The organism is Shinella zoogloeoides (assembly GCF_033705735.1).
Lineage (GTDB): Bacteria > Pseudomonadota > Alphaproteobacteria > Rhizobiales > Rhizobiaceae > Shinella > Shinella zoogloeoides_A.
The window spans coordinates 2959853-3014265 of record NZ_CP131130.1; the positions used below are offsets into that span (position 1 = coordinate 2959853).

The 54413-nt window shown below is 65.9% G+C and carries 55 protein-coding genes (2 of these 55 running past the window's edge); 18 read left to right on the forward strand and 37 right to left on the reverse strand.

Going from position 1 to position 54413, the window contains the following annotated elements; genetic code table 11:
• The 4 genes in view from ShzoTeo12_RS14700 to ShzoTeo12_RS14715 are tightly spaced (at most 34 nt apart) and all read left to right on the forward strand, a layout consistent with a single transcriptional unit that may run on beyond the window.
• On the forward strand, nucleotides 1-201 hold the end of the coding sequence (locus tag ShzoTeo12_RS14700; protein ID WP_318910155.1) for a ComF family protein. 591 nt of this gene lie to the left of the window's left edge; 201 of the gene's 792 nt are visible here — the last part of the coding sequence; its start codon lies beyond the left edge, outside the window; the stop codon is at nucleotides 199-201.
• A gap of 34 nt (nucleotides 202-235) precedes the next feature.
• Nucleotides 236-490 (forward strand): glutaredoxin 3, encoded by a 255-nt coding sequence (grxC, locus tag ShzoTeo12_RS14705; protein WP_119259043.1) that lies wholly within the window; start codon nucleotides 236-238, stop codon nucleotides 488-490.
• Between the two features lie 11 nt (nucleotides 491-501).
• A complete protein-coding gene (locus ShzoTeo12_RS14710) occupies nucleotides 502-1371 on the forward strand; it encodes a carbon-nitrogen hydrolase family protein (RefSeq protein ID WP_318910156.1) in 870 nt (289 codons plus the stop codon).
• Nucleotides 1368-1796 carry a DUF1178 family protein gene (locus tag ShzoTeo12_RS14715; protein ID WP_318910157.1) on the forward strand — a complete coding sequence of 143 codons (429 nt, stop codon included), beginning with the start codon at nucleotides 1368-1370 and terminating at the stop codon, nucleotides 1794-1796. Before ShzoTeo12_RS14710 ends, ShzoTeo12_RS14715 begins: the two co-directional genes overlap by 4 nt.
• A gap of 25 nt (nucleotides 1797-1821) precedes the next feature.
• On the opposite strand, the gene ubiG is transcribed toward ShzoTeo12_RS14715, so the two are convergent.
• Nucleotides 1822-2571: a bifunctional 2-polyprenyl-6-hydroxyphenol methylase/3-demethylubiquinol 3-O-methyltransferase UbiG gene (gene ubiG / locus ShzoTeo12_RS14720; RefSeq protein ID WP_119258972.1), complete on the reverse strand. Its 750-nt coding sequence runs from the start codon at nucleotides 2569-2571 to the stop codon at nucleotides 1822-1824.
• A gap of 145 nt (nucleotides 2572-2716) precedes the next feature.
• On the opposite strand from ubiG, the gene ShzoTeo12_RS14725 reads away from it, so the two are divergent.
• The gene (locus ShzoTeo12_RS14725; RefSeq protein ID WP_318910158.1) at nucleotides 2717-3466 is read left to right on the forward strand and encodes a metallophosphoesterase family protein; all 750 of its coding nucleotides are present in this window, start codon (nucleotides 2717-2719) and stop codon (nucleotides 3464-3466) included.
• On the opposite strand, the gene ShzoTeo12_RS14730 is transcribed toward ShzoTeo12_RS14725, so the two are convergent.
• The 9 genes from ShzoTeo12_RS14730 to ShzoTeo12_RS14770 form a co-directional block, all read right to left on the reverse strand.
• Nucleotides 3463-4890: a mannose-1-phosphate guanylyltransferase/mannose-6-phosphate isomerase gene (locus ShzoTeo12_RS14730; protein ID WP_318910159.1), complete on the reverse strand. Its 1428-nt coding sequence runs from the start codon at nucleotides 4888-4890 to the stop codon at nucleotides 3463-3465. The two genes, ShzoTeo12_RS14725 and ShzoTeo12_RS14730, sit on opposite strands and share 4 nt — an antisense overlap.
• 207 nt (nucleotides 4891-5097) lie before the next feature.
• Nucleotides 5098-5505 carry a F0F1 ATP synthase subunit epsilon gene (locus tag ShzoTeo12_RS14735; RefSeq protein WP_119259045.1) on the reverse strand — a complete coding sequence of 136 codons (408 nt, stop codon included), beginning with the start codon at nucleotides 5503-5505 and terminating at the stop codon, nucleotides 5098-5100.
• Between the two features lie 70 nt (nucleotides 5506-5575).
• Nucleotides 5576-7168, reverse strand: a complete 1593-nt coding sequence (atpD, locus tag ShzoTeo12_RS14740) for a F0F1 ATP synthase subunit beta (RefSeq protein ID WP_318910160.1) — start codon at nucleotides 7166-7168, stop codon at nucleotides 5576-5578.
• Between the two features lie 26 nt (nucleotides 7169-7194).
• Nucleotides 7195-8076, reverse strand: coding sequence for a F0F1 ATP synthase subunit gamma (locus tag ShzoTeo12_RS14745; protein ID WP_318910161.1), 882 nt, complete (start codon nucleotides 8074-8076; stop codon nucleotides 7195-7197).
• Between the two features lie 100 nt (nucleotides 8077-8176).
• Complete coding sequence (atpA, locus tag ShzoTeo12_RS14750; RefSeq protein ID WP_119258976.1) at nucleotides 8177-9706, reverse strand: F0F1 ATP synthase subunit alpha; 1530 nt, start codon at nucleotides 9704-9706, stop codon at nucleotides 8177-8179.
• Complete coding sequence (locus tag ShzoTeo12_RS14755) at nucleotides 9706-10272, reverse strand: F0F1 ATP synthase subunit delta (protein ID WP_119258977.1); 567 nt, start codon at nucleotides 10270-10272, stop codon at nucleotides 9706-9708. Before ShzoTeo12_RS14755 ends, atpA begins: the two co-directional genes overlap by 1 nt.
• A gap of 262 nt (nucleotides 10273-10534) precedes the next feature.
• Nucleotides 10535-10918 (reverse strand): DUF4345 domain-containing protein, encoded by a 384-nt coding sequence (locus ShzoTeo12_RS14760; RefSeq protein WP_119258978.1) that lies wholly within the window; start codon nucleotides 10916-10918, stop codon nucleotides 10535-10537.
• 103 nt (nucleotides 10919-11021) lie between these two features.
• Nucleotides 11022-13226, reverse strand: coding sequence for a primosomal protein N' (locus ShzoTeo12_RS14765; RefSeq protein ID WP_318910162.1), 2205 nt, complete (start codon nucleotides 13224-13226; stop codon nucleotides 11022-11024).
• 58 nt (nucleotides 13227-13284) lie between these two features.
• A complete protein-coding gene (locus ShzoTeo12_RS14770) occupies nucleotides 13285-14418 on the reverse strand; it encodes an AAA family ATPase (RefSeq protein ID WP_318910163.1) in 1134 nt (377 codons plus the stop codon).
• Between the two features lie 280 nt (nucleotides 14419-14698).
• On the opposite strand from ShzoTeo12_RS14770, the gene ShzoTeo12_RS14775 reads away from it, so the two are divergent.
• Both ShzoTeo12_RS14775 and ShzoTeo12_RS14780 read left to right on the forward strand, forming a co-directional pair.
• Nucleotides 14699-15634 carry a tyrosine recombinase XerC gene (locus ShzoTeo12_RS14775; RefSeq protein WP_318910164.1) on the forward strand — a complete coding sequence of 312 codons (936 nt, stop codon included), beginning with the start codon at nucleotides 14699-14701 and terminating at the stop codon, nucleotides 15632-15634.
• A gap of 62 nt (nucleotides 15635-15696) precedes the next feature.
• The gene (locus ShzoTeo12_RS14780) at nucleotides 15697-16779 is read left to right on the forward strand and encodes a TraB/GumN family protein (RefSeq protein ID WP_318910165.1); all 1083 of its coding nucleotides are present in this window, start codon (nucleotides 15697-15699) and stop codon (nucleotides 16777-16779) included.
• Here ShzoTeo12_RS14780 and ShzoTeo12_RS14785 read toward each other — a convergent pair.
• The 17 genes from ShzoTeo12_RS14785 to sdhC form a co-directional block, all read right to left on the reverse strand.
• Nucleotides 16763-17257 (reverse strand): DUF2867 domain-containing protein, encoded by a 495-nt coding sequence (locus ShzoTeo12_RS14785; RefSeq protein ID WP_318910166.1) that lies wholly within the window; start codon nucleotides 17255-17257, stop codon nucleotides 16763-16765. The genes ShzoTeo12_RS14780 and ShzoTeo12_RS14785 overlap by 17 nt on opposite strands.
• A gap of 82 nt (nucleotides 17258-17339) precedes the next feature.
• Nucleotides 17340-18746 carry a dihydrolipoyl dehydrogenase gene (gene lpdA / locus ShzoTeo12_RS14790; RefSeq protein ID WP_318910167.1) on the reverse strand — a complete coding sequence of 469 codons (1407 nt, stop codon included), beginning with the start codon at nucleotides 18744-18746 and terminating at the stop codon, nucleotides 17340-17342.
• Between the two features lie 23 nt (nucleotides 18747-18769).
• Nucleotides 18770-19522 (reverse strand): SDR family oxidoreductase, encoded by a 753-nt coding sequence (locus ShzoTeo12_RS14795; RefSeq protein ID WP_318910168.1) that lies wholly within the window; start codon nucleotides 19520-19522, stop codon nucleotides 18770-18772.
• On the reverse strand, nucleotides 19519-20004 hold the full coding sequence (locus ShzoTeo12_RS14800; RefSeq protein WP_318910169.1) for a hypothetical protein: 486 nt from the start codon (nucleotides 20002-20004) through the stop codon (nucleotides 19519-19521). The genes ShzoTeo12_RS14795 and ShzoTeo12_RS14800 overlap by 4 nt, the downstream gene beginning before the upstream one ends.
• 3 nt (nucleotides 20005-20007) lie before the next feature.
• A complete protein-coding gene (locus ShzoTeo12_RS14805; protein ID WP_318910170.1) occupies nucleotides 20008-20649 on the reverse strand; it encodes a LysE family translocator in 642 nt (213 codons plus the stop codon).
• 32 nt (nucleotides 20650-20681) lie between these two features.
• Nucleotides 20682-21107, reverse strand: coding sequence for an MAPEG family protein (locus tag ShzoTeo12_RS14810; RefSeq protein WP_318910171.1), 426 nt, complete (start codon nucleotides 21105-21107; stop codon nucleotides 20682-20684).
• 75 nt (nucleotides 21108-21182) lie between these two features.
• Nucleotides 21183-22415 carry a 2-oxoglutarate dehydrogenase complex dihydrolipoyllysine-residue succinyltransferase gene (gene odhB / locus ShzoTeo12_RS14815; RefSeq protein ID WP_318910172.1) on the reverse strand — a complete coding sequence of 411 codons (1233 nt, stop codon included), beginning with the start codon at nucleotides 22413-22415 and terminating at the stop codon, nucleotides 21183-21185.
• A gap of 54 nt (nucleotides 22416-22469) precedes the next feature.
• A complete protein-coding gene (locus ShzoTeo12_RS14820) occupies nucleotides 22470-25466 on the reverse strand; it encodes a 2-oxoglutarate dehydrogenase E1 component (protein WP_119258989.1) in 2997 nt (998 codons plus the stop codon).
• Nucleotides 25467-25582: 116 nt separating this feature from the next.
• Entirely contained in the window at nucleotides 25583-26485 is a 903-nt protein-coding gene (gene sucD, locus ShzoTeo12_RS14825; RefSeq protein ID WP_318910173.1) for a succinate--CoA ligase subunit alpha, read from the reverse strand.
• A 17-nt stretch (nucleotides 26486-26502) separates the two neighbouring features.
• Complete coding sequence (sucC, locus tag ShzoTeo12_RS14830; RefSeq protein ID WP_318910174.1) at nucleotides 26503-27696, reverse strand: ADP-forming succinate--CoA ligase subunit beta; 1194 nt, start codon at nucleotides 27694-27696, stop codon at nucleotides 26503-26505.
• Between the two features lie 26 nt (nucleotides 27697-27722).
• Nucleotides 27723-28685, reverse strand: coding sequence for a malate dehydrogenase (gene mdh / locus ShzoTeo12_RS14835; RefSeq protein WP_119258992.1), 963 nt, complete (start codon nucleotides 28683-28685; stop codon nucleotides 27723-27725).
• Between the two features lie 164 nt (nucleotides 28686-28849).
• Complete coding sequence (zapE, locus tag ShzoTeo12_RS14840) at nucleotides 28850-30043, reverse strand: cell division protein ZapE (protein ID WP_318910175.1); 1194 nt, start codon at nucleotides 30041-30043, stop codon at nucleotides 28850-28852.
• 38 nt (nucleotides 30044-30081) lie between these two features.
• Nucleotides 30082-30627, reverse strand: coding sequence for a protease inhibitor Inh/omp19 family protein (locus ShzoTeo12_RS14845; RefSeq protein WP_119258994.1), 546 nt, complete (start codon nucleotides 30625-30627; stop codon nucleotides 30082-30084).
• Nucleotides 30628-30770: 143 nt separating this feature from the next.
• Nucleotides 30771-31550: a succinate dehydrogenase iron-sulfur subunit gene (locus ShzoTeo12_RS14850; RefSeq protein ID WP_318910176.1), complete on the reverse strand. Its 780-nt coding sequence runs from the start codon at nucleotides 31548-31550 to the stop codon at nucleotides 30771-30773.
• An 18-nt stretch (nucleotides 31551-31568) separates the two neighbouring features.
• Complete coding sequence (gene sdhA / locus ShzoTeo12_RS14855) at nucleotides 31569-33410, reverse strand: succinate dehydrogenase flavoprotein subunit (protein WP_318910177.1); 1842 nt, start codon at nucleotides 33408-33410, stop codon at nucleotides 31569-31571.
• 6 nt (nucleotides 33411-33416) lie between these two features.
• The gene (sdhD, locus tag ShzoTeo12_RS14860; RefSeq protein ID WP_119258997.1) at nucleotides 33417-33797 is read right to left on the reverse strand and encodes a succinate dehydrogenase, hydrophobic membrane anchor protein; all 381 of its coding nucleotides are present in this window, start codon (nucleotides 33795-33797) and stop codon (nucleotides 33417-33419) included.
• A 10-nt stretch (nucleotides 33798-33807) separates the two neighbouring features.
• Complete coding sequence (sdhC, locus tag ShzoTeo12_RS14865) at nucleotides 33808-34200, reverse strand: succinate dehydrogenase, cytochrome b556 subunit (RefSeq protein WP_119258998.1); 393 nt, start codon at nucleotides 34198-34200, stop codon at nucleotides 33808-33810.
• A gap of 299 nt (nucleotides 34201-34499) precedes the next feature.
• Between sdhC and ShzoTeo12_RS14870 the strand changes: the two genes are divergently transcribed.
• The gene (locus ShzoTeo12_RS14870) at nucleotides 34500-34943 is read left to right on the forward strand and encodes a hypothetical protein (RefSeq protein ID WP_318910178.1); all 444 of its coding nucleotides are present in this window, start codon (nucleotides 34500-34502) and stop codon (nucleotides 34941-34943) included.
• Here ShzoTeo12_RS14870 and ShzoTeo12_RS14875 read toward each other — a convergent pair.
• The 5 genes from ShzoTeo12_RS14875 to tsaD are packed head-to-tail and all read right to left on the reverse strand — an operon-like array spanning nucleotide 34937 to nucleotide 38455.
• Nucleotides 34937-35587 carry a methyltransferase gene (locus tag ShzoTeo12_RS14875; RefSeq protein ID WP_318910179.1) on the reverse strand — a complete coding sequence of 217 codons (651 nt, stop codon included), beginning with the start codon at nucleotides 35585-35587 and terminating at the stop codon, nucleotides 34937-34939. The genes ShzoTeo12_RS14870 and ShzoTeo12_RS14875 overlap by 7 nt on opposite strands.
• A 43-nt stretch (nucleotides 35588-35630) precedes the next feature.
• Nucleotides 35631-36062, reverse strand: coding sequence for an EVE domain-containing protein (locus ShzoTeo12_RS14880; RefSeq protein WP_318910180.1), 432 nt, complete (start codon nucleotides 36060-36062; stop codon nucleotides 35631-35633).
• A gap of 6 nt (nucleotides 36063-36068) precedes the next feature.
• Entirely contained in the window at nucleotides 36069-36362 is a 294-nt protein-coding gene (locus ShzoTeo12_RS14885) for a YciI-like protein (protein ID WP_318910181.1), read from the reverse strand.
• Between the two features lie 15 nt (nucleotides 36363-36377).
• Nucleotides 36378-37364 (reverse strand): NAD(P)H-dependent glycerol-3-phosphate dehydrogenase, encoded by a 987-nt coding sequence (locus tag ShzoTeo12_RS14890; RefSeq protein ID WP_318910182.1) that lies wholly within the window; start codon nucleotides 37362-37364, stop codon nucleotides 36378-36380.
• Entirely contained in the window at nucleotides 37361-38455 is a 1095-nt protein-coding gene (gene tsaD / locus ShzoTeo12_RS14895) for a tRNA (adenosine(37)-N6)-threonylcarbamoyltransferase complex transferase subunit TsaD (protein ID WP_318910183.1), read from the reverse strand. Before tsaD ends, ShzoTeo12_RS14890 begins: the two co-directional genes overlap by 4 nt.
• A gap of 73 nt (nucleotides 38456-38528) precedes the next feature.
• On the opposite strand from tsaD, the gene hemC reads away from it, so the two are divergent.
• The 8 genes from hemC (at nucleotide 38529) to ShzoTeo12_RS14935 (ending at nucleotide 45148) form a co-directional block, all read left to right on the forward strand.
• A complete protein-coding gene (gene hemC, locus ShzoTeo12_RS14900) occupies nucleotides 38529-39458 on the forward strand; it encodes a hydroxymethylbilane synthase (protein WP_119259005.1) in 930 nt (309 codons plus the stop codon).
• 2 nt (nucleotides 39459-39460) lie between these two features.
• On the forward strand, nucleotides 39461-40186 hold the full coding sequence (locus ShzoTeo12_RS14905) for a uroporphyrinogen-III synthase (RefSeq protein ID WP_318910184.1): 726 nt from the start codon (nucleotides 39461-39463) through the stop codon (nucleotides 40184-40186).
• Nucleotides 40187-40283: 97 nt separating this feature from the next.
• Nucleotides 40284-41531 (forward strand): COG4223 family protein, encoded by a 1248-nt coding sequence (locus ShzoTeo12_RS14910; RefSeq protein ID WP_318910185.1) that lies wholly within the window; start codon nucleotides 40284-40286, stop codon nucleotides 41529-41531.
• Between the two features lie 12 nt (nucleotides 41532-41543).
• A complete protein-coding gene (locus ShzoTeo12_RS14915) occupies nucleotides 41544-43175 on the forward strand; it encodes a heme biosynthesis protein HemY (protein WP_318910186.1) in 1632 nt (543 codons plus the stop codon).
• Nucleotides 43176-43199: 24 nt separating this feature from the next.
• The gene (locus ShzoTeo12_RS14920) at nucleotides 43200-43682 is read left to right on the forward strand and encodes a TerB family tellurite resistance protein (RefSeq protein ID WP_318910187.1); all 483 of its coding nucleotides are present in this window, start codon (nucleotides 43200-43202) and stop codon (nucleotides 43680-43682) included.
• Between the two features lie 3 nt (nucleotides 43683-43685).
• Nucleotides 43686-44402, forward strand: a complete 717-nt coding sequence (locus ShzoTeo12_RS14925; protein ID WP_318910188.1) for a glutamine amidotransferase — start codon at nucleotides 43686-43688, stop codon at nucleotides 44400-44402.
• 144 nt (nucleotides 44403-44546) lie between these two features.
• Nucleotides 44547-44837: a YggT family protein gene (locus tag ShzoTeo12_RS14930; protein WP_119259011.1), complete on the forward strand. Its 291-nt coding sequence runs from the start codon at nucleotides 44547-44549 to the stop codon at nucleotides 44835-44837.
• Nucleotides 44834-45148 (forward strand): DUF167 domain-containing protein, encoded by a 315-nt coding sequence (locus ShzoTeo12_RS14935; protein WP_318910189.1) that lies wholly within the window; start codon nucleotides 44834-44836, stop codon nucleotides 45146-45148. Before ShzoTeo12_RS14930 ends, ShzoTeo12_RS14935 begins: the two co-directional genes overlap by 4 nt.
• A 3-nt stretch (nucleotides 45149-45151) precedes the next feature.
• Here the strand turns inward: ShzoTeo12_RS14935 and ppa are convergent, their stop codons facing one another.
• Complete coding sequence (ppa, locus tag ShzoTeo12_RS14940) at nucleotides 45152-45685, reverse strand: inorganic diphosphatase (RefSeq protein ID WP_318910190.1); 534 nt, start codon at nucleotides 45683-45685, stop codon at nucleotides 45152-45154.
• Between the two features lie 135 nt (nucleotides 45686-45820).
• Here ppa and ShzoTeo12_RS14945 point away from each other — a divergent pair, with 135 nt between their 5' ends.
• Nucleotides 45821-46441 carry a hypothetical protein gene (locus ShzoTeo12_RS14945; RefSeq protein WP_318910191.1) on the forward strand — a complete coding sequence of 207 codons (621 nt, stop codon included), beginning with the start codon at nucleotides 45821-45823 and terminating at the stop codon, nucleotides 46439-46441.
• Between the two features lie 24 nt (nucleotides 46442-46465).
• Here ShzoTeo12_RS14945 and ShzoTeo12_RS14950 read toward each other — a convergent pair whose 3' ends face one another.
• From ShzoTeo12_RS14950 to ShzoTeo12_RS14965, 4 genes are all read right to left on the reverse strand, one after another.
• Entirely contained in the window at nucleotides 46466-46972 is a 507-nt protein-coding gene (locus ShzoTeo12_RS14950; RefSeq protein ID WP_119259015.1) for a GNAT family N-acetyltransferase, read from the reverse strand.
• 205 nt (nucleotides 46973-47177) lie between these two features.
• The gene (typA, locus tag ShzoTeo12_RS14955) at nucleotides 47178-49004 is read right to left on the reverse strand and encodes a translational GTPase TypA (protein ID WP_318910192.1); all 1827 of its coding nucleotides are present in this window, start codon (nucleotides 49002-49004) and stop codon (nucleotides 47178-47180) included.
• Between the two features lie 116 nt (nucleotides 49005-49120).
• A complete protein-coding gene (locus ShzoTeo12_RS14960) occupies nucleotides 49121-50683 on the reverse strand; it encodes an alkaline phosphatase D family protein (protein WP_318910193.1) in 1563 nt (520 codons plus the stop codon).
• 313 nt (nucleotides 50684-50996) lie between these two features.
• Entirely contained in the window at nucleotides 50997-53057 is a 2061-nt protein-coding gene (locus tag ShzoTeo12_RS14965; RefSeq protein ID WP_318910194.1) for a M3 family metallopeptidase, read from the reverse strand.
• A 378-nt stretch (nucleotides 53058-53435) separates the two neighbouring features.
• Here ShzoTeo12_RS14965 and ShzoTeo12_RS14970 point away from each other — a divergent pair, with 378 nt between their 5' ends.
• On the forward strand, nucleotides 53436-54413 hold the 5' portion of the coding sequence (locus ShzoTeo12_RS14970) for a DUF475 domain-containing protein (RefSeq protein ID WP_318910195.1). The gene runs 129 nt beyond the window's last position; the window shows 978 of its 1107 coding nt (coding positions 1-978); its start codon is at nucleotides 53436-53438; its stop codon lies off the right edge, out of view.

The following is a 54413-nucleotide window of genomic DNA, read 5'->3' on the forward strand; positions in this document are numbered from 1 at the left end:
GCCCGCGAGGAGAACGTGCGCGGCGCCTTCGCCATCACGACCGCCGGCCGGGAAGCCCTGTTCGGCCGCCGCGTCGTCCTTGTCGACGATGTCTATACGACAGGGGCCACCGTCGCCGCCGTGACGCGCAGCCTGAAACGGGCCGGCGTCAGCGACGTGACCGTTTTGACCTTTGCAAGGGCGCTTCCCGGACCTATATGAAAGGCAGGTTTTTCAAGCATTGGAGCAGGAACGCATGGCTTCGGTCGTCATCTACACGCGTCAGTTCTGCGGCTATTGCAGCGCCGCGAAAAAACTCCTCGAGACGAAGGGCGTGGCCTATGAGGAGCATGACGCCACCCACGCGCCCGAGCTTCGCCAGGAGATGATCCAGCGCGCCGGCCGCAGCACCTTCCCGCAGATCTTCATCAACGATCGCCATGTCGGCGGCTGCGACGACCTGCATGCGCTGGAGCGCGCCGGCGAACTCGACGCCCTGCTCGCCGCCTGAGGAGACCGCCCATGACCGTCACGATCGCTGCCGTCCAGATGTGCTCCGGGACCGATCCGGTCCGCAACGTGGAGACGATGCGGCGGCTCGTGCGCGAGGCGGCAGCCAAGGGCGCCGCCTATGTCCAGACGCCGGAAATGACCGGCGCCCTGCAAAGAGATCGCGCAGGCCTCAAGGCCATCCTGCGGCAGGAGGAGGACGATCCCGTGGTCGCCGCCGCCGCAGCGCTTGCGGCCGAGCTTGCCATTCATGTCCATGTCGGCTCCACCGCCATCGCGCTTGCCGACGGCAAGGTCGCCAATCGCGGCTTCCTCTTCGGCCCGGACGGCGCGCGCATCTGCACCTACGACAAGATCCACATGTTCGACGTCGACCTCGACAATGGCGAGAGCTGGCGCGAGAGCGCGGTCTATTCGCCGGGCGCGGTCGCGCGCCTTGCCGACCTTCCCTTCGGGCGGCTGGGCTTCGCCATCTGCTACGATGTACGCTTCCCCGAACTCTTCAAGGCCGAGGCGCAGGCCGGCGCGCAGATCATCTCTGTTCCCGCCGCCTTCACCCGCCAGACAGGCGAGGCGCATTGGGAAACGCTGCTGCGCGCCCGCGCCATCGAGAACGGCGTCTATATCGTCGCGGCCGCACAGGCGGGCGTGCACGAGGACGGCCGCGAGACCTTCGGCCATTCGATGATCGTCGATCCCTGGGGCCGCGTGCTCGCCTCTGCCGGCGGTACGGGCGAGGCTGTGGTGCTGGCTGAGGTCGACACCGCCGCCGTGAAGGCCGCCCGCGACAAGATCCCCAACCTGCGCAACGGGCGCAGCTTCAGCCTGGAAGTGACGGGCGAAGAGCCCGGCGCGCCCGCGAAGGGAGGCGTTGCCGCTTGATCCGCTACGAACTCTCCTGCGACAACGGCCACGCCTTCGAAGGCTGGTTCGGCTCGGCGGACGATTTCGACCGCCAGCAGAAGATGGTGCTCGTCTCCTGCCCGACCTGCGGCTCGACCCACGTTTCCAAGCGGCTGATGGCGCCATCCGTCTCGACCGCCCGCAAGAAGCAGCAGCGTCAGGAACTGGCGGTGCAGACCGGCCAGCGCGAGATGATGGCGAAGCTGCGCGAGATCGTCTCGACCATCCGCGCGAATTCCGAGGATGTCGGCGACCGCTTTCCCGAGGAAGCCCGCAAGATCCACTACGGCGAGACCGAGCAGCGCGGCCTGGTCGGCCGGGCGACCGCGGACGAGGTACGCGACCTTCTCGAGGAAGGCGTCGAAGTCGCCCCCCTGCCCGTCCTGCCCGACGACACGAACTGACGCCGCATCGCCCCGAAAGCGAAGATCAGGCGGACGCGCGGCGCGCGACCAGCATGTAGTTCACGTCCATGTCCTTCGAGAGGTTCCACTGGTTGAGCAGCGGATTGAAGAACACGCCCGTACGGTCCGTCACCGTCAGGCCGGATGCCGTGAGCGGCTTTTCGATCTCTTCCGGCCGCACCAGCTTCTCGTATTGATGGGTGCCGCGCGGCAGCCAGCGCAGCACATTCTCCGCCGCGAAGATAGCCAGCGCCGCCGCCTTCAGCGTGCGGTTGATCGTGGCGACGAACATCATGCCGCCGGGCCGCACCATGGAGGCGCAGGTGCCGAGGAAGAAATCGACGTCGGAGACGTGTTCGACCACTTCCATGTTGAGCACGACGTCGAAGGTCTCGCCCGCTTCCGCCAGCGCCTCGGCCGTCACCGCGCGGTAATCGACCGGAACGCCGCTGCCGGCCGCATGGGCCTTGGCAATGCCGATATTCTTTTCCGACGCATCCGCGCCGAGCACATCCGCCCCCATGCGCGCCATCGGCTCGGATAGCAGGCCCCCGCCGCAGCCGATATCGAGGATGCGCAGACCTTCGAGCGGGCGATGGGACCGCGGATCGCGGCCGAACTGGGCGGAGACGAGATCGCGGACATAGGTAAGGCGAACGGGATTGAACTTGTGCAGCGGCCGGAACTTTCCGGTCGGGTCCCACCACTCGGCGGCCATGGCGGAAAAGCGGTCGACTTCCGCCTGGTCGATCGTCGTGCGGGCTGCCTCGCTCATGGCTCGTCTCCTTCGCGTCTTCTCCCCCGTGAAGTCGGCCTCAACGCGGCGGATGTCAAGAGGGCGAAGTGAAGCGCGGGCCGCCCCTGCCCAGCGCCGCAACGGCTCTGGACCGCGCCCCGTCTCGGCGGCTATGACACGCACCATGACCGCATCCGCCTCCTCCTCCCGCCGCCAGCGCCTCACCCTTGCCGCCGACCGGCCGCTCATCTACGCCATCGGCGACGTGCACGGCTGCCATGCCGCGCTGCTGGCGCTGGAGGCGCGCATCCGGGAGGATGCGGCCGGCCATCCGGGCGCCCAGCCGCTGATCGTCTATCTCGGCGATTATGTCGACCGCGGCCCGGCCTCAAGCGCCGTGATCGAGCATCTCGCCGCGGAACGCCATGGCGACGGCATCGAGCGCATCGCGCTCTGCGGCAACCATGACGACACGTTCCTGAAATTCATCGCCGATCCGCCGCGACATCAGCGCTGGCTCGATTTCGGCGGCGATGCGACGCTGCGCTCCTACGGGCTGGAACCGTCCGGCTATCTCGACCGCCCCGGCGGCCTGGAGGCTCTTGGCTCGGACCTTCGGGCACGCATGCCCGCCCGCCATATCGCCTTCCTGCAAGGCCTGCCGATCGCCGCCCGCTGCGGCGACCGCCTCTTCGTGCATGCGGGCATCCTGCCCGGCGTGCCGCTGCGCCAGCAGGAAGACCACGACATGATGTGGATCCGCGAGCCCTTCCTCAGCGACGGACCGGGCCTGCCCGTCACCGTCATCCACGGCCACACGGCCGGTCCCGAGCCGGTCTTCCGCCCGGGCCGCATCTGCATCGACACGACCTGCTACGCCACCGGCCGCCTGACGGCCCTGAAGGTCACGCCCGACGGCGAGACGCTTCTCTAGCCGCGGCCGAACTCGTCCTCGATGCGGATGATATCATCCTCGCCGAGATAGGAGCCGGTCTGGACCTCGATGAGCTCCAGCAGGATCTTGCCCGGATTGGCGAGCCGGTGCATCTCGCCCTGCGGAATATAGACCGACTCGTTCTCGCGCAGCGGGATCGTCCTGTCGCCGATCGTCACCTCGGCGGTGCCGCGCACGACGATCCAGTGCTCCGAGCGGTGATGATGCTTCTGCAGCGACAGCCGCTTGCCGGGCGTCACGAACAGGCGCTTGACCTGGAAGCGCTCGCCGTTCAGCACCGACGTATAGCCGCCCCAGGGGCGGTAGGAGGTCGGATGCGTCTCCGTCAGCTTGGCCGTCTTCGGCAGCGCCGCGAGATGCTTCACCAGCCTGCCGACATTCTGGCTGTCCTCCAGCCGCCCGACATAGACGGCATCCTCGCTGGCGACGACCGCGACATTTTCCAGCCCCTGCACGGCAACATGGATATCGCGAGAGATCACCAGCGAATTGCGCGTGTCGAGAACCGTCGTGCTGCCGTCAGCGACATTGCCCGCTTCGTCCCGCTGGCCGGTCTTCCACACGGAATCCCAACTGCCGAGATCGGACCAGGAAATCGGCGAAGGCACGACGGCGGCAATCGGCGTCTTCTCGAAGATGGCGTAGTCGACGGAAATATCCGGCGCGCGGGCGAAGGCCTCGGCGTCCAGCCGCTCGAAATCGAGGTCGTGCTGCGCCTTGGCGACCGCTTCGCTCGCCGCGTTCAGCACCTCGGGGGCATATTGCTGCAACTCGCGCAGGAAATGGCCGACCGGCAGCATGAACATGCCGGAATTCCACAAATAGCCGCCCGTCGCCAGCATGGCGGCGGCGTTGTCGTGGTCCGGCTTCTCGACGAAGCGGCGCACCGCATGGGCGCCGTTGCCGATTTCCTCGCCGATCTCGATATAGCCGTAGCCGGTCGCCGGCTCCTTGGGCGTGATGCCGAAGGTCACGAGGCGCCCGGTGCGGGCAGCGGCCGCCGCCTTGGCGATGCAGTCGAAATAGGTCGCATCGGCGTCGATCTCATGGTCGGAGGCGAGCACCTGCATGATCGCGTCACTGCCATGGACACGGGCGATCAGCGTCGCGGCGGCGGCAAGCGCGGGCGCTGTGTTGCGTGCCACTGGCTCAAGAAGGATGGAGGTCAGCGCCATGTCGACCGCCCGCGCCTGCTCGGCGACAAGGAAACGGAAATCGCTGTTGGTGACAATGACCGGCGGCTCGTAAAGCGCCTTGTCGGAAACCCGCGCCAGCGACTTCTGGAAGAGCGTCGTTTCCCCGAGGAATTCGAGGAACTGCTTGGGCGCCGAAGCGCGCGACAGGGGCCAGAGGCGGGTGCCTTTTCCGCCGGCCATGATGACGGGTACGATCTTGCTGCTCATCCATTCCATCCTGACATCCAGCCGCCATCGCGGCGACCGCATCTCGCGCCAATCTCCTCTCGTCCCGTAAAGAAACAGGAAATCGCGCTGCGGTTGTCAGAATGAAGGGTGAGCCATTCTCGCGGAAAGGTAAAGGAGTCCTTCCGCCCGAAGCAAGGCAACAAAAAACCCGCCGGAGCGGGTTCGATGTGTTTCATGCGACCGGCATCAGACCGGCATCACGATGCCCTGGAGCGTCGTCAGCTCGGCGAGATAGGTCTCGATGCCGAACTTCTGGTCGTCCGTCTTCACGTGGTCGAGCTCCTTGCGGACAGCCTCGATACGACGCGTGATGTCGTCGTTGTTGAATTCGTCGACATGGACCGCCGATTCGGCGAGCAGCGTGCAGCCGGTCGGAATGATATCGGCGAAACCGCCGAAGACCACGTAGCGGTCCTTCTTGCCGTCGGCCGTCTTCACGGTGACGATGCCCGGCTTGATCGTCGTCATGGTCGGCGCATGGTTGGCCATGACGGTCATCTCGCCCTCGGTCGCCGGGATGACGACTTCGCTGACGCTGCCGGAAACCAGCAGGCGCTCGGGGGAAACGAGTTCAAAGTTGAAACTGTCAGCCATGACCATTCACTTCTTCTGATTTCATACGGCCGGGAAGAGAAGGGCGCCCGGTGCGGGCGCCCGACAATCATCAAGCAGCTTCGGCAGCCAGCTTCTTGGCCTTCTCGATGGCTTCTTCCATGGAGCCGACCATGTAGAAGGCAGCTTCCGGAAGATGGTCGTACTCGCCGTTGACGAGGCCCTTGAAGCCCTTGATCGTGTCTTCGAGAGCGACGAGCTTGCCCGGCGAACCGGTGAAGACTTCGGCGACGAAGAACGGCTGGGACAGGAAGCGCTCGATCTTGCGGGCGCGGGCAACGGCCAGCTTGTCGTCTTCCGACAGTTCGTCCATGCCCAGGATCGCGATGATGTCCTGGAGAGCCTTGTAGCGCTGCAGGGTCGTCTGGACCTTACGGGCGACTTCGTAGTGCTCTTCACCGACAACCATCGGGTCGAGCATGCGCGACGTGGAGTCGAGCGGGTCAACGGCCGGGTAGATGCCCTTTTCGGCGATCGAGCGCGACAGAACGGTCGTGGCGTCGAGGTGGGCGAACGAGGTTGCCGGCGCGGGGTCGGTCAAGTCGTCGGCGGGAACGTAGATGGCCTGAACCGAGGTGATCGAACCCTTGGTCGTGGTGGTGATGCGTTCCTGCATCTGGCCCATGTCCGTGGCGAGCGTCGGCTGATAGCCCACGGCCGACGGGATACGGCCGAGCAGAGCCGACACTTCCGAACCTGCCTGCGTGAAGCGGAAGATGTTGTCGACGAAGAACAGAACGTCCTGACCCTTGTCGCGGAAGTCTTCAGCGATCGTCAGACCCGTCAGGGCGACGCGAGCGCGGGCGCCCGGCGGTTCGTTCATCTGGCCGTAAACGAGGGCGGCCTTGGAGCCTTCGCCGCCGCCGTGCTTGTTCACGCCCGATTCGATCATTTCGTGGTAAAGGTCGTTGCCTTCGCGGGTACGTTCACCCACGCCTGCGAACACCGAGTAACCACCGTGCGCCTTGGCGACGTTGTTGATCAGTTCCATGATGAGAACGGTCTTGCCGACGCCTGCGCCGCCGAAGAGGCCGATCTTGCCGCCCTTTGCGTAGGGAGCGAGAAGGTCGACGACCTTGATGCCGGTGACGAGGATCTGCGCTTCCGTCGACTGCTCGACATAGGCCGGAGCGTCCTGGTGGATGGCGCGCTTGGCCTTGGTGACGAGCGGACCGGCTTCATCGACCGGCTCGCCGATGACGTTCATGATGCGGCCGAGGGTCTCGTCGCCGACCGGAACGGAGATCGGAGCGCCCGTGTCGGTGACCGGCTGGCCGCGAACGAGACCTTCGGTCGAGTCCATGGCGATCGTGCGGACGGTGTTTTCACCGAGATGCTGGGCGACTTCGAGAACGAGGCGGTTGCCGTTGTTGTCAGTTTCCAGCGCGTTCAGGATGAGCGGCAGAGCGCCGTCGAAGGCGACGTCAACGACGGCGCCGATAACCTGGGTAACGCGGCCGGTTGCGCCGGCTGCGACCGGAGCCGAAGCCTTGGTCGCAGCAGCCTTCGCGGCCGGTGCCTTTGCCTTGGCGGCAGTGGCCGAAGCCTTGGTTGCCGCTGCGGCCGGAGCCGCCGCCGTTACCGTCTTGCTCGCAGCCGGCTTCTTCGCCGCTGCGGTGTCCTTCGGGGTAGCTGCCTTAGCCATATCTCTTACCCTCTTTGTCCTGGTCCTTAGAGCGCTTCGGCGCCCGAGATGATTTCGATGAGTTCCTTGGTGATCTGAGCCTGGCGCTGACGGTTGTAGTTGAGCGTCAGCTTGTTGATCATCTCACCAGCATTGCGGGTCGCGTTGTCCATGGCGCTCATCTTGGCGCCCATTTCGCCGGCGACGTTCTCGAGCAGCGCCCGGAAGATCTGCACCGAAATGTTGCGCGGGATGAGGTCGCCGAGGATCGCGCCGGCGTCCGGCTCGTAGTCGTAGATCGCCGTTGCGCCGGTCGTCTCGGCAGCTGCCGCCGGAGCGGAGGCCGGGATGAGCTGGAGCGCGGTCGGGATCTGCGCGATAACCGACTTGAACTCGGAATAGAACAGCGTGCAGACGTCGAATTCGCCCTGCTCGAAGAGACCGATGACCTTGCGGCCGATCTCGTCGGCATTGGTGAAGCCAATGCGCTTGACTTCGCGAAGGTCGACGCGGTCGATGATCAGCGAAGCGAATTCGCGACGCAGGATATCGAAGCCCTTCTTGCCCACGCAGATGATCTTGACCGTCTTGCCGCTCGCCAGAAGCTTGCGGGTATGGTCACGCGCCAGACGCGCGATCTGCGAGTTGAAGCCACCGCACAGGCCGCGTTCGGCCGTGCAGACGACGAGCAGGTGGACATCGTCCTTGCCCGTGCCGGTCATCAGGCGCGGCGCCGAATCGTCCTGGCCGACAGCCTGGGCGATATTGGCGAGAACGGCGCTCATGCGCTGCGAATAGGGCCGGGCGGCCTCGGCCGCTTCCTGGGCACGCCGAAGCTTCGCCGCGGCGACCATTTTCATCGCCTTGGTGATCTTCTGCGTCGCCTTGACGGAGGCGATCCGGTTTTTCAGATCCTTAAGTGAAGGCATCCGTTTTCCGTCCTGTAACACGATCCGGAGGGATCATGCGTCAAATCCAAAGTTCGGGGCGCCTGCGCGCCGGTGAGCGCGCAGGGCTAGAACCGTCAGCTCAGCCGAAGGTCTTGGCGAAGGCGTCGAGAGCAGCCTTGAGCTTGCCCTTCGTGTCGTCGCTGATGGCCTTGTCCGTGCGGATCGTGTCGAGGATAGCCTTGCCCTCGGAACGCATGTAGCCGAGCAGGCCCTGCTCGAACTTGCCGACCTGTGCGACCGGAAGCTTGTCGAGGTAGCCGTTGACGCCGGCGAAGATCACGACGACCTGCTCTTCCGTCTTCAGCGGCGAGAACTGCGGCTGCTTCAGGAGTTCGGTCAGGCGTGCACCGCGGTTGAGCAGGCGCTGCGTCGCGGCGTCGAGGTCCGAGCCGAACTGGGCGAAGGCTGCCATTTCGCGATACTGGGCAAGCTCGCCCTTGATCGAGCCGGCAACCTGCTTCATCGCCTTGATCTGTGCGGACGAGCCCACGCGGGAAACCGACAGACCGACGTTAACGGCCGGGCGGATACCCTGGTAGAACAGGTCCGTTTCAAGGAAGATCTGGCCGTCGGTGATCGAGATCACGTTGGTCGGGATGAACGCCGAAACGTCGTTACCCTGGGTTTCGATGACCGGCAGAGCCGTCAGCGAGCCAGCGCCCATGTCGTCGTTGAGCTTTGCAGCGCGCTCGAGGAGACGCGAATGCAGGTAGAAGACGTCGCCCGGGTAAGCTTCACGGCCCGGCGGGCGGCGCAGCAGCAGCGACATCTGGCGGTAGGAAACGGCCTGCTTGGAAAGGTCGTCATAGCCGATGAGGGCGTGCTTGCCGTTGTCACGGAAGTATTCGCCCATCGCGCAGCCGGCGAACGGTGCGAGATACTGCATCGGCGCCGGGTCGGACGCGGTGGCAGCAACGATGATCGAGTACTGGAGAGCGCCGCGCTCTTCGAGAACCTTCACGAACTGGGCGACGGTCGAACGCTTCTGGCCGATAGCGACGTAGACGCAGTACAGCTTGTCGCCGTCCGGGCCGTTGTCGTGGATGGCCTTCTGGTTCAGGATCGTGTCCAGAATGATGGCGGTCTTGCCGGTCTGGCGGTCGCCGATGACGAGCTCGCGCTGGCCGCGGCCGACCGGGATCAGGGCGTCGATGGCCTTGAGGCCGGTCGACATCGGCTCATGAACCGACTTGCGCGGGATGATGCCCGGAGCCTTGACGTCGACGCGTGCGCGCTGCTTGGCATTGATCGGGCCCTTGCCGTCGATCGGGTTGCCGAGCGCGTCGACGACGCGGCCGAGCAGTTCCGGACCGACCGGCACGTCAACGATAGCGCCCGTACGCTTGACGGTGTCGCCTTCCTTGATGTCACGGTCCGAACCGAAGATAACGACACCGACGTTGTCGCTTTCCAGGTTCAGCGCCATGCCGCGGATGCCGCCGGGGAACTCCACCATTTCACCGGCCTGGACATTGTCGAGGCCGTAAACGCGGGCGATACCGTCACCGACGGAAAGCACCTGGCCGACTTCCGAGACTTCCGCCTCTTTGCCGAAGTTTTTGATCTGATCTTTGAGAATTGCGGAAATTTCCGCGGCGCGGATATCCATCAGCCGACCTCTTTCAGTGCAAGCTTAAGAGTAGAGAGTTTGGTGCGAAGGGACGTGTCGATCTGGCGCGATCCCACCTTGACGATCAGACCACCGAGAATGGACGGATCCACGGTGACGGCAACCGCCACGTCTTTGCCGGTGACGCCTTTCAGCGCCGCCTTCAATTCGTTTTCCTGCGCTGCGGTCAGCGCATGGGCCGAGGTGACGTCGGCCGTGATTTCGCCGCGGGCGCGGGCCGCGATGACGCGGTACGCCTTGATCATGCCGGGAACGGCGAAAAGGCGACGATTGGACGCAACCACCTTGAGGAAGTTTGCCACGAGACCCGTAATGCCGGCCTTGGCGGCGACGGCGGCAATGGCCTTGGTCTGATCTTCGGCGGAGAAGACAGGGCTGGCGATCAGCCGCTTCAGGTCGTCGCTTTCGTCGATCAACGCCTGGAAACGGGCGAGATCGGCACCGACACTGTCAGCCGAACCGGCTTCCTGAGCGAGGTCGAAAAGCGAAGACGCGTATCTTTCTGCAACACCGGAAACAAGCTGGGATGTGTCTGCCACGGGCACAAGCTTCTCTTCTTATCATCCAGAGCGCTGGGCAGTAGCGAAGCTACGGTCCTAACCATCTGAAATCGTTGCGGTAATCTTCAGTTCCCACAGGCTCGGGCGCCCGCTTTTTCTGAATTTCGCGGTTCGTCTAGCATACGAAACCGGGACTCGCAACACGCCGGACGCAGGAATGCGCCATAAGTCGGCCACAGTCGGGGCAAAAGTTGACTGCGCGTGGTCTATTTACACGCCGGCTGGCCTTCGCGGCCCGGTTTTCCGGTCAGATGAAGCCGAAGGCATAGCCGAGCGGCAGGGCAGCGAGCACCGCCTGCACGAGGAGCGCGAGAAGGTTCTTCAGCGAGAAGGAACGGTCCGACATCAGGGAGAGGATGCGACCGAAGGCGGCCAGCGCGAAACCGCCACCGATGGCCATGTAGATCCAGCTCTGCGCCATCATCAGCGCCACGATTGCAAGCCCCGCATGAAAGCCGCCGGCCGAACGGGCGAAGGCATAAGCCTCGCGGCTGCCCTCCTTCGGCTGGAGCCCGGCGAACTTGAGCGCCATGCCGGGCGCGAAGAGCACGAAGAGGCCGAAAAGCCCCGTGACGATGGCCGCCAGAAACGCCAGGAGCTCGCCGGTCTCGGTGGGGATGTAGAATTCCATCTGGCGTCTCTCCCGTCGGTTGCTGCGGCCTTCTATCGCACAGGCGCCCGGCGCGCAGAAGCGCACGGGGCCAATTCGCACAACTCTTTGTTAACCTTGCGCCTCACAGGAAGCTCTGCGGGTCGATATCGAGCTGGACCTGGAGCGAGGCGCGCTCCTTGGGCCCGTTCGCCAGCATGGCGCGCAGGAAGGTCTGCATGTCGCTGCCCCGCCGGCCATGGACGAGCAGGCGGAACCGATGGCGGCCCCGCACCAGCGCCAGCGGCGCCTCCGCCGGGCCGAGGATCGAGATGCCGTCGACATGCGGCGCGGCCTGCCGCAGCCCTCGCGCATGCGCTTCCGCCTCGCCGCGGCTGTCGGCCGAGACGATGACCGAGGCGAGCCGCCCAAAGGGCGGCAGCAGCGCCTTTTCCCGCTCGCCGATCTCGCGGTCGTAGAAGGCCTGTGCATCGCCCGAAACGATCGCCTGCATGACGGGATGGGCCGGCTGGTAGGTCTGGATGAGGCCGTGGCTCTTGAGGCCCGAACGCCCGGCGCGACCCGTCACCTGCGAAAGAAGCTGGAACGTCCGCTCCGCCGCGCGCGGATCGCCGTTAGAAAGGCCGAGATCGGCATCCACCACCCCGACCAGCGACATCATCGGGAAATTGTGCCCCTTGGCGACGAGCTGCGTGCCGATGACGATATCCGCCTCGCCCCGCGCGATGGCCTCCAGCTCCAGCCTGAGGCGCTTGACGCCCATGAGGTCGGAGGAGAGCACGATGGTCCGCGCCTCCGGAAAATGCCGCTCCACCTCCTCCGCGATGCGCTCCACCCCCGGCCCGCAGGCCGCCAGATGATCGAAGGTGCCGCATTCCGGGCAGGCCTCGGGCGTGCGCTCGGCATAGCCGCAATGGTGGCACTGGATCTGCCCACGGAACCGGTGCTCGACCAGCCAGCTCGAACATTGCGGGCACTGGAAGCGATGGCCGCAGACCCGGCAGAGCGTCAGCGGCGCATAGCCGCGCCGGTTGAGGAAGAGCAGCGCCTGCTCCTCCTTCTCGATGGTGCGGGCGATGCCGCGCAGGAGGACCGGCGAGAGGAAGCCGCCGCGCGCCGGCGGATGGCGGCGCATGTCGATGAGGTGCAGGTCCGGCAGCGCCGCGTCGCCGTAGCGCGTCGGCAGGTGTAGCTTGCGATAGCGCCCGACCTCGCTGTTGACCCGGCTTTCCACCGAGGGCGTCGCCGAGACGAGCACGGCCGGGAAATCGCCGATGCGCGCCCGCACCACCGCCATGTCGCGGGCATTGTAGAAGACGCGGTCTTCCTGCTTGTAGGCCGGATCGTGCTCCTCGTCGACGATGACGAGGCCGAGATTCTCGAAAGGCAGGAACAGCGCCGAGCGCGCGCCGGCCACCACCCGCACGTCGCCCGTCGTCACCTGTCGCCAGACCTTTTCGCGGATGCGCGGGGCGAGATCGGAATGCCACTCCGCCGGCTTGGCCCCGAAGCGGTCGTGGAAGCGTTCGAGGAAGCTCGCCGTCAGCGCGATTTCCGGCAGCAGGATCAGCACCTGCCGGCCCTGCCGCAGCGTCTCGGCGATCGCCTCGAAATAGACCTCCGTCTTGCCCGAGCCGGTGATGCCGTCGATCAGCGAGACGGAAAAGCCGCCCTTGCGCACGCTCTCGACCAGATCGGCCGCGCTCTCCGTCTGCGGCCCTTCGAGCCGCGGCGCGACATAATCGGGATCGGGCGCGGCCACCACCGGCGGCGGCGGCAGGAAGACGGTCTCGAAACTGCCCTGCTTCACCAGCCCGTCGATGACGCTCGTCGAGGTGCCGGAGGCATGGGCAAGGCCCGACCGGGTCCACGGGATGCCGTCCTCGACCATTTCCAATACGCGCTCGCGCGCGCTCGTCAGACGCTCCGGCCGATGGCCGGTGAAGCGCAGGCCCTCGATCATCGGCTCCGGATCGAAGGCCGCCGGCGCGCGCAGCGCCATGCGGGCGACGAGGCCCGGCGGCGTCACCGTATAGGCAGAGACCCAGTCGAGGAAATCGCGCATCTCCCTGGAAAGCGGCGGGCAGTCGAAGACCTTCTCGATGGGCCGCAGCTTCTTCGGATCGACCCTGCCGTCATCCCCGCCATCCCAGACGACGCCGGCGACGAGGCGCGGGCCGAGCGGCACCTGCACGATGGACCCCGGCTCCACCGCCATGCCCTCCGGCACCGTATAGGAATAGGCGACGGCCGTCGGCACCGGCACCAGGACGGGCACGGTGCGTGGAAAAAGCCTTTCCCCGAAGAGGTTGGTCGAATCGCTGCTCATTTCCCGCGAAGATGCCCCCGCCGGTGCGCAAAGAGAACCGCAAAGATCGCCGCGTCGCTCATTCGTCCTCGTCCATTTCGCCGGTAAGCCGCATGCCGTCGATCCAGGTAGCCCCGTCGTTGCGCACGACGCGCTTCGCCCGCACCCCGCAACGGCTCTCCACCTCCTGCGCCAGCCGCTCGGAATGAGTAACGATCCAGATCTGGCTCGTCTCCGCCGCCCGCGCGATCATGCCGGCAAGCGGCGGCAGCATGTCGGGATGAAGGCTCGCCTCCGGCTCGTTGAGCGCGATCAGCGGCGGCGTGCGGTAGGAGAGCAGCGCGGCGGCGAGCGAAAGGAAGCGGATCTGCCCGTCGGAGAGTTCGCGCGGCTGGAAGACGCGCTGCGGAAACTGGGGGAAGACCAGCCCGAAGGATGCGAATTCCTCCGGCTCCGGCACGGAAAGCTTCGCCCCGCCGAAGGCCTCCGCGACGGCACGGTCGAGATCGACCGTATCCTCCCGCGTCCACACGAGCGTCGCGAAGACCGCCGCCATGTTGGCGCCGTCCTCGTCGAGCAGCGGCGCGGTGACGGCAAGGCAGGGCTGGCGCAGCGCCGAGCTGCGATCCGAGCGGAAGCCGTGGAAGAAGCGCCATTGCGACACCGCGCGGCGGAAGGTGCCGATCTCGGGATAGTGCCCGGCATCGCCGAGAAGGGCGATCGCCGTCTCCGAGGTCAGCGCCTGCTCGGGATGCTCGACCATGCGCCCGGTCTCGTCCCGGACCATGATCCCCGGCCCCGCGCGCTTCATCACCGTCACCGGCCGGCGGCCGGTTTCGATGGAAAGCTCCTCGGCCTTCACCTGCGGCTCGAAGGCGAAACCCGCCGACGCCTTCGGCGGTCGCAGCCCCGCCTCGACGCGGTAGCGGAAGGTGATTGCCCTGTCCTCGTCGAGCAGTTCCGTCTCCAGCCGGATGCGCACCGGCTCGTTCGCCCGCCGCCTGCCCGTCCACAGCGCCGAGGCCATGCCGCCCTCCGCCGCGATCTCATGGGCGAAGGTGCCGCGCACCGCGGCCTGCACCAGTTGCAGCGAGCGGTAGAGGTTCGACTTGCCGGCCCCGCTCTCGCCGACGAACAGGTTCACCCGCCCAAGATCCATGCGGATCGAGCGGAGCGACCGGTAGTTTTCGGCGGACATGGAACGAAGCAGCATGCGCTTACCCGGATGCGGAAGAAAGCTCTCTCTATACGAGCCACCATGTCTAGAGGAAGGCGACGGTGCTTGCCCAGCCCCGGGGCGGAACGTTAGCAATTCCTTAGCCATGCATCGCCCATCCTGTCCCGAACGCCAGAAGGCTATCGCGCGTGTAAGGAAGGCGTCTCTCCATCCCCCTCATCCGACCCGTCGGGCCACCTTCTCCCCGAGGGGAGAAGGAAAGGGCGCAAACCTCGAATTCCCTATGCGATAGCCTTGCAAATGCCGGAGGCAGGACATGACCGAACTTCTCATCATCGCCGATCCGGCGCTCATGGCCGAGCGGCAGGGCTGGCTTGCGGCGCTTGCCGGCGAGCGCCGGCTTTCCGACAACACGCTGGAGGCCTATGAGCGAGACACGCGCCAATTCCTCGCCTTCCTCACCGAACATATCGCCGCCCCTGCCAGCCTCAAGGACATCGAGGCCCTGCGCCCGGCGGACCTGCGCGGCTTCCTCGCCGCCCGCCGCCGCGACGGCGCCGGCGCGCGCACGCTCGGCCGCGGCCTTGCGGGCCTGCGCTCCTTCCTGCGCCATCTCGAGCGCAAGGGCCTTGCCAATGCCGCGGGCGCCACCGCGGTGCGCTCGCCCAGGCAGCCGAAATCCCTGCCCAAGCCGCTGTCGGACCGGCAGGCCATCGCCGTCGTCGACGCCCATGAGCAACTGGCCGAGGAGCCCTGGATCCGCGTGCGCAATGCGGCGGTCCTCGCCCTCCTCTACGGCTGCGGCCTGCGCATCTCCGAGGCGCTGTCGCTGACGCCCGCCGATTTTGCCGGCAGCCCCGCATCGCTGCGCATCACCGGCAAGGGCGGCAAGACGCGCATCGTGCCGCTGATTACGCCGGCCCGCACGGGCGTCGAGGACTATGTCGAGCTCTGCCCCTACCCGCTCGGCGAAGACAGGCCGCTCTTCCGCGGCGCGCGCGGCGGCCCCTTGCAGCCCGCCATCATCCAGCGCGAGATGCAGAAGCTGCGCGGCGCGCTCGGCCTGCCGGACAGCGCGACGCCCCATGCGCTGCGCCATTCCTTCGCCACCCATCTACTCGCCGGCGGCGGGGATCTGCGCACCATCCAGGAACTGCTCGGCCATGCCAGCCTTTCCACCACACAGGTCTATACCGGCGTCGATTCGGCGCGCCTGCTCGAAATCTACGACCGGGCCCATCCCCGCGCCTGATCCGTTAAGGGATTGTGAGGAAGGCGAAGGCTAGGGTCCGGCGAAATTCGGAGCGTTCGACCATGACAGTCCTTCTTCACAAAACCCGACTGGCGCTCGCCGACCGGGCCGCCGATGCGGGCCTCTGGCTGCTCGCCGCCATCAACGTCCTCCTCGCCCTGTCCTTCCTCCTCGTGCTGGCGACCCTTTCCCCGGCGCATGCGCAGGAGCCGCCGGCCTGCGGCGGCGAGAACCTGCTGGTCCAGTACGAGAAGGACGACCCCGCCGGCTACGCGAAGCTGCGCGCCGAGGCCGACGCGCTGCCCAACGGCAGGGGCATCTTCTGGAAGATCGAGAAGGACGGCCGCCCCGCCTCCTGGCTGCTCGGCACCATGCATGTGACGGATCCGCGCGTGCTCGCCATGCCGGAGGCCGCCCGCACCGCCTATGCCGCCGCTTCGACGGTCATCGTCGAATCGGATGAGATCGCCGACGAGAAGAAGGCCGGCGCGACGATCATGGCCCGCCCGGACCTCACCATGTTCGCGGACGGCAAGTCCATTACCGACTTCATCGACAAGGCCGAAGCGGAAAGGCTGGCGGAGGGCCTGAAGAGCCGCGGCCTGTCGCTTGCCGCCGTCAGCCGCATGAAGCCGTGGATGATCGCCAGCTTCGTCGCGCTGCCGGCCTGCGAGATCGCCCGCAAGACGGCCGGCGCCGCCTTCCTCGATCAGCGCCTCGCCAAGGATGCGCTTGCCGAAGGCAAGACGCTGAAGGGCCTCGAAACGCTCATCGAGCAGATTTCCGCCCTCGATTCCCTGCCGGTCGAGCCACAGATCCAGGGCCTCGTGCAGACGGTGGAGCTCGGCGACAAGCTGACAGACGTCATCGAGACGATGAGCCAGCTCTATCTTGCCGGCGACACCGGCATGATCATGCCGATGATGCGCGCCGCCGCGCCCGAGACGACCGAGGATGCGAAGGCCTATGCGGATTTCGAGCAGCGCATCATCGTCGACCGCAACCATGTCATGGCGACACGCGCAGCGCCGATCCTTGCGCAAGGCAATGTCTTCATGGCCGTCGGCGCGCTGCATCTGGCAGGCCCGGAAGGCGTCGTCGAACTGCTGCGCAAGGAAGGTTTTTCGGTCACCGCGGTGAAGTGAGGACCCGATCGCCGATGCCCGACAGCATCCTGCGCACGATCAGCTTGTGGAACGGCATGACCGCCGCGAGATAGAGCCGGCCGATCAGGTTGTTGCGATGGACCAGCGTCATCACGGAGAGGGTCTGGCCGCTCGGCCGGTCCTGCAACACGTCGATGACGATGCGGAAATCGAGATGCCGGTCGTCGAAGCCGAGAACGACCCGGCCGTCGCTGGCGCTCACCACCGGGAAGCCGCCGATCTCCGTCTCCGACGTCGCCACCCTTTCCGCCGCCCCCTTGAGACCGAAGGGCGCGACCAGCGCGTTGCGCAGCACCATGAGCCTGCGCACCCAGCCCGGCGGATGCTCCAGCGCCAGCCGCGCCGCCTCCCGCGCCGTCAGCCCCTCGACCGCAAGGCCGAGCGTGAAGCGATCCGCCCAGTCGGCGGCGGGAAGAATGGGATGGGGCAGCGAGACGGGTCTCGACACGGGCGACATGCAGGCCTCCTTGAGTGCCTGCATGCTGCGCCTGTTCGACCGGGCAGGACAGGCGGCCGGTTGTCGCAGCCGCCTGTCGCCATCACATATGGATCGGCTTGGCGAAGGTCGCGAGCGCGGCTTCCTTGACGGCTTCCGACATGGTCGGGTGCGCGTGGCAGGTGCGGCCGAGGTCTTCCGAGGAGCCGCCGAATTCCATCAGCACGGCCGCCTCGTGAATCATCTCGCCGGCGCCGAAGCCGACGATGTGGACGCCGAGCACGCGGTCCGTCTCCTTGTCGGCCAGCACCTTCACGAAGCCGTCCGTCGCCAGCATGGCGCGGGCGCGGCCGTTGGCGGTGAAGGGGAACTTGCCGACCTTGTAGGCGACGCCCGCAGCCTTCAGCTCCTCCTCCGTCTTGCCGACGGAGGCGACTTCCGGCTGGGTGTAGACGACGCCGGGGATGACGTCGTAGTTCACGTGACCGGCCTGGCCGGCAAGGATTTCGGCGACGGCAACGCCCTCGTCCTCGGCCTTGTGGGCGAGCATCGGGCCGCGCACCACGTCGCCGATGGCATAGATGCCGGGGACGTTGGTCTGGAAGTGCTTGTCGATCTCGACACGGCCGCGGCTGTCGAGCGTGACGCCGGCTTCCGCAAGGCCGAGGCCTTCGGTGTAGGGCTTGCGGCCCGTCGCGATCAACACGACGTCGGCGTCGATGGTGGTGGCGTCGCCCCCCTTGACGGGCTCGAAGGTCACCTTGGCACCGGAGCCGGACTTCGTAACGCCCGTCACCTTGGCGCCGAGCTTGAAGTCCATGCCCTGCTTGGCGAGCATGCGCTGGAACTGCTTGGAGACTTCACCGTCCATGCCGCCGAGGATGGCGTCGAGATATTCGACGACCGTGACCTTGGCACCGAGGCGGGCCCAGACGGAGCCGAGCTCGAGGCCGATGACGCCGCCGCCGACGACCACCAGATGGCCCGGCACCTTGTCGAGCGCGATGCCGCCCGTCGAGGAGACGATGACCTTTTCGTCGATTTCGACCGGAACGCCCGGAATGCCGGCGACGTCGGAACCCGTGGCGATCACGATGTTCTTCGTTTCGAGAACCTGCTCCTCGCCCTTGTCGCTGGTGACGGAAACCTTGCCCGCGCCCAGTACCTTGCCGGTGCCCTGGATGCCGTCGATCTTGTTCTTCTTGAAGAGGAAGGCGACGCCGTCGACATTCGACTTCACCGTCGCATCCTTGTGCGCCATCATCTTCGACAGGTTCAGCGTGGGCTTCACGCCCTCGATGCCGAGCGCGTCCATGCCGTGGGCGGCATGGCTGTAGGTCTCGGAAGCGTGCAGCAGCGCCTTGGAGGGGATGCAGCCGACATTGAGGCAGGTGCCGCCATAGGTCGCGCGCTTCTCGACGACCGCGACCTTCAGGCCGAGCTGGGCCGCCTTGATGGCTGAGACATAGCCGCCGGGGCCGGAACCGATAACGATGAGATCATATGCCATGGCAAGTCCTTCCTGCGCGGGGCCTAACGGCCGCCGCTGACGTTGAGGGCGGCACCCGTCACATAGGATGCCGCGTCGGAGAGAAGATAGAGAATGGAATGGGCGACTTCGTCGGCCGTGCCCGGCCGCTGCATCGGGATCAGCGAGGCCATGTCGCGCGCCCGGTCCGGCAGGCCGCCGGACGCGTGGATCTCGGTGTCGATGATGCCGGGACGCACGAGATTGACGCGGACACCCTCCGCCGCGACCTCGCGGGCAAGGCCGATGGTGAAGCTCTCGATGGCGCCCTTGCTGGCGGCATAGTCGACATATTGCCCGGCCGCGCCGAGCTGCGCCGCCACGGACGACAGATTGACGATGGACCCGCCCCGCCCGCCATGGCGCGTCGACATGCGGCGCACCGCTTCCTGCGCGCAGCGGATCGAACCCATGACATTGACGGCGAACATGCGCTCCAGCCGCTCGGCGGACATTTCGTCGACGCGCTGCGGCGTGGCGACGATGCCGGCATTGTTCACGAGGCCATCCAGCCGGCCGAAGGTGCCGTCTATGGTGGAGAAGATGTTGGCAAGGCCGAGCTCGCTGCCGACGTCGCCCTGAACGGGGAGAGCCGAACCGCCGGCATCGCGAATCTCCGCCACCACCGCCTCGGCGGCCGCGATATTGGAAACGTAGTTCACCGCGACCTGCCAGCCGGCCGCGCCTGCCATGCGGCAGACGCTGGCACCGATGCCGCGGCTGCCGCCGGTGACGAGAAGAACGGGTGCCTCGCTCATGCCTTGCATCCCTTCCGCTTGAAGACGTCCCACGGCACGGCGCTCGCCTTACCCTCGTCCCAGAGCTTCGAATAGCGCAGCGAGGCGCCGAAGCCGGAAAGAAGCAGGGTTTCGGCCGCCGGCCTGCCCTCTTCCGGCAGGAGCGCGGCATCGCCACCGTCAAGGGCGTAGATCAAGCCTTCCCAGACGGTGCAGGCGGCGATCTCCTCGCCGGTGGAATCGCCCTCGGGGCAATCGTGCATGACCATGCCGTTCGAGCGCGCCGGGTCGCCCGGCATGACGATGCCGTCGAGCACCGTATTGCTGGCCAGCACCTTCAGCTTGAAGTGATGGGTCGTCACCGCGGCGTCGGAGCCGACGGGCTCGAAAGCCAGCTCATAGCCCCCGTCACGATCGGCATAGACCGCATGCTCCTGCCGGCACTCCGCCGCGGAGGCGGCGGTCGCGGCGAGCAATCCGGCAAGGACGAGGGCGGCGCGCATTCGTCAGTGGGCCTTTTCCATGGCGAGCTTGATGCCGAGCGCGATGAAGACGAGGCCACTCGTGCGGTCGATCCACTGGCTCATGCGCGAGAAAGCGGCCTGCATCTTCGGTGTCGTCATGAACAGCGAGACGCCGACGAACCAGGCGATAAGGCAGGTCGCCATGACGAGGCCGTAGCCGAACTTGACGGCGATCGGCGTATGGGCGCCGACGACCGTCGAGAAGATCGACAGGAAGAAGAAGACGGCCTTGGGATTGAGCGCATTGGCAAGGAAGCCGAGGCCGAAGGCGCGCAGCGCCGTCTGCCGGCCCCTGTCCTCCTCACCGCCCATCGCCTCGACGGAAAGATCGGCCTTGCCGGCGCGCAGCGCCTTGATGCCGATATAGACGAGATAGGCGACGCCGCACCACTTCACGATGTTGAAGAGGTAGATCGACTGCGAGATGATGAGGCCGAGCCCGAGGATCGTATAGGTGACATGCAGCATCAGCGCCGCGCCGATGCCGAAGGACGTGACGATCGCCGCGCGCCGTCCCTGCACGATCGACTGGCGCATGACCATGGCAAGGTCCGCGCCGGGAGAGACGATGGCAAAGGCGAAGATCGCCATCAGGGAAGCGAGTTCGAAGAGATAGGGATGCATCGCATCTGCTCCGTTTCAGGCGCAAGCCGCCGTCAAGAGACCAGCGCCGCGAACATCGCGGCAAGGCCAAGCATCGAGCCGACCCATGCCAGCGAGCGGACATAGGGCACGCCAGCCAGATAGAGCGGAATGTAGACGATACGGCAGGCAAACCACAACCAGGCGCCGCCGATGCCCCAGCCGGAGGCATCGCCCTTCAGCGCGAGGGCTAGCGCCAGCGCGATGAAGGCCGGATAGGTCTCGCGGAAATTGCCGGATGCCCGCGCGGCGCGGCCGGCGATCTTGCCGGAAGGCTTGAAGTCCACGTCGCGCGGCCCGGGGTTCCACGAAGCGCCCACCGTCCTTGCGGCTTCCGCACTCATCGTGAAGGCCTGCAGCATGACATGGACGGCGAGGAGAACGGCGCTCCAGCCGACCATCGGCAGGAAAGGCGATGCGGAAAGGGAGGACACGTCCATGGCGATTGCGCTTCCTGGCTTCTGGCTCGGTCGAAAGCCGCCCCTGCTGCGGGGCGGCTTCGGTCTCGCGAACGATCAGAGATCGAGAACGAGGCGTTCCGGGTCTTCCAGGCTTTCTTTGACGCGCACCAGGAAGGTCACGGCTTCCTTGCCGTCGACCATGCGGTGGTCGTAGGACAGCGCGAGATACATCATCGGACGGATGACGATCTGGCCGCCGACGACGACCGGGCGCTCCTGGATCTTGTGCATGCCGAGGATGCCCGACTGCGGGGCGTTGAGGATCGGCGAGGACATCAGCGAGCCGTAGACGCCGCCGTTCGAGATGGTGAAGGTACCACCCTGCATGTCGGCCATCGACAGCGCGCCGTCACGGGCGAGCTTGCCGAGACGGCCGATTTCCTTCTCGATCTCGGCGATCGACATCTGGTCGGCATCGCGCACGACCGGGACCACGAGCCCCTTGTCCGTGCCGACGGCAACGCCGACATGGCAGTAGTTCTTGTAGATGATGTCGGTGCCGTCGATCTCGGCGTTGACGGCCGGCAGTTCCTTCAGCGCGTGGGTGACGGCCTTGGTGAAGAAGCCCATGAAGCCGAGCTTCACGCCGTGCTTCTTCTCGAAGATGTCCTTGTAGCGGCTGCGCAGGTCCATCACGGCCTTCATGTCCACCTCGTTGTAGGTGGTCAGCATGGCGGCAGTGTTCTGCGCATCCTTGAGGCGCTTGGCGATGGTCTGGCGCAGGCGCGTCATCTTCACGCGCTCCTCGCGCGGCGCGTCGGCCGCCGAGGAGGCCGGACGGGCGGCAACCTTGACCGGCTCGACCGAGGCGGCGGGGGCCGTGATGCCCTTGGCGAGGGCGGCGATGACGTCGCCCTTCAGCACCTGGCCACGCTTGCCGGAACCATCGACCTGATCGGCCGCGATGTTGTTTTCGGCGAGCAGCTTGGCGGCGGCCGGAGCGGGCGGCATGGAGGACGCGCCGGCAGCGGGCTTGGCCTCGGCGGCAGGTGCCGCGGCGGCAGCTTTCTCGACCTTCTCGGCAGCGGCCGGAGCAGCGGCGGCGGCAGCGCCCTCGGCGATCTGGCCGAGCAGGCCGCCCGGCTCGACGGTGTCGCCGGCATTGGCGGTGATTTCCGACAGGACGCCGGAGGCCGGGGCCGGCACTTCGATCGTCACCTTGTCGGTTTCCAGTTCACAGAGCGGCTCGTCGGCCTTGATGGCGTCGCCCACCTTCTTGAACCAGGTGCCGACGGTCGCTTCGCTGACGGATTCGCCCAAAGTCGGGACGCGGATTTCGGTAGCCATGAGTTGAGTTCCGTTGTTCGTGTCTTTGTCGTGGGTGCGGGGACACTGGGCGGCTTAGCCGCCCAGCGCGTCCTCGAGGAAGGCGGCAAGCTGCGCGAGATGCTTGGACATCAGGCCCGTCGCCGGCGAGGCAGCGGCCGGACGGCCGGTATAGCGCACACGCTGGTACTTGGCGTCGATATGCGCCAGCACCCATTCCAGATACGGGTCGATGAAGGCCCAGGCGCCCATGTTCTTGGGCTCTTCCTGGCACCACACCATCTCCGCGTTGCGGAAGCGGCTGAGCTCGTTGATCAGCGCCTTGGCCGGGAACGGGTAGAGCTGTTCGAGGCGCAGCAGGTAGACGTCGTCGATACCGCGCTTCTCGCGCTCTTCCAGAAGGTCGTAATAGACCTTGCCCGAGCACATCACGACACGGCGGATCTTGGCGTCCTTCTGGAGCTTGATCGGACCGTCCTTGATGACCTCGGCGTCGTCCCACAGCAGGCGGTGGAACGAGCTTTCGCCCGCCATTTCCGACAGCGAGGAGACCGCGCGCTTGTGGCGCAGCAGCGACTTCGGCGTCATCATGATCAGCGGCTTGCGGAAGTCGCGCTTCACCTGACGGCGCAGGATGTGGAAGTAGTTCGCCGGCGTCGTGACATTGGCGACCTGCATATTGTCTTCCGCGCAGAGCTGCAGGAAGCGTTCGAGGCGGGCGGAGGAGTGCTCCGGACCCTGCCCCTCATAGCCGTGCGGCAGCAGGCACACGAGGCCCGACATGCGCAGCCATTTGCGTTCGCCGGACGAGATGAACTGGTCGAAGATGACCTGCGCGCCGTTGGCGAAGTCGCCGAACTGGGCTTCCCAGAGGGTGAGCGCGTTCGGGCGGGCCAGCGAGTAGCCGTATTCGAAGCCGAGCACCGCTTCTTCCGAGAGCATCGAGTTGATGACCTCGTAACGCGCCTGCGTCGGCGAGAGGTTGGCAAGCGGGATGTAGCGGTCCTCGGACTCCTGATCGTAGAGAACCGAATGGCGCTGCGAGAAGGTGCCGCGCTCGCAGTCCTGGCCGGACAGGCGGATTTTCGTGCCCTCGACGCAGAGCGTGCCGAAGGCCAGCGCCTCGCCCATCGCCCAATCGATGCCCTCGCCCGTTTCGACCATCTGCATGCGGTTGTCCATGAACCGCTGGATGGTCTTGTGGGCGTGGAAGCCTTCCGGGATCGTCGCGATCTTGCGGCCGATCTCCTTGAGCTGCTTCATCGGCACCGAGGTCTTGCCGCGGCGCTGTTCGTCCTGGTTGTCGGCCGAGCGCAGGCCCGACCACACGCCGTCGAGCCAGTCGGCCTTGTTCGGCTTGTAGGACTGGCCGATCTCGAATTCGGTTTCGAGGTTGGCGCGCCAGTCGGCCTTCATCTTCTCGAATTCGCCCTCGGTGATGACGCCTTCGGCGATCAGGCGCGAGCCGTAGAGGTTGACGACCGTCTTGTGGGCGCGGATCGCCTTGTACATCTTCGGCTGCGTGAACGCCGGCTCGTCGCCTTCGTTATGGCCGAAGCGGCGGTAGCAGAAGATATCCAGCACGACCGGCTTGTGGAAGGTCATGCGGAATTCGGTCGCGACCTTGGCGGCATAGGTCACCGCCTCCGGATCGTCGCCGTTCACATGGAAGATCGGCGCCTCGATCATCTTCGCCACATCCGACGGATAGGGCGAGGAGCGCGAGAAGGCCGGGTTCGTGGTGAAGCCGATCTGGTTGTTGATGATGACATGCACGGTGCCGGCGACACGGTGGCCGCGCAGGCCCGAAAGGCCGAGGATCTCGGCAACGACGCCCTGGCCCGCGAAGGCCGCATCGCCGTGCAGCAGCAGCGGCATGACCTTGGCGCGCTCGCGCAGCGGGATGATGTCGCCTTCGAAGACGGTCGCCATCTGGTCCTGCTTGGCGCGGGCCTTGCCCATGACGACCGGGTTGACGATCTCCAGATGCGAGGGATTGGCGGTCAGCGACAGGTGCACCTTGTTGCCGTCGAACTCACGGTCCGAGGAGGCGCCGAGATGGTACTTCACGTCGCCCGAGCCTTCCACGTCGTCGGGCGCATAGGAGCCGCCCTTGAACTCGTGGAAGACGGCGCGGTGGGGCTTGGCCATCACGTTGGTGAGGACATTGAGGCGGCCGCGATGCGCCATGCCGAGCACGATTTCCTTGAGGCCCATCTGGCCGCCGCGCTTGATGATCTGCTCCAGCGCCGGGATCAGCGCTTCGCCACCGTCGAGACCGAAGCGCTTGGTGCCCTTGTACTTGACGTCGATGAACTGCTCGAAGCCTTCCGCCTCGATCAGCTTCTGCAGGATCGCCTTCTTGCCTTCGACGGTGAAATCGACGCCCTTGTCCGGGCCTTCGATGCGTTCCTGGATCCAGCCCTTCTCTTCCGGGTTGGAGATGTGCATGAACTCGACGCCGATGGTCGAGCAATAGGTGCGCTCGAGGATTTCGACCATCTCGCGCACGGTCGCGTATTCGAGGCCGAGCACGTTGTCGATGAAGATCTTGCGGTCGAGATCCTTCTCCTCGAAACCGTAGTTCGAGGGCGAAAGCTCGTGATAGTCCTCGACCGGGGCGGCGATGCCGAGCGGGTCGAGTTTCGCATGCAGGTGGCCGCGGGCGCGATAGGCGCGGATCATCATGATGGCGCGCACGGAATCGCGGGTCGCCTGGTTGACGTCGGCCTGGTTGACCGGCGCGCCGGTCTGCGCGGCGACGGCCTCGGCCTTCGCCTGGACCTTCTTTTCGAGAACCTTCTCGACCATGCCCCAGTTGCCGTCGAGCGCCGAGACGAGTTCGCCGTTTGCGACGATCGGCCAGTTCGCGCGCTTCCACGAGGCGCCCTTGGCCGCCTTGATCACGTCGGAGGGCTGGTCTTCGAGGGCCTTGAAGAAGGTCCGCCATTCCTCGCCGACGGAGGCGGGATCCGCCTCGTAGCTGGCATAGAGCTGTTCGATATAGGCTGCGTTCGCCCCGTCGAGGAAGGACGTGGCCAGGAATTGTTCGTTGGCGTCTTGCCGTGCCATGGTTCTCTGCGGGCGCCGCCCGCCTCCCGAACGATCGTGTTGTGACTGCCCGGCACATCCTGCCGGGAAGAGCCAGAGAGGCCGGCGTTTCAGCCGGCCTCTCCTCGTTTCGTTTCTCAGCCCTTGAGGACTTCGACCAGGGTCTTGCCGAGGCGTGCCGGCGAAGGCGAAACGCGGATGCCCGCAGCTTCCATCGCCGCGATCTTGGATTCCGCATCGCCCTTGCCGCCGGAAACGACAGCGCCGGCGTGGCCCATGGTGCGGCCCTTCGGAGCGGTACGGCCCGCGATGAAGCCGGCCATCGGCTTCTTGCGGCCCTTCTTGGCCTCGTCGATGAGGAACTGCGCCGCATCTTCCTCGGCCGAGCCGCCGATTTCGCCGATCATGATGATCGAGGTCGTGGCGTCGTCGGCCAGGAACATCTCAAGCACGTCGATGAACTCGGTGCCCTTGACCGGGTCGCCGCCGATGCCGACGGCCGTCGTCTGGCCGAGGCCTTCGTTGGACGTCTGGAAGACGGCTTCATAGGTCAGCGTGCCGGAGCGCGAGACGATGCCGACCGAACCCTTGCGGAAGATCGAGCCCGGCATGATGCCGATCTTGCATTCTTCGGGCGTCAGGATGCCGGGGCAGTTCGGGCCGAGCAGGCGCGACGTGGAGCGGTCGAGGCGGGCCTTGACGCGCACCATGTCGGCAACCGGGATGCCTTCGGTGATGCAGGTGATGAACGGGATTTCCGCATCGATCGCCTCGATGATCGCGTCCGCGGCGCCTGCCGGCGGAACGTAGATCACGGATGCGTCCGCACCGGTCTTTTCCTTGCCTTCGGCGACGGAAGCGAAGATCGGCAGGCTTTCGCCCTTGGAGCCGGTCCAGGTTTCGCCGCCCTTCTTCGGATGGATGCCGCCGACCATCTGCGTGCCGTAATAGGCGAGCGCCTGTTCGGTGTGGAAGGTGCCGGTCTTGCCGGTCAGGCCCTGAACGAGGACCTTGGTGTTCTTGTTGACGAGAATCGACATGAGGTCTGGTCCTTCAGTTAGCCGTTGATCGCGGCGACGATCTTCTTGGCGGCGTCGTCCAGATCGTCGGCGGCGGTGATCGCCAGGCCGGATTCGTTCAGGATCTTCTTGCCAAGCTCGACATTCGTGCCTTCGAGGCGAACGACCAGCGGAACCTTGAGGCCGACTTCCTGCACGGCCGCAACGACACCCTCGGCGATGACATCGCACTTCATGATGCCGCCGAAGATGTTGACGAGGATGCCCTCAACCTTCGGGTCGGCCGTGATGATCTTGAAGGCAGCCGCAACCTTCTCCTTGCCGGCGCCGCCGCCGACGTCGCAGAAGTTCGCCGGCTCCTTGCCGTAGAGCTTGATGATGTCCATCGTCGCCATGGCAAGGCCTGCGCCGTTGACCATGCAGCCGATATTGCCGTCGAGCGCCACATAGGCGAGATCCCACTTGGAGGCCTCGATTTCCTTGGCGTCTTCCTCGGTCTCGTCGCGCAGCGCCTTGATGTCGTCATGGCGGAAGAGGGCATTGCCGTCGAAGGAGACCTTGGCGTCGAGAACGCGCATGCGGCCGTTCTTCATGACGATCAGCGGGTTGATCTCAAGCAGGCTCATGTCCTTCTCGACAAAGGCCTTGTAGAGGATCGGGAAGAGCTTTTCGGCATCGGCCTTGGCTTCGCCGTCGAGCTTGAGAGCCGCCGTCAGCTTGGCAAGGTCGTCGGCGGTGACGCCGGCTTCCGGGTTGATCGCAACGTTGACGATCTTTTCCGGCGTGTCATGCGCAACGGCCTCGATGTCCATGCCGCCTTCCGTCGAGACGACGAAGGCAACCTGGCCGACGGAGCGGTCGACGAGCAGCGAGAGATAGAGTTCACGGTCGATGTCGGCGCCGTCCTCGATATAGAGGCGGTTCACCTGCTTGCCGGCCGGGCCGGTCTGCGCGGTGACGAGCGTGTTGCCGAGCATTTCCTTGGCATGGGCCTTGGCTTCCTCGATGGAGAAGGCGAGGCGAACGCCACCCTTGGCGTCGGGGCCGAGTTCCTTGAACTTGCCCTTGCCGCGGCCGCCGGCGTGGATCTGGCTCTTGACCACGTAGAGTGGGCCGGGGAGCGACTTGGCAGCCGCTTCCGCCTCGTCCGCGGAGAAGATCGCGACGCCCTCGGCGACCGGCGCGCCGTAGCTCTTCAAGAGAGCCTTGGCCTGGTATTCATGAATGTTCATCGGGAAAATCCTGTCTGGCTACCGGATTACTTCAGGGCGGGAGCGATGTTGATGCAGGCTTCGCAGAGACCGGCAACGGCGCCGACCGACTTGTCGAAGGCTTCCTGCTCGGCCTTGTTGAGGTCGATCTCGACGATGCGCTCGACGCCGCCGGCGCCGATCACGGTCGGAACGCCGACATACATGTCCTTCACGCCGTACTGGCCGGAAAGGAAGGCCGCGCAGGGCAGGACGCGCTTCTTGTCCTTGAGGTAGGATTCGGCCATCTCGATGGCGGAAGCGGCCGGGGCATAATAGGCCGAGCCGGTCTTCAGGAGGCCGACGATCTCGGCGCCGCCGTCACGGGTGCGCTGGATGATCTCTTCGAGACGTTCCTTGGTGACCCAGCCCATCTTGATGAGGTCGGTCAGCGGGATGCCGGCGACGGTCGAGTAGCGGGCGAGCGGCACCATCGTGTCGCCGTGGCCGCCGAGAACGAAGGCGGTGACGTCCTGGACGGAAACTTTGAATTCCTCGGAGAGGAAGAGGCGGAAGCGGGCCGAGTCCAGCACGCCGGCCATGCCGACGACCATGTTCTTCGGCAGGCCGGAGAACTTCTGCAGCGCCCAGACCATGGCGTCGAGCGGGTTGGTGATGCAGATGACGAAGGCGTTCGGGGCATACTTCTTGATGCCGGCGCCGACCTGTTCCATGACCTTGAGGTTGATGCCGAGCAGGTCGTCGCGGCTCATGCCGGGCTTGCGGGCAACACCGGCGGTGACGATGCAGACATCGGCGCCTTCGATCGCGGCATAGTCGCTCGCACCCGTCAGCGAGGCATTGAAGCCTTCGACCGGCGAGGACTGGGCGATGTCGAGGCCCTTGCCCTGCGGAATGCCGTCGGCGATGTCGAAGAGGACGATATCGCCCAGCTCCTTCAGGCCGGCCAGATGCGCCAGCGTGCCACCGATCATGCCAGAACCAATAAGTGCGATCTTCTTGCGGGCCATGAAAGCTTCCTTTGCTCCGATCAACGGTCCCTCATGTCGCAGTTGCGGGACCTTTCGGGGCAAGGGCTTACGCCTACCCGGTTAAAAATTCAACACATACTTTTGGACTGAAATATTTCAATCGGTTAGATGTAAAATATCTTACGTAAACGTAAGTATTTCCGTCACGCTTCCGTCACCTTTCCATCGTATCTTGCCCGATGGTCGGCAAGATATTCCGTGCTGCGGATCTCGATGAGGCGCGACACTGTCCGGTCGAATTCGAAGCCTTCCGTTCCCTTGCGTGTCACCAGCAGGTTCTCCGGCGCCGCCGCCGCGGAAGCGAAGAGCCGCGCCCGATGATCGTAGATCGTGTCGACGAGATTAATGAAGCGCTTCGTCTCGTTGCGCTTCTCCGCCCCCAGAAGAGGAATGTGGTCGACGAAGAGCGTGTCGAAATGCGCGAGGATTTCGAGATAGTCTGCCGCGCCCAGGGGCCGCTCGCACAGATCGGCGAAGGAGAACCGGGCGATCCGCCCCGCCGCCTGCGGCACCGCGATGCTCCGGCCACGGAAGGAGATTGTCCGCGGGCCGGTCGTCATGCCCGCCGTCTCCCGCCGCCAGGCCGCATCCATCGCCATGTCGGCCTCCGCGCCGAGCGGATGGCGGAAGACAGGCAGGCCGCTGTCCTTTTCGAGCCGGTAATCGGTCAGCGAGTCCAGCGGCACGATCTCGACATGCTGTTTCAGGAGATCGACGAAGGGCAGGAAAAGCCCGCGATTGAGCCCGTCCTTGTAGAGATTGTCCGGCTCCACATTGGAGGTCGCGACGAGGATGCAGCCGCGCTGGAACAGCTCTCCGAAAAGCCGCGACAGGATCATCGCATCGGCGATGTCGGTTACGGAGAATTCGTCGAAGCAGAGCAGCCGCGCCTCCTCGATGAGGCTGGCGGCCACCGGCGGCACGGGATCGGCCTGCTTGGTCTCGCCGGCCTTCAGCTTCTGGCGGTGCTTGTGGATGCGCTCGTGCACATCGGCCATGAACTCGTGGAAATGCGCCCGGCGCTTGCGCTTGACCGGCGCGAGCTCGAAGAACATGTCCATCAGCATGGTCTTGCCGCGCCCGACGCCGCCATAGAGGTAAAGCCCCTTCGGGGCGCTGGCGCTTTCGGGCTTGCGGGAGGCGAAGAGCCAGCCGAGGGCGCTCGACTTGCGCGCCGGACGCTGGGCATGGACCTCCCCGAGCAGGCGGTCGAAGCGCAAGGCCATCGCCTTCTGCGCCGGATCCACCTTCAGCGCACCGCTTGCGACAAGGGCCTCCAGCCTATCCGAGACGCCGTGGTCCGGATGTGTCGAAACCCTGTCCCAGTCCTTGCCCATGGGCGGCAATCATCCGTATCGATGGCGAAAGGGCGAAATCAGCGCGAGAGGCTGAGCGGCTGGCCCGAATTGGTCGAACCGTCGAAGCGGGAATCGGCCGACTTGTAGAGGCGTCCGATCGCATTGCCGTTGAGATCCTTGAGGATGACCTGCTTGCCGGCCACTTCCCAGGAGCGCATGGTCGTCAGCTCGCCGGCGCAGCCGCGCGTGCCGCCGCGAAGGCCGCTGCCGAGATTGGTGAGCGTCAGGAACATGTCGCAGGAGGACGGGCCGTTGGAAACGCGCCAGTTGCCGACCATGCCTTCCTTCTTGACCTCGAGGCCGTTGGCGGCTGCCGCGGCATCGCCGCCCATGCCGGTACCGGTCGCCATCGCCGTATCGGTCGTCGGCTTGTCCGGGAACTGACCGCCGGCGGTGCTCGTCGTCGGATCGGGAAGCTGGCTCGAAGAGACCGTGCCGACAGGCTGGGCTTCGAGAGGCCGCAGGTTCGGCTGCGTATTGACGCTGTCCATCGAAGCGGTGCGCTGGCAACCGGCAAGAGCAAGCGCCATCATCAGTCCGCCTGCCGCATGGTGAATCCGCATCTCGATACTCCCGATATCTGCCCGATACTGCTGCCCTGCAGCAATTCCCGCCGAATTAACGTGAATCGCCCGCGCGAATCAAGATGAAACGGCCCGAATGATCGGGCCGCCTCCTCACGTTTCATGAACGTCGCTTATGGAGATCAGAGGCGGCGCTCGACCAGCATCTTCTTGATTTCGCCGATCGCCTTGGCAGGATTGAGGCCCTTCGGGCAGGCCTGGGCGCAATTCATGATCGTGTGGCAGCGATAGAGGCGGAAGGGGTCTTCCAGGTTGTCGAGACGTTCACCCGTGGCCTCGTCGCGGCTGTCGATCAGCCAGCGATAGGCCTGCAGCAGCACGGCGGGGCCGAGATAGCGGTCGCCGTTCCACCAGTAGCTCGGACAGGAGGTCGAGCAGCAGGCGCACAGGATGCACTCGTAGAGGCCGTCGAGCTTGAGGCGGTCCTCATGGCTCTGCTTCCACTCCTTGGCCGGCGTCGGCGACACGGTCTTCAGCCAGGGCTCGATGGAGCGGTGCTGGGCGTAGAAATTGGTAAGGTCCGGAACGAGGTCTTTGACCACCGGCATGTGCGGCAGCGGATAGACCTTCACCGTGCCCTTCACCTCGTCCATGCCCTTGGTGCAGGCGAGCGTGTTGGTGCCGTCGATGTTCATGGCGCAGGAGCCGCAGATGCCTTCGCGGCAGGAGCGACGCAGCGTCAGCGTCGGGTCGATCTTGTTCTTGATGTAGAGCAGCGCATCGAGGACCATCGGGCCGCAATCGTCGACATCGATGTAGAACGTGTCGATCGACGGGTTCTTCCCGTCGTCCGGATTCCAGCGGTAGATGCGGAACTCGCGGGTGTTCATGGCCCCGTCCGGCTTCGGCCAGACCTTGCCTTCGGTCATCTGCGAGTTCTTCGGGAGAGCGAGTTCAACCATGTCCAGTTCTCCTCGATATCAGTAGACGCGCGCCTTGGGCGCGATCTTCTGGGGATCGATCCCGTCGGCGATGAGGTCGGTGTGAACGGGACGATAGTCGAGCTTCACCTCGCCCGCATCGTTGACCCAGGCGAGCGTGTGCTTGCGCCAGTTGACGTCGTCGCGGCCGGCGAAGGGGCCGTCGACATAGTCCTCGCGGGCATGCGAACCGCGGCTTTCCTTGCGAGCCTCGGCGCCGTAGACCGTCGTGATGGCGTTGGCCATCAGGTTTTCCAGCTCCAGCGTCTCGACGAGGTCGGAGTTCCAGATCATCGAGCGGTCGGTGACCTTGATGTCGGACATTTCCTTCCAGATTTCCGTCATGCGCTTGCAGCCGTTTTCGAGCGATTCCTGCGTGCGGAACACGGCGGCGTCTTCCTGCATGGTGCGCTGCATCTTGTCGCGCAGCACCGCCGTCGGCGTGCTGCCGTTGGCGTTCCGGAGATGGTCGAAGCGATCCATGATCCTGTCGCAGGCGGCGATGTCGAGCGCCGGGACCGCCTCGTTGCGGTCGATCACCTGGCCGGCGCGGATGGCGGCGGCACGGCCGAAGACCACGAGGTCGATCAGCGAGTTGGAACCGAGGCGGTTGGCGCCATGCACCGAGGCGCAGCCCGCCTCGCCCACCGCCATCAGGCCGGGCGCGATGCGCTCCGGGTTTTGGGCATCGGCATTCAGCACCTCGCCCCAGTAGTTCGTCGGAATGCCGCCCATGTTGTAGTGGACGGTCGGCAGGACCGGGATCGGCTCGCGCGTCACGTCAACGCCGGCGAAGATCTTCGCGCTCTCGGAAATGCCCGGCAGGCGCTCGTGCAGAACGGCCGGATCGAGATGGTCGAGATGCAGGAAGATATGGTCCTTGTTCTTGCCGACGCCGCGGCCTTCGCGGATTTCCATCGTCATGCAGCGCGAGACGACGTCGCGCGAGGCAAGGTCCTTGGCCGACGGCGCATAGCGCTCCATGAAGCGCTCGCCCTCGGAATTGACGAGATAGCCGCCTTCGCCGCGCGCGCCCTCGGTGATGAGGCAGCCTGCGCCGTAGATGCCGGTCGGGTGGAACTGGACGAATTCCATGTCCTGCAGCGGCAGGCCGGCACGTGCGATCATGCCGCCGCCGTCACCCGTGCAGGTATGCGCCGAGGTGGCGGAGAAGTAGGCGCGGCCGTAGCCGCCGGTCGCCAGAACCACCATCTTGGCGGCGAAGCGGTGGATCGTGCCGTCGTCGAGGTTCCAGGCGACGACGCCGGTGCAGCGGCCATCGGCCGACATGATCAGGTCGAGCGCGAAATATTCGATGAAGAATTCCGCATTGTTGCGCAGCGACTGGCCGTAGAGCGTGTGCAGGATCGCGTGGCCGGTGCGGTCGGCGGCGGCGCAGGTGCGCTGCACCGGCGGGCCTTCGCCGTAGTTCTGCATGTGTCCGCCGAACGGGCGCTGGTAGATCTTGCCTTCCGCGTTGCGCGAGAAGGGCACGCCGTAATGCTCCAGCTCATAGACCGCCTTCGGCGCTTCCATGGCGAGATACTGCATGGCGTCGACGTCGCCGAGCCAGTCGGAACCCTTGACGGTGTCGTAGAGATGCCACTGCCAGCTGTCCGGCGTCATGTTCTGCAGCGAGGCGGCGATGCCGCCCTGCGCGGCGACGGTGTGCGAGCGCGTCGGGAAGACCTTGGTGATGCAGGCCGTCTTCAGGCCCTGCTCGGCCATGCCGAGCGTGGCGCGAAGGCCCGCGCCGCCGGCGCCGACGACGATCACGTCGAAGGAGTGGTCCACATAGGTATAGGCCTTGCCGTTGGCCGCCGGGGAGGAGATCGCTGCCATGATGGATTATCCTGCGAAAGCGATTTTGAGGACGGCGAAGAGACAGAGCCCACCGACCAGGATCGCGAAGAAGGTGTTGAGCATGAGAAGGCCGATCTTCACGCCCTCCGCATGCACATAGTCCTCGATGATGACCTGCATGCCGAGCTTCATGTGGATGAGGCCGGAAATGACGACGAGGCCCATGAGGACGGCGACGATCGGATGCGACAGCGCTGCCGTCACTTCCGCGTAGGACGCGCCGTTATAGCAGATCAGGAAGCCGACGAAGAACAGCATCAGCGGAACGTTGGCGACGGCCGTCAGGCGCTGGCGCCAGAAATGCTCCGTGCCGTCCTTTGCCGAGCCGAGGCCGCGAACCTTGCCGAGGGGCGTGCGCATGTCCATGGGTGTCTCCTCAGCGGGCCAGGGTGCCGACGATCCAGATCAGCACCGTCAGGGCGACGGAGACGACCGGGGTCAGAAGGGCGAGCCGGGTGGAAAAGTGCTTCTCGTAGCCACGGCCCATGTCCCACATGAAATGGCGCAGGCCGCCGAGCATATGATGCATCAAGGCCCAGGTGTAACCGAAGAGGACGAGGCGGCCGATCCAAGTGCCGAAGAACCAGCTCACCCAGTCGAAATAGGCTTCGCCCGTCGCCGCCGCGATCAGCCACCAGGCAACGAGGACAGTGCCGAAATAGAGCGCCGCGCCGGTGACGCGGTGCACGATGGACATGACCATCGTCGGGATCGGCTTGTAGACTTGGAGATGCGGCGAGAGCGGCCGGCTTCGAGTGACATTCGCCATCTGAACCTCACGGAACCCCGGAGAGCCAAAATCTGGACAAATTTTCTCCGGAATTGCAGTATGTTGTGCACAATGCAGTGATTGCGACGTTTAATCACCGGAAGGCGGAACCACAAGCCTTCTTGCAGTGCAAAATGAATTTAATCGATTAGACGCCGGCAGGCATCCGCGCGCTCGTTCACCCGCCGCGCCCGTTAACCAAGAGCGCGGAAAACCCTGCGCGATCCGTGACTTTCGCCGGTTCCTGCCCCATCTTGCGGTTAACGATTTGTTAAGCGTAACCCGGAAGGCAGGACAGAATGACTCTGTTATCAGCGCTCCGTGCGACCAAAGTCTTAGGGCTGGCGGTCGTGCTTGTCGCCGGCGGCATGACGGCCGCCGAAGCCGGGGACGGGTGGCATCCCCGTCGCCACAATGGTCATCACGGCCGCTACCACCAGCTGCCGAGGATGGACCGGAACGCCGTCCACGACGGCCACCGCCTCGGCACCGAGCTGCGCTACGGCCGCGCCGGCCGGCCGCTTCTGCGGCGCGACGGCGATTTCTACGGCGGGGCGGTAACGGCCTATCGCGAGCGCGGCAACGGCATCTATTTCTATGTCGACGGCGACGACGGCCCGATCGGCTGGTACGACCGGCCGGCAAGGCGCCACAGGAGCGGTCCGAAGGTCATCACCGTGCGGCCGGGCCAAAACGGTTGCGCATGGCAGGCTGGCGTCTGCGTCATCCGGCCGGGTTATTGAGCCCGGAAGCGCCAGACCGTCGTCTTCTTGACCTCGCTGTCCTCCAGCGCCCGCGTCACCGGCACCGCATAGGTGGCAAGCGCCTCCATGCGCTCGCGCGGGCAATAGGCGCGACCGGGATCGCCGACCAGCACGCTCGCCCCGCGCGCCGCCAGCGCTGAAAACCACGGGATGAGCAGACCGGCAAAACCGCGGTCATAGAAAACGTCGCCGGCAAGGACGACGTCCCAGCGGCCGTCCTGCCCGATAAGGTCGTCGGACGTATGGTCGAGCGTCACGCCGTTGAGACCGGCATTGAGGCGGATCGCCGTCTCGCTCCACGGATCGATATCCGCCGCCAGCACCTTCGAAGCACCCGACATGCGCGCGGCAATGCCGACAAGGCCGGAGCCGCTGGCGAAATCCAGCACCGTCTTTCCGGCGACCAGCGCCGGATGATCGAGCACATGGCGGGCAAGGCCCTGCCCGCCCGCCCAGGCGAAGGCCCAGAAGGGCGGCGGCAGGCCGATCGCTTCCAGCTCCTCCTCCGTCTTCAGCCAGAGATCGTGCGCCTCGGTGGCGAGCCTCAGCTTCACCTCCGGCACATGCGGCGGCGACAGCACGTCCGTATTGCCGCGGATGAAGACTTCAGGGTCCGTCTTCACGAAAGCATCGCTCCGGAGAAGGCGGCACGCAAAGCGGAAGCCATCAGCGCGGCGGGTTGTCGAGGCCGCCCATGCGGCAGACCTCGATCCACTCCTCCTCCGTCACCGGCTGCACGGAAAGGCGCATGGAGGTGACGAGCGACATGTTGGCGAGCCTCGGATTGGCCTTGATGTCCTTGAGGGTCACGGGCTTCGGCATGTCGCGCACGGCGCGGATGTCGACGCATTCCCAGCGCGGATCCTCGCCGGCGGTCGAATCGGGATGCACCAGGGCGCAGACTTCCGTGATGCCGATGACTTCGAGCCCCTCGTTGGAGTGGTAGAAGAAGCCCTTGTCGCCGATCTTCATGGCCCGCATGTTGTTGCGTGCCTGGTAATTGCGCACGCCGTCCCATTCCTCGCCGGCCTCGCCCTTCGACTTGAGCTTTTCCCAGGAGAACTTGAAGGGTTCGGACTTGTAGAGCCAGTATGCCATCGGGTCTTACGCCTCCGGATTGTTGAAGACCCAGTTCCAGGCCTTCACCTCGACTTCGGCGAAGAGACCGGCCTTGGCATAGGGATCGTCGGCCGCGATCCGCCGCGCATCCTCGATGGTCTCGGCCTTCACCACGACGAGGCTGCCGGTCGGCTTGCCGTCGTCGCCGAGGAAGGGGCCGGCGAAGCCGAGCTTGCCGTCCGCATTGAGCGCGTTGAGATAGGCGAGATGTTCGGGGCGCGTGTCGAGACGCACCTGGAGCGAACCGGGTTTGTCCTTGCAGAGAAATGCGAAATGCATGCGGCTGTCCCTTCCTTATTCCTGGGTGATGGGGCGCGTCATGAGCTGCCCGATGGCGGTCTTCACGTCGAGCGTGCCGTCGACGATGCGGGCGACGGCGTCGGTGATCGGCATATCGATGCCCTTTTCGGCGGCGACGACAGAGGCGACCGAGGCGGCGAAAGCGCCTTCCACCAGATCGCCGGACCAGCCGGCGGCATTGCCGTGCCGGCCGAGCGCGATGCCGAAGCGCAGGTTGCGCGACTGATGGCTGGTGCCGGTGAGGACGAGGTCGCCGAGGCCGGAAAGCCCCGTCACCGTGATGCCCTCCCCGCCATGCGCCTCGACGAAACGGGAAAGCTCGGCAAGCCCGCGCGAAATCAGCGCCGCGCGGGCAGAATCGCCGAGCTCGGCGCCCTCGATGATGCCGCAGGCAATCGCCAGCACATTCTTGAGCGCACCGCCAAGCTGCACGCCGATACGATCCGTCGAAGGATAGAGCCGGAAGGTCGGCCCGGACAGCGCCTGCGCCAGCGCGGCGCCTATCTCCGCCGTGCGCGCGGCGATCACCATCGCCGTCGGCAGGCCTTTGGCGATATCAGCGGCAAAGCCGGGGCCGGAGAGGACGGCGATCTCGCGGCCGGGCAGCTCCTCTTCCAGCACCTCGGTCAGGAGCCGGCCGGTGCCCTTCTCCATGCCCTTGGCGCAGATGACGACGGCCGTGCCCGGCGCAAGAAGCGGCGCCAGCGACCGCGCCGCCGCGCGCTGCGCCTGCGAGGGCATGGCGAAGAGCACGATACCGGCGCCGCGCATGGCTTCCGCATCGGCGCTATAGGCCAGCGCCGCCGGCAGCTCGATGCCCGGCAGCGCCTTTTCATTGCGGCGGGTGGCCTGCATGGCCTCGATGGAAACCGCGTCGCGGCCGATCAGCGTGACGTCGCCGCCGCTGGCGGCCGCCACGCTTGCCAGCGCCGTGCCGAAGGCGCCCGCGCCGACCACGGCGATCTTGCGGCTGACGCTCATGCCTTGGCCCCTCGCTTGCCCGATCCGAGAACCGTCGCCGCATCGCGGTCGAGCGGCCAGCGCGAGCGCGGCGCGACCGAGAGATCATCAGGCGCAAGGCCGGCCGCCATGCGCTCCAGCCCGGCCCAGGCGATCATCGAGGCATTGTCGGTGCACAGCGCCAGCGGCGGCGCGATGAAGCGGAACCTGTTCTTGTCGCAGAGCGCCTGCAACGTCGCGCGCAGCTCCGCATTCGCCGCCACGCCGCCGGCAACGACGAGCGCCGGCGTTTCGGCATCGGGGTAGAGCGCGCGGAACCGCTCCAGTCCGCGGCCGATACGGTCCTTCAAGGTACGCGAGACGGCGCGCTGGAAGGAGGCGCAGATATCGGCGATATCCTGGTCCGTCACCGGCTCGATGGACTGCGCCGCCTGCCGCACCGCCGTCTTGAGGCCGGAGAAGGAGAAATCGAGCCGCGCCTCGCCGACGAGCGGTCGCGGGAAGGTGAAGCGCTCGGGATTGCCCGTCTTCGCCATGCACTCCACCGCCGGCCCGCCGGGATAGGGCAGGCCGAGGAGCTTGGCCGTCTTGTCGAAGGCCTCGCCGAGCGCGTCGTCGATAGTCGTGCCCCAGCGCTCGTAATCGTCGACGCCGCGCACCAGCACGAGCTGGGTATGGCCGCCAGAAACGAGCAGCATGAGATAGGGGAAGGAAAGCCCGTCCGTCAGCCGCGCCGTCAGCGCATGACCTTCCAGATGGTTGACCGCATAGAGCGGCTTGCCTGTCGCCCGCGCGATCGCCTTGCCGGTCATCAGCCCGACGATCAGCCCGCCGATCAGCCCCGGCCCGCTCGTCGCGGCGATGGCGTCGACATCGTCTAAGGAACGGCCGGCGCGCAGAAGCGCCTCGGAAATCAGGCTGTCCAGCGCCTCGACATGGGCGCGCGCCGCGATCTCGGGCACAACGCCGCCATAGGCGCTGTGCTCTTCCAGCTGGCTCAGCACGACCTCGCCGAGGATCTCGCCCCTGCCGTCGGCATCGCGCGCGACGACGGACGCGGCGGTCTCGTCGCAGCTCGTTTCGATGCCGAGAATGGTCAGGTGGGGCGACATGAAGCACTAGGATCGATTGCGGGCGGCTCTAAAGCCGGTTACGAGACATCCCGGTAACAATGGATCAAGGCGGATGCAAACAAAACCTTTCAGGATCGGCACCCGTGGCAGCCCGCTGGCGCTCGCCCAGGCCTACGAGACCCGTTCGCGCCTGATGGCAGCGCACGGCCTGCCGGAGGCGATGTTCGAGATCGTCGTGCTCTCGACCACCGGCGACCGCATCACCGACCGTTCGCTGGCGCTGATCGGCGGCAAGGGCCTGTTCACCGAGGAGATCGAGGCGCAGCTTTCCTCCGGCGAACTGGACCTTGCCGTGCACTCCTCCAAGGACATGCCGACAAAGCTGCCGGAGGGCCTGCACCTCTCGGCCTTCCTGCCGCGCGAGGATATCCGCGACGCCTTCATCGGCCGCGCGGCAAAGCGCCTCCTCGACCTGCCGCAGGGCGCGACCGTCGGCTCGGCCTCGCTGCGCCGCCAGGCGCTCATCCGTCGCCTTCGGCCCGACCTCAATGTCATCGTCTTCCGCGGCCAGGTGGATACCCGCCTCGGCAAGCTCGCCGAAGGAAAGGCCGATGCGACGCTGCTCGCCTATGCCGGTCTGAAACGCCTCGGCAAGCTCGACGTGCCGACGGAGATCCTCGATCCCCTCACCTTCCCGCCGGCCCCGGCGCAGGGCGCCATCTGCGTCGAGAGCCGCATCGGCGACGACCGGGTGAACGGCCTGCTGTCCGCCATCGACGACCGGCCGACCCATGCGGCCGTCGCCTGCGAGCGCGGCTTCCTCGCCACGCTCGACGGCTCCTGTCGCACGCCCATCGCCGGCTATGCCACCGTCGAGGGCGATCACCTGCGCTTCCGCGGCACGATCCTGACCCCGGACGGCAGCCGCTTCCACGAGATCGAGACGAGCGGCCCGGCCGCCGATGCCGCCGCCCTCGGCGAAAAGGCGGGCGAGGATATCCGCGCCATGGCGGGAGCGGATTTCTTCGAAAGCTGGACCTGACCATGCACGTCCTCGTCCTTCGTCCCGAGCCTGCGGCGGCACGCACCGCCGACCGGCTCGCGGCGCTCGGACACGAGGCCGTGCGCCTGCCGCTCTCGAAGGCCGAGCATGCCGTCGATGCCGTGAAGGCCGCCCTGGCCGAACCCCATGGAGCCATCGCCGTCACCAGCGCGGAAATGGCCCGCCTGTTCGAAGGGATCGGCGGCGCCCCCGCCGCGCATCGGGACACCACCGTCTTCGCCGTCGGGGAAGCAACCGCACAGGCCATGCGCCAGAGCGGTTTCACCAATGTCCTCAACGCGGAAGGCGACGGCGAAAGCCTTGCCGGGCTGATCGCGGCCCATGTCCGCGCGAAGGGACCGCTGCCGCATCCCCTCCTCTATCTCGCCGGCAATCCGCGCGGCCCGGGTTTCGAGGCCCGGCTGGCGGCGGCCGGCATTCCGTTCCGCACCGTGGAAGGCTACCGCATGGTGCCGCTCGCCCCCACCCGCGAGGCGGTGGAGGCCGCCCTGCTGCATCCGATACCCGACGCCGTGCTGCTCTATTCGCGGGAGAGCGCCTGCGCCTTCTTCGCCCTTGCCCCCCTTGCCGAAGCGCCGGCGCGCTTTGCCGCCCTCCGCCTCCTCTGCATCAGCGCCAATGTCGCGGCGGCGGTGCCGCAAGGCTTTCCGGCCCGCGTCGCCATCGCCCGGGCACCGAGCGAGGAAAGCCTTCTCGCGCTGCTCTAAATGCAGGCACCGGCGGTGAAATTGCCGCAAGGGTCTTTCCCTCCCTGCCATCCCTGTCTACCTTGAGTGCAATGCACATGAATGCGAGGAGGCCGCCATGGAACCGGAAACCCCGTCCCGTCGTAAGAAGGCCGGCGACGAGCCCGTGACGATCGATCTCGAAGCCGCTCCCGCCGCCGTCGACAACGAGGCGCCTGCCGCCGAGGAGACGGTCGAGACCGAGGCTTCCGTGCCGGAAAACGCCGAAGCCGCAGACACCGAAACCGCAGCGGCTGCTGCCGATCCCGTCGAGGACAGGGCGGAGCCGATCGAGCCCGCCCGCGCCACCTATGAGGAACCCGCCCGCGCCGAAACGCCGCCGCCCCGCCAGCGCGGCAATGCCGGCCCGCTTGCTGCCGGCATTCTCGGCGGCCTGATCGCCCTCATCGGCGCCGGCAGCCTGCAATATGGCGGCTACCTGCCGTCGCTCGGCCCGGAAAAGCCCGGCGACAACGGCGCCGTCGCCTCGCTTTCCAACGAGGTCGAGGCGCTGAAGGCGCGGCTTGCCGAAAGCACCGCCGCAAGCCCCGGCGATCTCCAGCCGCTCGAAGCCCGCCTCGCCGCCCTCGAAAAATCGGCCGGCGCGACCGACGTTACGCCCGGCGCAGATCCGGAAGCCGTGAGCAAGCTGGAAGGCGATGTTAGCCGGCTCACGACCGAGCTCGCCACTCTCCGCGAGGCCGTCACCCGCACGACGGAGGCGGTCAACACTACCGAGACCCAGCTGACGGAGCGCATCGCCGCCGCCGAGCAGAAGATCGATGAGCCGCGCAGCGACGTCGCCATGGCGCGCGCCGTCGCGGCAAGCGCACTGAAGACCGCCATCGACCGTGGTGGCCCCTACCTTGCCGAGCTGGAGGCCTTCGCCAGCGTCGCGCCGGACGATCCGTCCATCGCGGGCCTGCGCGAACATGCGGCCGTCGGCGTACCCTCGCGCGCCGATCTCGTGCGCGATTTCCAGCCGACGGCCGACGCCATCCTCGATGCCGTGCACCAGCCGGAAGGCGACCAGGGCATCTTCAACCGCCTGATGTCGAGCGCCGCCTCGGCGATCCGCGTGCGCCCTGTCGGCAGCATCGAGGGCGACACGCCCGAGGCGGTCGTCGCCCGCATCGAGAACAAGCTGCAGAACGGCGACTTCAAGGGCGCCGCGATCGAATGGCAGACCCTGCCGGAGCCGGGCAAGGCAGCGGCGGCGGACTACAAGCGCAAGCTGGATGCACGCGTCGGCGTCGAGGACCTGATCGGCGCCGCCGTTTCCGGCGCCCTCAACGGCCAGACCACCGCCACCGGCAACCAGGGCTGAGGAGAAGGCTTCATGTTTCGCATTCTGGTCTTCATCCTCTTCGTCCTTGCGCTTGCCGCGGGCTTTGCCTGGCTCGCCGACCGTCCGGGCGAGCTTTCCATCATCTGGCAGGGCCAGCGCGCCGACATGAGCCTGATGGTGGCCGCGACGCTCGTCGTCTCGCTGGTCGCCGCCGTCATGTTCTGCTGGTGGCTGGTGCGCGTCGTCTGGACCTCGCCGCATTCCATCCAGCGCTATTTCCGCGCCCGCAAGCGCGACCGGGGCTATCAGGCCCTGTCGACCGGGCTGATCGCCGCCGGCGCCGGCGACGCCGCCAATGCCCGCAAGATGCTGGGCCGCACCAAGGGCCTTCTCAGCGCCGACCAGGAACCGCTCATCCACCTGCTGGAAGCGCAGGCGGCGATGATCGAGGGGCGCTATGACGACGCCCGCAAGAAATTCGAGCTGATGGCCGACGATCCGGAAACGCGCGAACTCGGCCTGCGCGGCCTCTATCTCGAGGCCCGCCGCCTCGGCGCCAACGAGGCGGCCCGGCAATATGCCGAGCGCGCCGCCGAAAAGGCCCCGCAGCTTCCCTGGGCGACGGAAGCGGCCCTCGAATACCGCTCCGAGGCCGGCGACTGGGACGAGGCGCTGAAACTCCTCGGCGACGGCCGCTCCGGCTCGGCGGAAGAGAAGAAGACCTATGCCCGCCGCAAGGCCGTGCTCCTCACCGCCCGCGCCGTGGCAAAGCTCGACGCCGACCCGAAGGGCGCCCGCGAGGATGCCCACCAGGCCTTGAAGCTCGACGAGAATTTCGTGCCCGCCGGCCTCATCGAGGCCAAGGCGTATCTGCGCGAGGACAATCTTCGCAAGGCCGCCTCCATCCTCGAAAGGCTCTGGAAGGCGACGGCGCATGGCGACGTCGCGCGGCTCTATGTCCGCGCCCGCAGCGGCGATTCGGCGACGGATCGGTTGAAGCGGGCGGAAAAGCTGGAGGCGATGCGGCCGAACAATGCCGAGGCGCTCTATGCCGTCGCCGAGGCCGCGCTGGAGGCCCGCGACTTCGCCCGCGCCCGCGCCAAGGCCGAAGCCGCCGCGCGCCTCTCCCCGCGCGAAAGCGCCTTCCTGCTGCTGGCCGACATCGAGGATGCCGAGACCGGCGACCAGGGCCGCATCCGCCACTGGATGAACCAGGCGCTGAAGGCCCCGCGCGATCCGGCCTGGACCGCCGACGGCATCACCGCGCCGGAATGGCGCGCCGTCTCGCCCGTCACCGGCCGCCTCGACGCCTTCGAATGGAAGACCCCGGTCAGCGAATTGCAGGGGCCGGTCGAGGAAGGCTCGACTGATGCCGTCGACGAGGCCATCCGCACTCTGCCACCGCTCGCCATCGAGGCGAAGCCCGCCCGGATCGAACCGGAGGAAAGGGTCGAGAAGACCGAAACGGCGAGGCCGGTCGTTGTGGCCGCGGTGGCCGAACCCGCGCCGGTCAGGACCGTGACGCCGGAGAAGGCACCCGAGAAGACGCCAGAGAAAACACAAGTCGAGACGGTCGGCGGCATGGAGGAGGAACGCCCCTTCTACGGCCTGCCGGACGATCCGGGCGTCAAGGAAGGCGCGGTCGCCAGGCGCGACGGCACCAGCGGTTTCCGATTGTTCTGAGTACGGGAAACGGGGCTTAAATCGATGTTCGAACGCTTGCAGCATTTTCTTGCGAGCCTTTCCGGCGACGGCAAGCGCGCCTTCGCCGCCGACGATCCGCGGGTCGCCGTCATGGCGCTCTGCATCCAGGTCATGGAAGCCGACGGCAAGGTGCTGGCCGTCGAGAAGAAGGCGCTCCGCGCCCACTTCAAGGCGTTCTACGGCGTGGACGAGGCCGAGCTCGACGCGCTCGCCGCCGCCGGCGCCGATGCCGAGAGCGAGGCGATCGACTTCTTCCACTTCACCTCGGAACTGAAGCGCCAGCTTTCGGAAGAGCAGCGCGTCGCCCTCATCGGCCTCCTCTGGGAGATCGTCTATGCCGACGGCGAGCGCAGCGAAATGGAGGACCACGCCATCTGGCGCATCGCCGACCTTCTCGGCGTTTCCGGCCGCGAGCGCATCATGAAGCGGCAGGAAGTGGCCGGGCGGCACGGCGCGGCGAAGCACGAGGAGCCGGACGAAGGCTGAACCATGCCCGATCTCTCCACCGCACGGCCCCTGAAGCGGCCCATCCTCGTCGTGCTGCACCAGGAAAGCTCCAGCCCCGGCCGCGTCGGCCAGATCCTGCAGCGAATGGGCCATGCGCTGGATATCCGCCGCCCGGTGCTCGGCGATCCGCTGCCCGAGACGCTCGCCCACCATGCCGGCGCCGTCGTCTTCGGCGGGCCGATGAGCGCCAATGACGCCGAGCCCTATGTGCGCCGGGAGATCGACTGGCTCTCGGTGCCGCTCAGGGAGAACCGCCCCTTCCTCGGCATCTGCCTCGGCGCGCAGATGCTGGTGAAGAACCTCGGCGGCACGGTCTCGGGCCATGCGGACGGCTGGACGGAGATCGGCTGGTATCCCCTGAAGGCGACGACGGCCGGCACTGCGCTGATGGCCTGGCCGAGCATGGTCTACCAGTTCCACCGCGAGGGTTTCGACCTTCCCGCCGGCGCCACCCTGCTCGCCACCGGCCACCACTACGAGAACCAGGCCTTCCGTTACGGCGACAATGCCTGGGGCATCCAGTTCCACGGCGAATTGACGCTCGCCATGATGCATCGCTGGGTGGTGCGCGGGGCGCATCGCTTCGACCTGCCCGGCGCGCAGGTCGGCAGCCTCCATCTCGACGGTCGCCTGCTGCACGATGCGGCGCTGCGGCACTGGATGGCGTCCTTCCTCGACCGCATTTTCCACGAGGCATGAACGCCATTCCGCGAGGGAACCGGCAGGCTTTGCGCCCGCGCAGGTCGCCGCGCATTAAACATGTTGCCGTCCCGTCCGATGCGCGGCCTTGCTGGCGCAAGCCGCAATGGCTACATGTCAGCACGAAACCAATCGGAGACGTCAATGATAGCGGTCATCAACACCCTATTGTTCATCATCAATATCGCGTGGTTCCTGGTGATCGCCTCGGCGATCTTCTCCTGGCTCTACGCCTTCAACGTCATCAACGCGAACAATCAGGTGATCGCCACCATCGGCCGCTCGCTCTATCAGCTGACCGAGCCGATCTACCGGCCGATCCGCCGCGTCCTGCCCAATTTCGGCGGCGTCGACCTGTCGCCGCTCGTCGTGCTCGTCATCCTGTTCTTCCTGGAACAGATCGTCCGCACGGTGCTGGCCCCCGCGATCCTGTGACGGCGGCGCTGAGCCGCCACAGCGACCATGTGCGCCTGACCGTCCGGCTGACGCCGAACGGCGGGGGCGATGCCATGGACGGATGGGAAACCGGCGCCGATGGCGAGGGCCACCTGAAGGCCCGCGTCAGCGATCCGCCGGACAAGGGCAAGGCCAACAAGGCGCTGATCGTGCTCGTCGCCAAGGCGGCAGGCGTCGCCAAGTCCGCCGTCAGCCTCGTTTCCGGCGACACCCAGAGAAAGAAAATCCTCCGGATCGAGGGCGACCCGGAGGATATCGTTTCGAGGCTTGAAAGCGCAGTGCCGCGCTAAACCTTACTTGGACTTGTTGTAGCGCTCGACGGCTTCGAGGATCATCTTCTTGGCGACGGTGACGTCCTGCCAGCCGGCGATCTTCACCCACTTGCCAGGCTCCAGGTCCTTGTAGTGCTCGAAGAAGTGCTCGATCTGCTTGAGGGTGATCTCCGGCAGGTCGGTGTAGTTCTCGACCTTGTCGTAGCGGCGCGTCAGCTTCGGCACCGGCACGGCGATGATCTTCTCGTCCTTGCCGCCATCGTCTTCCATGACCATGACGCCGATCGGGCGCACATTGATGACACAGCCCGGAACGAGCGGACGGGTATTGGCGATCAGCACGTCGATCGGGTCGCCGTCTTCCGAGAGCGTGTGCGGCACGAAGCCGTAATTGCCCGGATAGGTCATCGGCGTGTAGAGGAAACGGTCGACGACGAGCGCGCCGGCTTCCTTGTCCATTTCGTACTTGATCGGATGGCCGCCGACCGGCACCTCGACAATGACGTTCACGTCGTCCGGCGGGTTCTTGCCAACGGAAATCGCATCGATACGCATGGGGGTCCCCTTGAAAGGCAATGGGTTGGTTTGCGGGTTTCCTAATGCGAATCCCGTTGCAGCGCAACATGACTTTCGCCTCACCCGAATAGACCGGCGGCATATGCCGTCTTCATCTTGACCGGAGGATGACCAATGCACCCGAGCCGCTGCCTTTTCATCGCCAGCCTCGCCGCCCTTGCGGCCGCCGCGCCCGTCCGGGCAAACGAGAGCGCCTATACCGAGCGGAACCTCGATGCCTGCAAGACGCTCTCGCAGGAGGAGGAAGGCGCGAGCGTGACGCTGCAATGCGACGGCTACAGGGACCTCGCCGTCTATTTCAAGGAAGGCGACCTCCGGCAGAGCCAGTCCTACGGCCCGGTATCGAAGGCCTGGCTCGACGAGGCCTTCGAGAGCTTCGGCCCCTTCAACCACAGCAACGCGAAGATCGAATGGCGGCTCGACGGCAAGGGCGCCCCGGTGGCGACCATCGTGCGCTGGTTCGTGTCCGACCCGGAGACGACATCCGACATCGAGACGCGCTACGGCCAGGTCCTCGTCGTCTCGACGGTGGCGACGGCGCAGGGCCCAACGAGCTGCGTCGTCGGCTATGTCGATGCGCTGGAGAACAAAGACGCCAATGCCCTCGCCCGCGAGATCGCCGATACGAAGGCAAGCGGCTTCACCTGCGGCAAGGACGAGCCGCAATGGCACGGAAAGCGCGGAAGCCTGGCGGGAGAACCGATGCGCTACCTGCCGGAAGACACCGGGAAATAGGCATTCCGGCAAGGCCGTTGGCTGTCAGGACCAGACGAAACCGATCTTCTTCAGTTCCTTGTCGCCGAAGCTCTCCATGCCCTCGGCGATGTCGCTTCCACCGGAGGAACGGAAGAAGCGATAGGCATGCTCGCTGTCCTCCAGGCACCAGACGATCATGCCATTGCAGCCGAGCGATTTCAGCAGCCGCCGTGCCTCGCCGAAAAGCAGCCGCCCGAGACCGATGCCCTGGTATTCGGGACGCAGGTAGATTTCGTAGATTTCGCCTTCCTGCGGCAGCGCGCGGGCGCGGTTGAGGCCGAGCGTGGCATAGCCGGCCACCGTTCCGGCGACATCGACCACCAGAAGCGTCGCGGGACCGCGCGTCGCCTTGCGCCACCAGGTCTCGTCCCGGCGGTCGACCATCTGGTTGAGCGGCTTGTGCGGGATGAGGCCGGCATAGGCCTGCAGCCACGACACCCGATGCGTTTCGGATATCGCACGCGCATCAAGCGGTTCGGCGCGCCGCACATCGATCGACAGTGTCTTCATAACACGACTCATATTCCGGCACCGATTCCACAGGAATCCCGCGAGCGGCGAAGACCTGCTTTGCCCACAGGCGAGTTCCGGGCGGCGCACCGAAAAGTTAACGCTTTTTTAACAAACGTCACAAGCCGTAAAACGATGACACACACATGAAAAACCCCGGCCGATGGCCGGGGTTCGATCTGTTCCGTTTCGGGAGCCGTACGGCTCAGGCGGCGCCGGCGGCCCGCTGCTTTTCGAATCGCTTGCGGTCGTTCGGGTCGAGATGCAGCTTGCGCAGGCGGATCGACTTCGGCGTGACCTCGACGAGCTCGTCGTCCTGGATCCAGGACAGCGCGCGTTCCAGCGTCATCTTGATCGGCGGCGTCAGGCGGACGGCTTCGTCCTTGCCGGCGGCGCGGATGTTGGTGAGCTTCTTGCCCTTGAGCACGTTTACTTCAAGGTCGTTGTCGCGCGTGTGGATGCCGACGATCATGCCCATATAGACCTTCTCGCCCGCGTCGATGACCATCGGGCCGCGGTCTTCCAGGTTGAAGAGCGCGTAGGCCACGGCTTCGCCCGCTTCGTTGGAGAGCAGCACGCCGTTGACGCGGCCGCCGATCTCGCCCTTGTAGGGCTGGTAGTCGTGGAACAGGCGGTTCATGATCGCCGTGCCGCGCGTATCCGTCAGAAGCTCCGACTGGTAGCCGATGAGGCCGCGGGTCGGGGCGAAGAAGACGAGGCGGACGCGATTGCCGCCCGAGGGACGCAACTCGACCATCTCGGCCTTGCGCTCGGACATCTTCTGTACGACGACGCCGGAATGCTCCTCGTCGACGTCGATGACGACTTCCTCGATCGGCTCCAGAAGCTGGCCGTCCTCGTCCTTGTGCATGACGACGCGCGGACGCGACACGGCAAGCTCGAAGCCCTCGCGGCGCATGGTCTCGATGAGAACGGCGAGCTGAAGTTCGCCGCGGCCGGAGACGAAGAACGAATCCTTGTCGCCCGATTCCTCGATCTTGAGCGCAACGTTGCCTTCGGCTTCCTTGAAGAGACGATCGCGGATGACGCGGCTCGTGACCTTGTCACCTTCCGTGCCGGCGAGCGGCGAATCGTTGACGATGAAGGACATGGTGACGGTCGGCGGGTCGATCGGCTGGGCCTTGAGGGCTTCGGTGACCGACGGATCGCAGAACGTATCGGCGACGGTGCCCTTGGTGAGGCCGGCGATGGCGACGATGTCGCCCGCATGGGCTTCTTCGATGGCCGTGCGCTCGATGCCGCGGAAGGCGAGGATCTTCGAGATACGGCCGCTTTCGATGAGCTGGCCGTCCTGGCCGAGAACCTTGACGGACTGGTTCGGCTTGATCGAGCCGGAATGGATGCGGCCGGTGATGATACGGCCGAGGAAGGGGTTGGCCTCAAGGATCGTGCCGATCATGCGGAACGGGCCTTCGGCGACCTTCGGCTCGGGAACGTGCTTGAGCACGAGGTCGAGCAGCGGGGCCATGCCTTCGTCCTGCGGGCCGTGCGGGTTGACGTTCATCCAGCCGTTGCGGCCCGAACCGTAGAGGATCGGGAAGTCGAGCTGCTCGTCGGTGGCGTCGAGATTGGCGAAGAGGTCGAAGACCTCGTTCAGCACTTCCTCGTGGCGGCCGTCCGGGCGGTCGATCTTGTTGATGGCGACGATGGGCTTCAAGCCGACCTTGAGCGCCTTGCCGACCACGAACTTGGTCTGCGGCATCGGGCCTTCGGAACTATCGACGAGAACGATGGCGCCGTCCACCATCGAAAGGATGCGCTCCACTTCGCCGCCGAAGTCGGCGTGGCCGGGCGTGTCGACGATGTTGATGCGCACGCCCTTCCATTCGACCGAAGTGGCCTTGGCGAGGATGGTGATGCCGCGCTCTTTTTCGATGTCGTTGGAGTCCATGACGCGTTCGGCGACGCGCTGGTTTTCACGGAACGAGCCGGACTGCTTGAGAAGCTCGTCGACGAGCGTGGTCTTGCCATGGTCGACGTGCGCGATGATCGCGATATTGCGGATGGACATAGGTTGTAATCTCTGAGGTTCAGGGGCGCGCGCAAAACGAGGGCGCCGTCTTCAATGGCCGGGCTCATACATGTTTTTCCGCAAATGCGAAAGGGGCGGGCCGCAACTCTGTTGCCTCACGACGAGCGGACCGGCGGCAGCACCACGCGCCAGAGCTCCCGGTCCTCCCGGTCCATCAGCCGCACGGTCATCTCCTCGCTCGCTCCGCTGATGTCGACGAGGCCGAAGAATTGCAGGCCGGCGGAGGGCGGCAGGTTGCTGTCGGCGCCGCCGGCGGAGGACTTGATGAAGCGCACCTCCGGCCCGAAGGTCATGTCGAGCGGATGCGGCCCGTAGGTGCCGGAATGCAGCGGCCCGGAGACAAACTCCCAGAACGGATCGAACGCCTGGAACTTCGCCCGCGAGGGATCGTAATGGTGGGCGGCCGTATAATGCACGTCCGCCGTCAGCCAGACGACATTGTGGATCGCATTGTCGCGCATGAAGGAGAGGAGGTCGGCGATCTCCCGCTCGCGCGCCATCGGCGGGCCGTCGGACCCGTCCGCAACGCCCTCATAGCCGAGGCGGTTGGCATAGTCGTCCCAGATGATGAGGCCGAGCGGCATGTCGCAGGCGATCACCTTCCAGACGGCACGGGAGGCCGCAAGCTCGCGGCGCAGCCACGCGGCCTGCCGCGGGCCGAACAGGTCGTTCTCGGTGCCGCCCCGGTTGGGGCCGCGATAGGAGCGAAGATCCACGAAGAACACGTCGAGCAGCGGCCCGTAGGCGACCTTGCGGAAGATGCGCCCGGGCTCGCCGGGCAGATAGCGGATCGGCGTCATCTCGTGAAAGGCGCGCCGCGCTCGCGCCTCGTAGACCTTGATGTCCTTTTCCGGATAGCGCCGGTCGCCCGAAAGATCGCTTGATGCCGACCAGTTGTTCAGAACCTCATGGTCGTCCCACTGGAAGAAGGTCGGGCATTCCCTGTTGAAGGAAAGCAGGTGGTCGTCGAGGAGGTTGTATTTCCACTGTCCGCGAAATTCCTCCAGCGTGCGCGCCACGTCGCGCTTCTCGTCGGTGACGATGCGGTTCTTCCAGACCCCGCCGTCGCGCAGCCTGATCTCGTCCGGGATCGGCCCGTCGGCATAGACCGTGTCGCCCGAATGGATGAAGAAATCCGGCTCGTGGCGCAGCATGGTCGAATAGGTCTTCATGCCGACATCGTCGATGCCCCAGCCCTGCCCCGCCGTATCGCCCGACCAGACGAAGCGCACCGACCGCCTGCGCATCGGCGCGGTGCGGAAGCGCCCGACGATGGGCTCGGAGACGAGATGGCTGGAATAGGGATCGCCCGCCGTGAAGCGGTAGAAGATGTCCTGATCCGGCAGCAGCCCCTGCAGCATCGCCTTGACCGTATTGTCCGAGGCCGCCGTCGCCGTCTGCAGCGGCATCCGCATCGCGTCGATGAAACTGTCGGTGGTCGCATATTCCAGCACCACCTCCGCCGGCCGGTCGACCCGCGCCCAGACGACGCCCGACGAGCAATCCACGTCGCCGGACTGGACGCCATGCGAGAAGGCGGGGCTGCCATGGCGGCGCGCATAATAGGGAACCGCCAGCGCCGAGGACGTGGCCAGCGCGCCGGCGCCCGCGGTCAGCAGAAACGAGCGCCGCGTCAGCGCCTCGGGAACGATCGCCATGCCACCTCCGGCCCAGCCCGCGAAAAGACGGGCAGACCATGAGTCTCCGGCATGTCAGTCCGGTAACGGGACGATGACGTTTCACCCAAGCTTTGGTGACGGGGGGATGACGAGGAGCGTGTTCATGCGTGCCGCGCTCCATCCGGCCTATCCGCAGCCCGCTCCCCTCTCCTTCGTCATGGCCGGGCCTGACCCGACCATCCATACTCCGGGTGCCGCCGCGGATCCTCGGGTCAAGCCCGAGGATGACGTCGGTGGAGAGACACGGTCACGGCAAAAGTCGTGTAAGGCAGAGCGAGCGCCAGGCGCCGGCTCAGGCCGCCAGCCCCTTCTTCTCCAGCATGGCCTCCGGGCTCGGCAGCTTGCCGCGGAAGGCCTTGTAGGCGTCCTCCGGGTCGACCGAGCCGCCGACGGAGTAGATATAGGTCTTCAGCCGCTCCGCCATGACCGGATTGAAGGCGTCGCCCGTTTCCGTGAAGGCGGAAAAGGCATCGGCGTCGAGCACTTCCGACCACATGTAGGAATAGTAACCGGCCGAATAGCCGTCGCCCGAGAAGACATGCTGGAAGTGCGGCGTCGCGTGGCGCATGACGATGGACGCCGGCAGGCCGATCGTCTCCAGCACCTCCGCCTGCACCGCCATCGGGTCCTCGACGGCGCCGCGCGTATGGAACGCCATGTCGACCAGCGCCGAGGAGGTGAACTCCACCGTCGCGAAGCCCGAATTGAAGGTGCGGGCGGCCAGCACCTTGTCGAGCAGCGCCTGCGGCATCGCCGCACCTGTCTGATAATGCACGGCATAGCGCGTCAGCACTTCCGGCACCGTCAGCCAGTGCTCGTAGAGCTGCGACGGCAGCTCCACGAAATCGCGCGAGACGCCCGTGCCCGAGACGGAGGGATAGGTGACGTTGGAGAGCATGCCGTGCAGCGCATGGCCGAATTCGTGGAAGAGCGTGCGCGCATCGTCGAGCGACAGCAGCGCAGGCTTGCCTTCCGCGGGCTTGGCGAAATTGCAGACATTGTAGATGATCGGCAGCTCCCCGACCGCGCCGTTCGGCAGCGGCAGGCGATGCTGGCTCTGGTAGGAGCTCATCCATGCGCCGGAACGCTTGGAGGAGCGGGCGAAATAATCGCCGAGGAACATGGCGACCAGCCTGTCCTCCCGGTCTCGGATCTCGAAGACCCGCACATCGGGATGATAGACCGGCACGCCCTTCTGCTCGATGGCGCGGATGCCGAAGAGCCGCTCTGCAACGTCGAAGCAGGCCTCGATGACCTTTTCGAGCTGGAGATAGGGCTTCAGCTCCGCCTCGGAGAAATTGAATTTTTTCGCGCGCAGCTTTTCCGCATAGTAGCGCCAGTCCCAGGGCATGACCTCGTGGTTGCGCCCCTCCTCGGCGATCAGCGCGGCAAGCTCCGCCTCCTCCTCGCGCGCCCGCGCCACGGCCTTTTCCCAGACCTGCATCAGGAGCCCGTTCACCGCCTCCGGCGTCTTGGCCATGGTGTTGTCGAGCTTCAGGGCCGCGAAGTTCCCGTAGCCGAGCAGCCCGGCCTTTTCGGCCCTGAGCGCCAGCGTTTCCTTGACGATACCGCGGTTGTCCGTCTCGCCGGCATTCTCGCCGCGCGCCACCCAGGCCCGGAACGCCTGCTCGCGCAGGTCGCGGCGGGCGGAGAAGGTGAGGAACGGCTCGATAATCGAGCGCGACAGGGTGACGGCGTAGCGCCCGTCCTCGCCGCGCTCGCGCGCCGCCGCCGCCATGGCGTCCTTCAAGAAGTCCGGCAGACCGTCGAGCGCCTCGCCCTCGTCGAGGAAGAGCGCCCAGTTCTTCTCGTCGGCAAGCACGTTCTGGCCGAATTTCGCGCCGAGGCCGGCGAGCCGCTCGTTGATCGCCGAAAGCCGTTCCTGCCCGGATTTTTCGAGCTTGGCGCCCGATTTCACGAAGCCCTTCCAGTGCCGCTCCAGGACGCGCACCTGCTCCAGCGAGAGGTTAAGCCCGGCACGGCTCTCCCACAGCGCATCGATGCGCTTGAAGAGCGCGGCATTGGTGCCGATCTTCGAATAATGCCGCGACATTTTTGGCGCGATGTCGCGTTCCAGGGCCTGGATCGTGTCGTTGGTATTGGCGCCGGCGCGGCTCCAGAAGAGCGCCGAGACGCGCGACAGCGCATCGCCGGCGATCTCCAGCGCGACGACGGTGTTCTCGAAGGTGGGGGCTTCCGGATCGTTGGCGATGGCGTCGATCTCGGCCTCGTGCATCGCCAGCGCTGCATCGAAGCTTTCCGCGAAGGCCTCGTCCCTGACGAGATCGAAACGCGGCAAGCCGCCCGGGCCGCTCCACTCGACAAGAGCAGGATCGATGCGCGTTTCGGTCATGGGTCGTCCTTTCCAGCAAATCACCGTGCGGCGAATATAGGAACGGACATGCCCCTTGGTACAGGGCACCGTCGCAAATTAGGGAACCGGATGCGCGCAGCCGCGTTCAGGCCGGTGCGGCACCCTGCCACTTGACGCGGACGGCGACTTCGGAGACAACAATCCCGACCCGCGGCCTTTTTGACATCGGTTGCCGCGGTGAACCCTGGTGCCGGGCCCCTCTGGCGAGAGTTTTTACGGCGCTCTCGTGATGTCGGTACCGCCAGCAATCAGCCGGCGGATTCATACGCACATGAACATCCTGACCATGCCTTACCCGCATGCCCGTCGTGGTATGCGCAATCTCACCTCCCGTACCTCCAGCCCGGAGGCGCTGACATGATCGGCAACGGCGAAGGAAAATCCACCCTCTCCTATCTCAAATGGGCACTCATCGTCACCGCCCTCGGCCTTGCGCTCGGCGCCTGGCTCGGCTGGCAATCGACCGGAACGCTTTCCGGCATGGCGACCGTCTTCTTCATCTGCGCCGTCCTCGCGGTGCTGGAGATATCGCTCTCCTTCGACAATGCCATCGTAAACGCCAACAAGCTCAAGGACATGACGCCGGTCTGGCAGCACCGGTTCCTGACCTGGGGCATCGTGATCGCCGTCTTCGGCATGCGCATCGTCTTCCCGCTCCTGATCGTCGTCATCGCCGCCGGCATCGGCCCGATCGACGCCCTGGTCCTCGCGGCCCGGGAGCCGGCGGAATATGCCCGCATCATGAACGATGCGCACCTGCCCATCGCGGCCTTCGGCGGCACCTTCCTGATGATGGTCGGCCTCACCTACTTCTTCAACCATGAGAAGGACGTTCACTGGATCGGCTTCATCGAGAAGCACATGGCGCGCTCGGCGACCGTCAAGGGCATCGAGATCGCCTTCGTCCTCGCGCTCATCCTGATCTTCTCGAACCTGCTGGAGGGCGAGGCGGCCAATACCTTCGTGCATGCCGCGGTCTACGGCCTTCTCACCTTCCTTGCGGTGGAAGTCGTCGGCGGCCTGCTCGATGCCTCGCAGAAGGCGATGTCGGAAGCGGCGAAGGGCGGCCTCGGCGCCTTCATCTATCTCGAAGTGCTCGATGCCAGCTTCTCCTTCGACGGCGTGATCGGCGCCTTCGCGCTGACGCAGAACCTCTTCGTCATCGCCATCGGCCTCGGCATCGGCGCCATGTATGTGCGCTCGATGACCATCATGCTCGTCGACAAGGGCACGCTCGCCGAATACCGCTACCTGGAGCACGGCGCGTTCTACGCGATCCTGATCCTGTCGGTGGTGATGTACTGCCAGACGCTGGTGCACATCCCCGAGGTCATC

What these genes read in the sequence shown, in the direction of transcription:
- ShzoTeo12_RS14810 (WP_318910171.1), bottom strand. Translation starts at nt 21,107, where the DNA reads ATGGACGTGTCCTCCCTTTCCGCATCGCCTTTCCTGCCGATGGTCGGC.
- ShzoTeo12_RS14845 (WP_119258994.1), bottom strand. Translation starts at nt 30,627, where the DNA reads ATGCGGATTCACCATGCGGCAGGCGGACTGATGATGGCGCTTGCTCTT.
- ShzoTeo12_RS14850 (WP_318910176.1), bottom strand. Translation starts at nt 31,550, where the DNA reads ATGGTTGAACTCGCTCTCCCGAAGAACTCGCAGATGACCGAAGGCAAG.
- ShzoTeo12_RS14725 (WP_318910158.1), top strand. Translation starts at nt 2,717, where the DNA reads ATGACCGCATCCGCCTCCTCCTCCCGCCGCCAGCGCCTCACCCTTGCC.
- ShzoTeo12_RS14920 (WP_318910187.1), top strand. Translation starts at nt 43,200, where the DNA reads ATGTTCGAACGCTTGCAGCATTTTCTTGCGAGCCTTTCCGGCGACGGC.
- ShzoTeo12_RS14905 (WP_318910184.1), top strand. Translation starts at nt 39,461, where the DNA reads ATGCACGTCCTCGTCCTTCGTCCCGAGCCTGCGGCGGCACGCACCGCC.
- ubiG (WP_119258972.1), bottom strand. Translation starts at nt 2,571, where the DNA reads ATGAGCGAGGCAGCCCGCACGACGATCGACCAGGCGGAAGTCGACCGC.
- ShzoTeo12_RS14735 (WP_119259045.1), bottom strand. Translation starts at nt 5,505, where the DNA reads ATGGCTGACAGTTTCAACTTTGAACTCGTTTCCCCCGAGCGCCTGCTG.
- ShzoTeo12_RS14925 (WP_318910188.1), top strand. Translation starts at nt 43,686, where the DNA reads ATGCCCGATCTCTCCACCGCACGGCCCCTGAAGCGGCCCATCCTCGTC.
- sucC (WP_318910174.1), bottom strand. Translation starts at nt 27,696, where the DNA reads ATGAACATTCATGAATACCAGGCCAAGGCTCTCTTGAAGAGCTACGGC.
- ShzoTeo12_RS14760 (WP_119258978.1), bottom strand. Translation starts at nt 10,918, where the DNA reads ATGGAATTCTACATCCCCACCGAGACCGGCGAGCTCCTGGCGTTTCTG.
- sucD (WP_318910173.1), bottom strand. Translation starts at nt 26,485, where the DNA reads ATGTCGATTCTCGTCAACAAGAACACCAAGGTCCTCGTTCAGGGCCTG.
- ShzoTeo12_RS14820 (WP_119258989.1), bottom strand. Translation starts at nt 25,466, where the DNA reads ATGGCACGGCAAGACGCCAACGAACAATTCCTGGCCACGTCCTTCCTC.
- ShzoTeo12_RS14780 (WP_318910165.1), top strand. Translation starts at nt 15,697, where the DNA reads ATGACAGTCCTTCTTCACAAAACCCGACTGGCGCTCGCCGACCGGGCC.
- ShzoTeo12_RS14730 (WP_318910159.1), bottom strand. Translation starts at nt 4,890, where the DNA reads ATGAGCAGCAAGATCGTACCCGTCATCATGGCCGGCGGAAAAGGCACC.
- ShzoTeo12_RS14770 (WP_318910163.1), bottom strand. Translation starts at nt 14,418, where the DNA reads ATGCTGCTTCGTTCCATGTCCGCCGAAAACTACCGGTCGCTCCGCTCG.
- mdh (WP_119258992.1), bottom strand. Translation starts at nt 28,685, where the DNA reads ATGGCCCGCAAGAAGATCGCACTTATTGGTTCTGGCATGATCGGTGGC.
- ShzoTeo12_RS14800 (WP_318910169.1), bottom strand. Translation starts at nt 20,004, where the DNA reads ATGCGCGCCGCCCTCGTCCTTGCCGGATTGCTCGCCGCGACCGCCGCC.
- ShzoTeo12_RS14950 (WP_119259015.1), bottom strand. Translation starts at nt 46,972, where the DNA reads ATGAAGACACTGTCGATCGATGTGCGGCGCGCCGAACCGCTTGATGCG.
- ShzoTeo12_RS14965 (WP_318910194.1), bottom strand. Translation starts at nt 53,057, where the DNA reads ATGACCGAAACGCGCATCGATCCTGCTCTTGTCGAGTGGAGCGGCCCG.
- tsaD (WP_318910183.1), bottom strand. Translation starts at nt 38,455, where the DNA reads ATGTCGCCCCACCTGACCATTCTCGGCATCGAAACGAGCTGCGACGAG.
- sdhA (WP_318910177.1), bottom strand. Translation starts at nt 33,410, where the DNA reads ATGGCAGCGATCTCCTCCCCGGCGGCCAACGGCAAGGCCTATACCTAT.
- ShzoTeo12_RS14930 (WP_119259011.1), top strand. Translation starts at nt 44,547, where the DNA reads ATGATAGCGGTCATCAACACCCTATTGTTCATCATCAATATCGCGTGG.
- ShzoTeo12_RS14785 (WP_318910166.1), bottom strand. Translation starts at nt 17,257, where the DNA reads ATGTCGCCCGTGTCGAGACCCGTCTCGCTGCCCCATCCCATTCTTCCC.
- ShzoTeo12_RS14745 (WP_318910161.1), bottom strand. Translation starts at nt 8,076, where the DNA reads ATGCCTTCACTTAAGGATCTGAAAAACCGGATCGCCTCCGTCAAGGCG.
- atpA (WP_119258976.1), bottom strand. Translation starts at nt 9,706, where the DNA reads ATGGATATCCGCGCCGCGGAAATTTCCGCAATTCTCAAAGATCAGATC.
- ShzoTeo12_RS14960 (WP_318910193.1), bottom strand. Translation starts at nt 50,683, where the DNA reads ATGGCGATCGTTCCCGAGGCGCTGACGCGGCGCTCGTTTCTGCTGACC.
- grxC (WP_119259043.1), top strand. Translation starts at nt 236, where the DNA reads ATGGCTTCGGTCGTCATCTACACGCGTCAGTTCTGCGGCTATTGCAGC.
- ShzoTeo12_RS14805 (WP_318910170.1), bottom strand. Translation starts at nt 20,649, where the DNA reads ATGCATCCCTATCTCTTCGAACTCGCTTCCCTGATGGCGATCTTCGCC.
- ShzoTeo12_RS14915 (WP_318910186.1), top strand. Translation starts at nt 41,544, where the DNA reads ATGTTTCGCATTCTGGTCTTCATCCTCTTCGTCCTTGCGCTTGCCGCG.
- zapE (WP_318910175.1), bottom strand. Translation starts at nt 30,043, where the DNA reads ATGGGCAAGGACTGGGACAGGGTTTCGACACATCCGGACCACGGCGTC.
- ShzoTeo12_RS14910 (WP_318910185.1), top strand. Translation starts at nt 40,284, where the DNA reads ATGGAACCGGAAACCCCGTCCCGTCGTAAGAAGGCCGGCGACGAGCCC.
- ShzoTeo12_RS14945 (WP_318910191.1), top strand. Translation starts at nt 45,821, where the DNA reads ATGCACCCGAGCCGCTGCCTTTTCATCGCCAGCCTCGCCGCCCTTGCG.
- ShzoTeo12_RS14870 (WP_318910178.1), top strand. Translation starts at nt 34,500, where the DNA reads ATGACTCTGTTATCAGCGCTCCGTGCGACCAAAGTCTTAGGGCTGGCG.
- ShzoTeo12_RS14795 (WP_318910168.1), bottom strand. Translation starts at nt 19,522, where the DNA reads ATGAGCGAGGCACCCGTTCTTCTCGTCACCGGCGGCAGCCGCGGCATC.
- hemC (WP_119259005.1), top strand. Translation starts at nt 38,529, where the DNA reads ATGCAAACAAAACCTTTCAGGATCGGCACCCGTGGCAGCCCGCTGGCG.
- ShzoTeo12_RS14710 (WP_318910156.1), top strand. Translation starts at nt 502, where the DNA reads ATGACCGTCACGATCGCTGCCGTCCAGATGTGCTCCGGGACCGATCCG.
- lpdA (WP_318910167.1), bottom strand. Translation starts at nt 18,746, where the DNA reads ATGGCATATGATCTCATCGTTATCGGTTCCGGCCCCGGCGGCTATGTC.
- sdhD (WP_119258997.1), bottom strand. Translation starts at nt 33,797, where the DNA reads ATGGACATGCGCACGCCCCTCGGCAAGGTTCGCGGCCTCGGCTCGGCA.
- ShzoTeo12_RS14890 (WP_318910182.1), bottom strand. Translation starts at nt 37,364, where the DNA reads ATGAGCGTCAGCCGCAAGATCGCCGTGGTCGGCGCGGGCGCCTTCGGC.
- ShzoTeo12_RS14885 (WP_318910181.1), bottom strand. Translation starts at nt 36,362, where the DNA reads ATGCATTTCGCATTTCTCTGCAAGGACAAACCCGGTTCGCTCCAGGTG.
- ShzoTeo12_RS14775 (WP_318910164.1), top strand. Translation starts at nt 14,699, where the DNA reads ATGACCGAACTTCTCATCATCGCCGATCCGGCGCTCATGGCCGAGCGG.
- ppa (WP_318910190.1), bottom strand. Translation starts at nt 45,685, where the DNA reads ATGCGTATCGATGCGATTTCCGTTGGCAAGAACCCGCCGGACGACGTG.
- typA (WP_318910192.1), bottom strand. Translation starts at nt 49,004, where the DNA reads ATGTCCATCCGCAATATCGCGATCATCGCGCACGTCGACCATGGCAAG.
- ShzoTeo12_RS14880 (WP_318910180.1), bottom strand. Translation starts at nt 36,062, where the DNA reads ATGGCATACTGGCTCTACAAGTCCGAACCCTTCAAGTTCTCCTGGGAA.
- ShzoTeo12_RS14765 (WP_318910162.1), bottom strand. Translation starts at nt 13,226, where the DNA reads ATGAGCAGCGATTCGACCAACCTCTTCGGGGAAAGGCTTTTTCCACGC.
- odhB (WP_318910172.1), bottom strand. Translation starts at nt 22,415, where the DNA reads ATGGCTACCGAAATCCGCGTCCCGACTTTGGGCGAATCCGTCAGCGAA.
- atpD (WP_318910160.1), bottom strand. Translation starts at nt 7,168, where the DNA reads ATGGCTAAGGCAGCTACCCCGAAGGACACCGCAGCGGCGAAGAAGCCG.
- sdhC (WP_119258998.1), bottom strand. Translation starts at nt 34,200, where the DNA reads ATGGCGAATGTCACTCGAAGCCGGCCGCTCTCGCCGCATCTCCAAGTC.